Origin of the sequence: Pseudomonas sp. NBRC 111139, from assembly GCF_001753955.1 — a bacterium.
Classification (GTDB): domain Bacteria; phylum Pseudomonadota; class Gammaproteobacteria; order Pseudomonadales; family Pseudomonadaceae; genus Aquipseudomonas; species Aquipseudomonas alloputida.
In genome coordinates this window covers 55,911-112,796 of the sequence record NZ_BCBP01000028.1, presented here as the reverse complement: position 1 = coordinate 112,796, position 56,886 = coordinate 55,911, and the positions used below count along the sequence as shown (strand labels likewise).

Genomic DNA, 56,886 nt, shown 5'->3' with positions numbered 1-56,886 from the left:
GCTGTCCTTGCGCACGGCGAACAGCTGGGCCAATTGGTCGATAGTCGGATTGTTGTTCAAGTTCATCATAAAGCCCCCATTACCCATTCATAGGTGATTTTCACAGTTGGCGCTATCACGGTGTAGCGCACTACCAAGGCTGCTACAGCAGCATCGCAACAGGGGCTTTCTCACGCTGCCTTTTGGACAGTTTCCCTCTCCACGGACGGCCTGCGTTACCGCGCAGGCCGTCTGGAACACCCTTGCCACCGCTCCCGATCGGGGAGACGGCTTCATCATGCCCAAGCGCGATGAACGGCGTCAACCATTTTGTAGTGAATATTTTTGCTCACTACATTCTGTCGTTTTGTCCGACAATCAACGCGAGCGTTATAAGCCGGAAAGGATGTCGAAGGCGGCTTGCACCCGCGCCTGGTTGGGGTAATTCCGATTGGCCAGCAGCACGACTGCCAGCTGTTCTGCCGGCACGAACGCGGCGTACGCGCCGAAGCCGTTGGTGGCGCCGGTCTTGTTGTACCAGGCTGCCGGTAGCGCGGGCAGGGCCGGCTGCAAGCGAGTGGTGGCCTGCGGTTCGCGGATCAGCCGTGGGCTGTTGCCATCGATCAGTGTGCTCAGCGTGACCGGGTAGGGGTAGCGTTCCCAGCCCAGGCCTTGCGTCATGCCGCCAACCTGGAAATAGCCCTGCTGGGTAATGGCGGTGGCTTTCACCAGGGCCGGTGGCAGGCCCTGCGGCTGCATGTGCAACCGCACATAGCGCAGCAGGTCGCTGGCGCTGGTTTTGATGCCGTAGGCCTCATCGGCGTAGGGGCCGGGCCCTACACGCACCGGCTTGTCGTCGGCGTCATACCCTTGGGCATAAAGCCCCTGGGCGCTGGCCGGAACCTGAAGGTAAGTATTTTTCAGGCCCATCTTCGTCAGCAGGCCCTCACTCATCAGCGTGGAAAACGGTTCATGCTGCGCACGGGCAGCCAGGTCACCGAACAACCCCAGGCTGGGGTTGGAGTAGCAGCGCTGGGTGCCGGGTTTGGCGCGAGGTTGCCAGTGGCGGAAGAAATCGACTACCTGCTGCGGTGTTTGCACGGTGTCGGGGAACTGCAGTGGCAGGCAGTCGGCGCTATAAGCGCCCAGTTCCAGCACCGTCGCGTCGCCGATGGGGACGCCGGCCAGTGCCGGGTGATAGCGCTTGGCCGGGGCCTCGAGGTCAAGCTTGCCCTCGGCGCTGGCAAGCGCGGCCAGGGTGGCAGTGTAGGTCTTGCTCAGCGAACCGATTTCGAACAGCGTATCGCGGCTGACCGGTACGTTGTCGGCCTTGCTGGCCACACCGTAACTGAAGTAATGCGCGTGGTCGCGTGCATAGATGGCCACAGCCATGCCGGTGATGCCTTGTTCCTGCATGAGCGGGCGGATGATCTGGTCGACCTTGGCCTGTAACTGGTCGTCGGCCTGGACGCTGGCATGGCCCAAGGCAAGGGTAATGGCGGCTGCAAGTGCAGCCAGACGTGGGCGGAGCATGGTGAGTCCTTTTTGTGGAACGTGTCCGTTGAGCGATACCGCTCGGGGTTCCGGCGTTAGCGACGGAGAGCCAAAGACCTTATCGTCTGCCCAGCCACCATGACAAGATGGATACAGTGATGAAGTATTTGCGCATGTTATTTGACAATTTCACCTTGGCCTTGCTCGGTGTAGTACTCATCGCCACCGTGCTGCCTTGCGCGGGCGATGGCGCGGTGTATTTCGGCTGGCTGACCAACCTGGCCATCGGCCTGTTGTTCTTCCTGCATGGCGCCAAACTGTCCCGTGAAGCCATCATTGCCGGTGCCGGGCACTGGCGCCTGCACCTACTGGTGTTCTCCTGTACTTTCGTATTGTTCCCATTGCTGGGCCTGGCGTTCAAACCCCTGTTCGTACCGCTGGTGGGTAACGAGCTTTACCTGGGCATCCTGTACCTGTGTGCCTTGCCTGCAACCGTGCAGTCGGCCATTGCCTTTACCTCGCTGGCCCGCGGTAACGTGCCGGCCGCCATCTGCAGCGCGGCGGCCTCCAGCCTGCTGGGTATCTTCCTCACCCCGTTGCTGGTGATGTTGCTGCTGGGTGCCAGTGGTGATACAGGTTCCGGCCTGGATGCGGTGTTGAAGATCACGTTGCAGCTGCTGGTGCCGTTCGTTGCCGGGCAGGTCGCGCGACGCTGGATCGGTGCCTGGGTCAAGCACAATGCGCGCTGGCTCAAGGTGGTGGACCAGGGTTCGATCCTGCTGGTGGTGTACACCGCCTTCAGTGAGGCCGTGGTTACCGGGCTGTGGCACACCGTATCGCCGCAGCACCTGGCGGGGTTGTTCGTAGTGTGCGCAATTCTGCTGGCAGTGGTGCTGTTTGGCACCCGCTTGCTTGGCAAGGCGCTGGGCTTCGACCTTGAGGATCGCATCACCATCCTGTTTGCCGGTTCCAAGAAAAGCCTGGCTACGGGTGTGCCCATGGCCCAGGTGTTGTTCGTGGGCAGTGGCATTGGCGCGATGATCTTGCCGCTGATGCTGTTCCACCAGATACAGCTGATGGTGTGTGCTGTGCTGGCGCAGCGTTATGCAAGCCGCGAGCAGGAGGTGGAGGCTTCGGCGGTGTCGTGAGCGCCTTTGCGTTCCGATTAGATACACTGTTGGCGGTCAAGCTTTTCTGCGGTGCTCAGCGCTGAAAAGCTTGGTCGTATTAAATGGTTGATGGCCGCGAAGAGGCCGTGCCTGCTGGCCAATCTCCACTCGTCGTTCACCGTTGCAGCCGCCGCCGTATTCGCGGGTAAACCCGCTCCTACAAAGTCACCACAGTTCTGAAGTGTTGTGGCTTACCTGTGGGGGCGGTGTCATGCCCTCAGTCTTGCAGCCGTTCCGGGCTGTTGAAGTTGCTTAGCCGGCGATCGCTCTCGGCGCACTCCAGCCCTTGCACCGCCTCGCGCAGCAAGGCCTTCTGCAAACTCCGCTCACCCGCTGCCCAGGCCTGCTCCAGCACCGGCAACACCCGCTTGGGCAGCACGCTGAACATCGGCTGCCAAAAACCACCCTGACGCACCATTGCCGCGCTGTTACCGGCCACTGCCAGCCGCAGCAGGTCTTCGATCAAGTCGCGATCAACCAGGGGTGCATCGCAGGCCAGCAACACCACCCACGCATGACGTGCCACCTTGAGCCCGGCAATCACCCCCGCCAGCGGCCCGGGGAAGTCGGCTTCTGCATCGCCCACCCACTGGTCGGCGTATGCTCGGTAAGCCGCCTGGTTGCGATTGCAGGAAATCACCAAGTCGTCGCTCAGTGGCCGCACCGCGCGATGAACATGTGCAATTAACGGCTCGCCTTGCCAGTCCACCAGGCCCTTGTCACGGCCGCCCATGCGCTGGCCGCGGCCACCGGCGAGAACGAGGATTGAGCAGGGGGGGAGTGCATCAGGCATGAAAAAGGGTTCCGGGCAGTCATTGCCGGGAACCCTCCCATTTCACGCGGGGCTTGTCCAGTCAGCTTTCGCGGGCCACGGGTTGCCCGTCGCTGTCATGCGCCTGGCGTCGCTGTGACAGGCGCATCACCACCACGAAGAACACCGGCACGAACACCACCGCCAGCGTGGCGCTGAGCATGCCGCCGATCACCCCGGTGCCAATCGCCTGCTGGCTGGCAGAGCTTGCGCCGCTGGCGATGGCCAGTGGAACCACGCCGAGGATGAACGCCAGCGAAGTCATCACGATCGGCCGCAGGCGCAGGCGGGCCGCTTGCACGGCGGCGTCGACGGCGTCCACGCCCTGGTCTACCAGATGCTTGGCAAACTCGATGATCAGGATGGCGTTCTTCGCTGACAGGCCGATCAGCGTGATCAGGCCAACCTTGAAGAACACGTCGTTGGGCATGCCGCGCAAGGTCACCGCCAGCACCGCACCGAGCACGCCGAGCGGAACGACCAGCAGCACCGCAGTCGGGATAGACCAGCTTTCGTACAGCGCAGCCAGGCACAGGAACACCACCAGCAGCGACAGCGCCATCAGCAGGGGGGCCTGGCTACCGGACAGCCGCTCCTGCAATGACAGGCCGGTCCATTCCAGGCCGGTACCGGCCGGTAGCTGCGCCACCAGCCGCTCGACTTCGGCCATGGCTTCGCCCGAGCTGTAGCCGGCGGCTGGCTCGCCAGAGATCGACACCGCCGGGTAACCGTTGTAGCGGGTCAGTTGCACCGGGCCGCTGACCCACCTGGCCTGAACGAACGCACCCAGTGGCACCATCTTGCCGCTGTCGTTGCGCACGTGAATGTTCAGCAAGTCTTCAACCTGGCTGCGCTGGTCACCTTCGGCCTGCACCACCACCCGCTGCATACGGCCCTGGTTGGGGAAATCGTTGACGTAGCTGGAGCCTACGGCCACGTCCAGCACCGTGCCGATATCGGCAAACGACACGCCCAGTGCATTAGCCTGGCGGCGGTCGATTTCCAGTTGCACCTGCGGGCTTTCCGCCAGCGAGGCTTCGCGCACGTTGGTCAGCACCTTGCTTTTGCTGGCGCTTTCGAGCAACTGGTCACGGGCTGCCATCAGCTCGGCGTGGCCCATGCCGCCACGGTCCTGAAGGCGAAATTCGAAGCCGGTAGACTCACCGAGCCCGTCGATGGGGGGCGGCAGCACCGAATAGGCTATCGCGTCCTTGAGCTGGGTGAAGGCCATGGTCGCGCGGTCGGCGATCGACTGGGCGCTGTCGTCGGCGCTGCGCTCGGACCAGTCCTTGAGGGTGGTGAAAACCAGCGCCGCGTTCTGCCCGCTACCGGAGAAGCTGAAGCCGAGGATCAAGGTGGTGTTGCCCACGCCTGGTTCTTCGGCGTTGTGCGCCTCGATCTGCGCGGCTACCTGTTCGGTGCGCATGCGGCTGGCGCCCGGCGGCAGTTGAATGTCGGTAATGGTGTAGCCCTGGTCTTCGGTGGGCAGGAACGCCGTAGGCAGCTGGCTGAAACCGTAGCCCAGCACCGCCAGCAGCACCGCGTACACCAGCAGGTAGCGGCCGCTGCGCTTGAGCGCCTGCACCACCCAGCGCTGGTAGCCGTTGCTCATGCGTTCGAAGCGGCGATTGAACCAGCCGAAGAAGCCTTTGCGTTCATGGTGCTCGCCCTTGGCCACGGGTTTGAGCAGGGTGGCGCACAATGCCGGGGTCAAGCTGAGGGCGAGGAACGCCGAGAACAGGATCGACACCGCCATCGACAGCGAGAACTGCTGGTAGATCACCCCCACCGAGCCTTGCATGAACGCCATGGGCAGGAATACCGCCACCAGCACCAGCGTGATGCCGACGATTGCACCGCTGATCTGGCCCATGGCCTTGCGTGTGGCGTCCTTGGGCGGCAAGCCTTCTTCGGCCATGATGCGTTCGACGTTCTCCACCACCACAATGGCATCGTCGACCAGAATGCCGATGGCCAGTACCATGCCGAACAGTGTCAGCACATTGACCGAGAAGCCCATGGCCAGCATCACGGCGAAGGTGCCCATCAATGCCACTGGCACGACCAGGGTCGGGATCAGTGTGTAGCGCAGGTTCTGCAGGAACAGGAACATGACTGCGAACACCAGCAGCATGGCTTCGAACAGGGTGTTGATGACCTGCTCGATCGACACCTTGACGAACGGCGAGGTGTCGTAGGGGATGTCGTACTTGACGCCTTCCGGGAAGTAGCGCGCCAGGTCCTGCATCTTCGCCCGTACCAGGGTAGCGGTTTCCATGGCGTTGGCGCCGGGTGACAACTGCACGCTGAAGGCCGTGGCCGGTTTGCCGTTCAGGCGCGTGCCGTACTGGTATTCCTGGGCGCCGATTTCAACCCGGGCGACATCCCCGATGGTGACCGTGGAGCCGTCCGGGTTGGCACGCAGGACAATGGCAGCAAACTCTTCGGGGCTGCTCAACTGGCCTTTGACCACCACGTTGGCGGTGATTTCCTGGGTGCTGCGGCTGGGCAGATCGCCGATGCTGCCAGGGGCGACCTGGGCGTTCTGCGCGGCGATGGCTTCGGCCACATCGTTGGGCGTGAGGTTGAAGCCAATCAGCTTGCGCGGGTCGATCCAGATGCGCATGGCGCGTTCGGAGCCATACAACTGGGCCTTGCCGACGCCCTTGAGGCGGCGGATTTCGTCCATCACGTTACGTGCCAGGATGTCCGACAGCGCGGTTTCATCGAGCTTGCCGTCTTCGGAGGTGAGGGTGGCCAACAGCAGAAAGCCGGTGGACACTTTCTCCACCTGCAGGCCCTGCTGGGTGACCGGGCGTGGCAGGCGCGACTCGACCACCTTCAGGCGGTTCTGCACGTCGACCTGGGCCAGGTCCGGGTGGGTGCCCGGGGCGAAGGTGGCGGTGATGGTGGCGCTGCCCAGGCTGCTCTGCGACTCGAAGTACAGCAGGCTGTCGGCGCCATTGAGCTCTTGCTCGATCAGGCTGACCACGCTTTCGTCCATGGTCGCCGCCGAGGCGCCTGGGTACACGGCGTAGATTTCCACCTGCGGCGGTGCCACGTTGGGGTACTGGGCCACCGGCAGCTGCGGGATGGCCAGCGCGCCGGCCAGCAGGATGAACAGTGCGACCACCCAGGCGAATACCGGGCGATCGATGAAGAATTGCGGCATGAATCAGGCCCTCACTGGCCGGTATGCTGTGCGATGGGCGGGGCAGCGGGTGCGTTGTCGACCTGCACCTGGTCACCGGCCTTGATGTGCTGCAGCCCTTCGACCACCACCCGCTCGCCGGCCGCCAGGCCCTCACTGACGACCCAGCGGTCGCCCTGGGCGCTGCCCAGTACAACCTGGCGGTCGCTGACCCGGGCGTGCTGGTCTACCACCAGCACCTTCGGCACACCGGCGCTGTCACGCAGGATGGCGCGTTGCGGCACGCTCAGGCCCTTGGGTTGCACCGCTTGCTCCAGGCGTACCCGCACGTAGCTGCCAGGCAGCAGGTCGAGGTCCGGGTTGGGGAACTCGCTGCGCAGGGTGATCTGGTTGGTGCTGGGATCGACACTGATGTCGGAGAACAGCAGCTTGCCCGGCAGCGGGTAGGCGCTGCCGTCATCCTGGATCAGTGTGGCGCGTGCCTGGCCGTCGCCCACCTGCTGCAATTCGCCAGCGCGCAGGGCGCGGCGCAGCGCGTTGAGCTCGCGGGTAGACTGGGTAACATCGGCATGGATCGGGTCCAGCTGCTGGATGGTCGCCAGCGGGGTGGTTTCGTTTTGCCCGACCAGCGCGCCTTCGGTGACCTGGGCGCGGCCGATACGGCCGGAGATCGGCGCGGTCACGGTGGCATAGCCGAGGTTCAGCCGGGCGCGCTCCAGCGCCGCCCTGGCTTCGGCCACTTCGGCATCGGCCTGCAGGAAACTGGCCTTGGCGTTGTCGTATTCCTGGCGGCTGACGGCTTTGTCGTCGACCAGCTCGCGGTAGCGCTGCTCTTGCAGGCGCGCCTGATACCGGGTGGCCTCGGCCTTGGCCAGCGTGGCGCGGGCGCTGTCGTGGTCGGCCTTGAACGGTGCCGGGTCGATCAGGAACAGTACATCACCCTGCTTGACGTCGCTGCCCTCGCGGTACACCCGCTTGAGCACCACGCCTGCGACCCGCGCACGCACTTCGGCGGTGCGTGGCGCGAGGATACGGCCGCTGAGTTCGCTGCTGATGGCCAGTGGCTGCAGTTGCAGGGTTTCCACGCGCACTTGCGCAGTGGGTGCCTGTTCGTCTGGCTCGGCGCTGTCGCTGCAACCGGCCAGGGACAGGCTCAGCAATGCCATGAGCGCCAACGGGCGCAGGCACGGGGAGAGGGTAGTAGGCATGCGGATCTTCCGATGATGACCGTGTATATGCTAAGGCAGACGCTGGCTGAGCGGCTGTTAATACCTGTAGGGCGAGTGTGAAAAAGTGTGAAGAATGATCCTGTCGAGTGGTTGGGTTCTATATTCTGCATGGGCCTGTGGCGAGCACTTCGCGGGTAAACCCGCTCCTACGGGGACCTGCAGGAGCGGGTTTACCCGCGAAGTGCTCGCCACAGGCTTACTTCAACCCAGACGCCCAAGCACCTATGCCGAACATTTTCCTGGTCGAGGACGACAGCGCCCTGTCCGAGCTGATCGCCAGCTACCTGCAACGCAACGACTTCCATGTCCAGGTGATCGCCCGGGGCGATCATGTGCTGGACGAGTACCGTCGGCAAAGGCCTGACCTGGTCATCCTTGACCTGATGCTGCCGGGCATCGATGGCCTGCAGCTGTGCCGGCTGCTGCGCCAGGAGTCGCAGACCCTGCCAATCCTCATGCTGACGGCCCGCGACGACAGCCATGACCAGGTGCTTGGCCTGGAAATGGGGGCCGACGACTACGTGACCAAACCCTGTGAGCCACGCGTGCTGCTGGCCCGCGTGCGCACGCTGCTGCGCCGCAGCAGTGTCAACGAACCGCGCCTGGAAAACGACCTGATCCTGATTGGTGGCCTGCGCATCGACCTGGCCGAGCGCACGGTGAGTTGGCGCGGCGAGGAGGTGGAGCTGTCCAGCGGCGAGTACAACCTGCTGGTGGTGTTGGCGCGCAATGCCGGTGAGGTGATGAACCGCGACCGTATCCTGCAACAACTGCGTGGCATTGAGTTCAATGGCACCGATCGCTCCGTTGACGTGGCCATTTCCAAACTGCGGCGCAAGTTCGACGACAACGCCGGCGAAGCGCGCAAGATCAAGACCGTGTGGGGCAAGGGCTACCTGTTCAGCCGTGTCGAGTGGGAGTGCTGATCGGCCATGCTCAAGATCCTGGTGCGGTTGTACCTGGTGATCATCGTCGCCTACGCCGGCGCATTGCTGTTCATCCCTGACACCATTGTCGGCCTGTTCCGCGACCGGTTCATGGCCTACAACCTGGACCAGGCCAAGGGCGTACAGGCGTTGATCGTGCGCCAGTTCCGCCAGGCCCCGCGCGAGCAGTGGCCAGCGGTGGAGCAGGAACTGGCCAGTGATTTCGCGCCGCTGGAGCTGCAGCTGCTGCGCAGGGATCAGGCCGGTTTGAGCGATGAGGAGCAGGCGCGCCTGGCGCAGGGGCTGTACGCAGTGCGCATTGCCGAGTGGGGCTATTACGAGACGGTGCTGGCGCCGCTGGACAAGGAGTGGCTGGTACGCCTGCATTCCCCGCCGGACCCGCTGGACATCAACGTGCTGTCGTGGGGCGTGACCGTATTGATTGGTGCAGCCATGCTGGGCTGCCTGCTGCTGTGGGTATGGCCGCACTGGCGTGATCTGGAGCGCCTCAAGGAGACCGCTCGGCGCCTGGGCCAGGGGCAGATGGCTGAGCGTACGCACATTTCGCCTCACTCCAACATTGGTGAGCTGGCCGGGGTATTCGACACCATGGCCAGTGACCTGGAACGCCATGTCAACCAGCAGCGTGAACTGCTCAATGCGGTATCGCACGAGTTACGCACGCCACTGACCCGGCTGGACTTCGGCCTGGTGCTGCTGTTCGACGAAGTGCCGCCAGCCAGCCGCAAGCGCCTGCTGGAGCTGGTCGGGCATGTGCGCGAGCTGGATGAACTGGTGCTGGAGCTGCTGTCCTACAGCCGGTTGTACAACGCCGATCAGGCGCGGGAGCGGGTGGAGGTATCGCTGCTGGAGCTGGTCGACAGTGTGCTTGGCGGCTTTGCCGAGGAGCTCGATGGCCGGGGTATCCATTGGGAAGTGCGGGCCGAGGGTGAGTTGCCGCGCTTTGTACTGGACCCGCGGCTGACGGCGCGCGCGGTGCAGAACCTGGTGCGCAATGCCATGCGCTATTGCGATGAAAGCCTGTTGCTGCGCTTGCGCCTGGAAGCCGATGGCGCCTGCTTGCTGACGGTGGAGGATGACGGGATTGGCGTCCCTGTGGAGGAGCGCGAGCGGGTGTTCCAGCCGTTCTACCGTCTGGACCGCAGTCGCGATCGCAACACCGGTGGTTTTGGCCTGGGGTTGGCCATCAGCCGTCGGGCAATCGAGGGGCAGGGTGGCACCTTGACCCTGGCGCAGTCGGCGCTGGGTGGGGCGCAGTTCAGGATTCGTTTGCCCGCCGGATGATGTTTCGCCTGTTCTGCCAGCTGGCGTGATCACAACGCAAAGCGGTCTTGGCTTCCTGCAACACCTGGGCAGGGACGGCGCCGCCACGCGCTGCTCGGCCCCAGCGGGTCCAGCCCTTCAACGCCTATCGCGAACGCTTCACCTCACAGCCGGGCAGCCAAGCGCGAAGTTGTCCAGCGTTCGGGCTTTTTCTTGGGGGCTACATCTTGTAGCTTTACAGGTCGTTTATTCAGGGAGCTGAACATGCAAGGCAAGGCCCGCAAGATCGTCCAGGCCATTCTCTATGAGGCCATCGCCGTCGCCTGTGTGGCGCCTGCGCTGGAGCTGGCGTTCGGCGCCGGCATGGCGCAGTCGACCGTGCTCTCGGTGCTGATGTCGGGTATCGCGATGAGCTGGAACATGGGCTACAACTGGGTGTTCGAACGTTGGGAAGCGCGCCAGCACAAGCGTGAGCGCACCTTCTTGCGGCGCCTGCTGCATGCGCTGGGTTTCGAGGGTGGGCTGGTGGTGATTCTGCTGCCGCTGGTGGCGTACTGGCTGGACGTGAGCCTGTGGGCGGCACTGCTGACCAACCTGGCGCTGTTCGTGTTCTTCTTCGTTTACGCCTTTGTCTTCCAGTGGGGCTTCGACAAGGTGTTCGATGTGCCGCTTTCGGCGCAGCAGGCCAAGTGTTGACTTCTGGCTGCGAGGCAGGCTAAGTTCCTACCCATGAACACATTCCCGCACGTGAACGCCATTATTATTACCGCCATTATCAGCTTGGCGGGCTAGCGCGTACGTGCACCGAACCCGCCCTGGAGGCGGGTTTTTTCTCTCTGACTCCTGGGCAACGTAAAAACAGCCAAGGAGTCATCGATGACCAGCTTCAGTGTCCCTCGTACTACCGTCACCCCCCAGCAACTGCTGTCGGAGCAGGTGCGGCGCATTCTTGCCGCGCCGGTGTACGACCTGGCCATCGAAACGCCCCTGCAAGCGGCCCCGGCCTTGTCTGCCGCCCTGGGCAACCAGGTGTTGCTCAAGCGCGAAGACCTGCAGCCTACGTTTTCGTTCAAGATCCGCGGTGCCTACACCCGCCTGTCGCGTCTGACCGATGTGCAGCGTGAGCGCGGGGTGATCACCGCTTCGGCGGGCAACCATGCCCAGGGCGTGGCCTTGGCGGCATCGCATCTGGGTATCAAAGCAACGATCGTCATGCCCACCACCACGCCATCGTTGAAAGTGGAAGGCGTGCGTTCGCGCGGCGGGCATGTGGTGCTGCATGGCGAGAGCTTCCCGCATGCGCTGGCCCATGCACTGAAGCTGGCCGACAGCGAAGGCGCCACCTTCGTGCCACCGTTCGATGACCCGGATGTGATCGCCGGGCAGGGTACCGTGGCCATGGAGATCCTCCGTCAGCGCCCGGGGCCGCTGGACGCGATCTTTGTGCCCGTGGGCGGTGGTGGGTTGATCGCCGGGATCGCCGCCTATGTGAAGTACCTGCGCCCTGACGTGAAGGTGATCGGCGTCGAACCGGTGGATTCCAACTGCCTGCAGGCTGCCATGGCCGTCGGCGAACGCGTGATCCTGCCGCAGGTCGGCACCTTTGCCGACGGCGTGGCGGTGGCGCAGATCGGCGCCCATTGCTTCGAGCTGTGCCGCCACTTCGTCGACGAGGTGGTGACGGTGAGCAGTGACGAGCTGTGCGCGGCGATCAAGGATATCTACGACGACACCCGTTCGATCACCGAGCCGTCCGGGGCCTTGGCCGTTGCCGGGATCAAGAAGTACGTGGCGCGTGAAGGTGTGCAGGGGCAGACCCTGGTGGCCATCGACTCCGGGGCCAACGTCAATTTCGACCGCTTGCGCCACGTGGCCGAGCGGGCCGAGCTGGGTGAGCAGCGCGAGGCGATCATCGCCGTGACAATTCCGGAACAGCCGGGCAGCTTCCGGGCCTTTTGCCAGGCACTGGGCAAGCGGCAGATCACCGAATTCAACTACCGCTTCTACCCTGGCAAGGAGGCGCGCCTGTTCGTGGGCGTGCAGACCCACCCGGTGCACGACCCGCGTGAGCAGTTGCTGGCCAGCTTGCGGGAGCAGGGGTACAGCGTGCTGGACCTGACCGACAACGAGCTGGCAAAGCTGCATGTGCGCCATACCGTGGGCGGGCATGCCGCGTCAGGGGCTGATGAGCGGGTCCTGCGCTTCGAGTTTCCCGAACGGCCAGGGGCGTTGCTGGGGTTTCTGGAGCGGTTGGGCAAACGTTGGAACATCAGCCTGTTCCATTACCGCAACCATGGTGCGGCGGAGGCGCGGGTGTTCGCTGCTTTGGAAGTGCCAGCGGACGAATTGGCGAGCTTGCCGTTGACGCTGGACGAGATGGGGTACCGGTATTGGGACGAGACTGACAACCCGGCGTACAAGCTGTTCCTGGGCTGAGGCACCTGTGTGGCCAATGCAGGCGTGTCTAGCCGCTTGCTTGCCGCCTTTGTTCGCAGCGTGATCGCCCCGTCCAAAGGGCAGGGCGATCTCCTGCAAGAAACTGCGCGAGCCAACGCGTGGGTTTCAACGCTCGCGCATGAAAAAGCCGGCAACGAACTTGCGGAACGTTTCAAGGCTTTTGAAGTCGGCGTAGCGCTTGAAGTTCTCGGTATCCGGCTCGGGGCCGATGGGCTGTTCCAGCAGCGACACTGACAACACCCGGTCCTGGTCCGAGGTCAGCACCAGTTCATCCATCACCTGCCCACCGATCACGGGGCGACGCATCTGCACTTTCACCCCTTTACTGGCCATCCAGTCGATCAGCGACACCAATGCCTTGAGCGGCTCGCGTTCTTCATCGCGGTACACCGGGAACAGGTGCGCGCGCGACAGCACGGGCACACTGGCCACATGGATCAACTCATAGAAATGGCTGCCGGCGCTGGTCGGCGAGTAGATCATCAACGCCAGCAACGGCCCAGTGGTGCGGCTTCCGCCCCAGTACAGGTGATGCCCCTGGAAGTCGAAGCCTTCCTCGCTGCGGTTGTTGAGCAGCTTGCGCCCTTTGATCTGGTCGACGCAGTCCAACAGCAGGCCGTGGCGGCGGTGGTTGCCAAACACAGAGGCCTCGCGCAGACGGGACTTGAGCATCATCATGTGCTTCATGTCCAGGCGGGTTTCCAGGTAGTTGCTGGCGGGCACCCGCTCCAGCAGCGGATAGCGGCTGGCCACGCTGCGCAACTCGGCAAACTGCGTGGTCAGGTCTTTTTTCAGGTGGGTGGCGTAAAGGTTGAGCCCGCTGGTTTCAATCCAGGTCAGCAGCAGTGACAGCAGGCGCTGCTGTTCGCGTCTGTCGTTGCCATCACCGACGGCGCCGGCCGTGCCAGCACGGAAGTCGCTGATCAGGCGCAAGGGGGTGTCGGGTGGCAGCCAGGCGGCGGGTGGTGCGGGGTCGTTTTCGCGTTCGGCGGCTTCCCGCTCGTCCTTGGTGAACGGGCAGCCTGGCGCGTGCTCGGCAGTGCCCGGGTTGTTCTTGAGGAAGAGCGTACCGGTGCTGCCGTTGAGGGTGACGTTGAGCACCGGCAAGGCATCGTTGCGGCAGTCGCAAGCCAGCCACTGGTTGGCGTTGCGCACTTTCATCAGTAGCTGGTTGGCCTGTAGCAGGCGCGGGCCGGTGAGGCTGCCGGTGGCAAAGCCGACCAGCAGTTCCTCTTCAGCGGGGGTCAGGCTGCGCACCTGGGTGGCGGTTTTGTCGATGATTCGCATGAAGCAGCTCCAAGCTACGAGCCTCAAGCTTCAAGCAAAGTCGCGCGGCTTTCAACTCGCCGCTTGGCTGCCGCCGAACATCTTCGCGGCGCGGGCACGAATCTCGTCGGGGGTCAGGTCCTCTTTGTGGGTGGACACGAACCAGATGTTGCCGAACGGATCTTTCAGGGTGCCGCTGCGGTCACCGTAAAACTGGTCGGTCAAGGGATGTAACTGGATGCCCCCGGCGGCCAGGGCCTGGGCGTAGACCTTGTCGCAGTCTTCAACATACAAGTGCAGGCCAACACCCGCACCGCTGAGCTTCTGGCTGGCGGTGAGGCCGCCTTCCATGTCGCAGGGGTCGCCCAGCATCAGCGACGAATCGCCGATTCTCAGTTCGGCATGGCCAACGCGACCGCCCGGGGCATCGAGGCGGAACATTTCCTTCGCGCCAAAGGCTTGCTTGTAGAACTCGATGGCCTTGGCGGCGTCGTTGATGGCCAGGTAGGGCGTGATGCTGTGCTGGCCTTCGGGGATGGGTTTGACTGCCATGTTCGACTCTCCTGTGCAATGGGCGCCGAAAGGCGCCCTGTTGCTTAGAGTCGTTCGCCCAGATGGAAAATCGACAGTGACGCTAGATCGATTGTCTATAAGCGCGGCGGTCAGAAGATGTAGTCGGTGGTCAGGAAGCTTGACTGGCGGTTGCGAATGATCTCGCTGATCAGCGCTTTGTTGGCCTCCTGGAAGCGGGTGGCGACCAGTGTCCGGATGGAGAACACACGCAAAGCGTCATCCACCGAGAGCGTGCCCTCGGCGCTGTTCTTGCGGCCGTTGAACGGGTAGGTGTCCGGCCCGCGTTGGCACTGAGCATTGATGTTGATGCGCCCGACCTGGTTGGCGAAGATGTCGACGAGGCTGCCGATGGTGGCCGGGTCGTTGCCGAACAGGCTCAGTTGCTGGCCGTAGTCGGAGTCCAGCACATAGTCGATCACTGTCTGCAGGTCGCGGTAGGGCACCACCGGTACCAGCGGGCCGAACTGCTCCTCGTGGTACACGCGCATTTCCCGGCTGACCGGGTACAGCAAGGCCGGGTAGAAGAATGAGCCGCGGCTGTGCCCGCCATTTTCGTTGAGCACGCGCGCGCCCTTTTCCGTCGCATCGGCAACCAGGCCATCGAGGTAGTCGACCTTGCCAGGCTCGGGCAATGGTGTCAGCGCCACGCCAGGTTCCCACGGCATGCCGGGCTTGAGCGCCGCCAATTTGCGCTGAAACTTGTCGAGGAAGGCCTCGACCACATCCTCATGCACGAACAGGATCTTCAGTGCCGTGCAGCGCTGGCCGTTGAACGACAACGCCCCGGTGACGGCCTCTTCGACAGCGTTGTCGAGGTCGACCTGGGGCAGCACGATGCCCGGGTTCTTGGCGTCCAGGCCCAGTGCGGCGCGCAGACGATGCGGGCGTGGGTGCAGTTTTTTCAGGTCGCTGGCGGCCTTGTGGGTGCCGATGAAGGCGAATACATCGACCTTGCCGCTGGCCATCAGCGCGCTCACCGTTTCCCGGCCGCGTCCATAGATGACATTGATCACGCCTGCCGGGAAGCTGTCGCGGAACGCTTCGAGCAAGGGGCGGATCAGCAGTACGCCGAACTTGGCCGGCTTGAACACCACCGTGTTGCCCATGATCAGCGCCGGAATGAGCGTGGTGAAGGTCTCGTTCAGCGGGTAGTTGTAAGGCCCCATGCACAGGGCCACGCCCAGTGGGGCGCGACGGATCTGGCCGAGGGTGCCTTGTTCCAGCTCGAAGCGGCTGGAGCGGCGGTCCAGGTCCTTGAGGGCGTTGATGGTGTCGACGATGTAGTCGCAGGTGCGGTCGAATTCCTTTTCTGAATCCTTCAGGTTCTTGCCGATCTCCCACATCAGCAGCTTGACCACGGCCTGGCGCTGTTCACGCATGCGGGCAAGGAAGGATTCCACATGCTGGATACGCTCGGCCACGCGCATGTTCGGCCAGGCGCCACGGCCTTTGTCATAGGCCTGCACGGCAGCATCGAGGGCGGTCAGCGCGGTCTCGGCATCCAGCAGCGGGGCGCTGCCCAATATGACCTGATGCTCTTCGTCGCCTTGCTTGAGCCACACCGGGCTGCGCACCGTGGCCAACGGGCCGTCCCAGCGCCTGAGCTCACCGTTGACCAGGTAGTCGCGTTGTTCCAGTGGGGCTCCCAGACGCCAGGTTTCCGGGATGTTCTCGGCGCTGGGGAAGAGTGAATCGAGCAAACGGTCCATGGGTACTGCACCTCACATCAAAGGGCGGTTTTCAAGTCAGTTGAATCGTTTCAGCTGCGAGCATGCACTGGGTGTCGGAAAAACACCAGTCTGGCTCAACATGGCCACCCATGCCTGCCCGGCAATCCGTCAGCGGCCTGAGAGACGTTGATGCAAGTCGTCAAAGGTTATTCATGGATAGCGAAGTGGCCAGCGGAGCTTGATGGGCACGGTTATAGCAAATGTGTTGTTGAGCGTCGGTTTGATGCGGGGAACTTGACGCCATGAAACTTGATCTAAAGTCAGCCAGAAGCCGCTTGCCAAAGCGTTTGCAGGCATCTTAAATTGTTACTGAATGTGATAAGAAAGTTGCAAGCCATACTATAAAAATCAAAGTGTTAAGTGTTTTTGCTGGATTTTTCTCTTTTTCCGATTGGCCAATAGTGCACTTCAAAAGGACGTCGAAGAAGAAATGAAAAAGACCTTGACGACTGTGGCGCGCAAGCTCCTGTCGCCCTCCATGCGCTACGAAATCAGGCTGCTGGCCAGCAAAATGCGAGAAATGATGGCGCGTGCCTGTCTCTGGCGTTGGGAAGTCGCCAGGTTTCGCCCGCAACAGGAGAGCCCGTACGAAATCCTCTACATCGGCCGCAAGCAGCAACGGGAAATGGCCAAGCTGCTGATTGGGGGCAAGGGCCAGGGCAGCGCCTCGATCGTGGACGGTGCAAGTGCCACGGCGGCTGCCAGCCACGTCGTGGTCATCAGCGAAATGCCCACGTCGGGGTCGCTGTCAGTGCCGCACTACCTGAGCGCCGTGGTGCCGCTGGGGCGCCCTCTGGAAGACATCACGGCCCGCTACGACAGCGAACTGCGGCGCAGCATTCGCAAGAACCGGCCGCTGTATCACATGCGCCAAGCCCTTTCGGACGAAGAAATCGCCATGGCCGACCGGGATCTGCTGCGCCCTTATGCTTCGGCCCGGCAGGGCATTCATGCCGCGCAGTTTCCTACCGAAGAGGTGTTCCGTATTGCCAAGAGTGTCGGCCGGCTTGACTTGATCATGTTGGGCGATGAAGTGATCGGCTGTCACCTGGGGTGTGAAGTGGTTCGCGGCGGCAAGCGTTACTGGAGCACGTTGCGCTTTGGCTATTGCGAGGCGGTGTTTTCCGATGCGAAGAAACTGCGCGAGGTGAATTCGATCACCACCTTCATGGCGCTTGAATGGGCACTGGAGCAGGGCTTCGATTATTACGACATCGGCCTGTGTCTGGCGCGCCCGGACGACGGCCTGCTGAAGTGGAAGCGCCGCCGCGGTGGTGATATCGATTCGCTGGGTAACCATGCGTACCTGTTTGTCCGCCTGCCCAAGACCGGTACGGCAAAGTTCTTGTGGGATACGCCGATGTTCGCGGTCGAAGGCGACAAGCTGACGTTGCATCTGGGGCTCCCGGATGGCCCAAGCGATGAGGAAGTTGCCAGTCGCTATCACGAAATGGTGTTTGGTGGCCTGCACAAGATTTATCTCTATGGCGGCAGCGGGGCAGGCGAACCGTTTGTGCAAACGTTGCGCAGCCGTTACGCCAGCTTGCAATCACCGCCCACCATGGAAAGAGTCACGAGCAATTGAGTAACTGCCAGGGATGCTTTGATCTGGCGCCTAGGCGCTGTAAGAAAAGCCTTGATACTTGTTCATGCTGCGTTGAAAACCGCCTCGGAATGCTCATGTACTCCAGTACAGTCGGGCGCGACCCCGGCCGTTCCTCGGCTGTTTTCGCCTTGCCTGACCTGCGTCTCAAGACTTTTCGTACAGCGCCTAGCGCCGGGCTCCACACTTCGCCATCAAGGGAGGACGCTTCATGGGAAGCGACATCTCGCAGTTCAGTGCATCGCCCGCAGCCAGGCAACACAGCTGGACCTTGGCCGCCTACCGCCACATGGCGCGCAAACGGCTGGGTGGAAAAGCGGCGACCGATCTCAAGAGCGTCGCCACCAAGTGCTGGGACATCGCCCCGGGCGAAGCCACGGTTTCACCGCCAGCCATTTTCCTGCCTGGCCAGCTGGAGCGGGTAACGGGCTGGGAAGGCAAGCGGTTTTACCCCTACGTGCACCCGGCGCAGACCATGGAGGGGGGCGTCAACACATTGCAAGGGCCAACCCGTGGCTACTTGATCAAGGATGTATGGCTGGTCGAGGGGGCGTTGTACAAGGGCAAAGCCAGCCATTGGCTGTCACAGAAGCCGAGTACCTTCCCGACCATCCTCATCGACCATGAAATCGACCGCGCTGCAATCTACTGCACGCAAAACGGTAACGCCTGGTTCGGCACCTGGTTGATGGAAGACTGTCCGACCTACGCGCTGGCCTGCAACGAGGGCATCCCGGTGACCACCGCCCCGTCTGCCAGGTATCCGCTGTTTACCCAGGCACCGGCCTATGAAGACTGGCTGGACATGAAGCCTTTGCGCCTGCGCAGTGCGTTCTTCCGTGAGCTGGTGCTGTTCGATGACCAGAGCAACAACCGCAGCCGGCATGCTCGCTACCGAGCCATGGGTGACAAGCTGCTCTCGCATGTGTCGTACACGCAGCACCCGGGGGTTTTCCTGTTGCGGGGCGGTGATGGTGACCTGCGCCTGTTGCGCAACGAGCTGGAGCTTGCCGAACACTTGCGTACTACCCGCGGTTTTCGCATCGTCAACCCGCTGAAGTCCGATGTGCCGAGCATTATCGCGGCCTGCGCCGGGGCTAAAGTGGTCATCGGGGTGGAGGGTAGCCAGTTGGTGCATGGCGTGAATGTGCTGCAGGCTGGAGGCTGCCTGCTGACTTTGCAGCCGCCGAACCGTTTCGTCAGTTACTACAAATACCTGACGGATCGTGACCAGCAGCATTTTGGCTTTGTGGTGGGCCTGCCGGAAGGCGATGGTTTCAGGATCGATATTGACGAAGTGGAGCGCACGTTGGATCTGTTCCCACGATAAGTGTGTAGTATCGGTGCATGGATCCGCGGCGGGCAGGGCAGTAGAGGATGATCGAGGTATCACGGTTTTGGCGCGACCCTGCCTTGCCGTTCGTCGAAGCCCGACGGGTAGGGGACGGGCGCAAGGTGTGCTACGCCGCGCACTCTCACGAGAGCTTCTCCATCGGGGTGATCACGGGGGGACGTAGCACTTACATCAACAGTGACCAGTGCGTTGAGGTGGGGGCGGGTACCACCGTGTTGATGAACCCGGGCGTGGTGCATACCTGCAACCCTGTTGCCGGGGAACCCTGGTCTTACCTGATGCTGTTCGTCGATCAGCCTTGGTTGCAGGCAGTGGGTTTTACCCTGCCAACGCAGACCTGGAGCCGCTCACCTGTGTTGTACGGGCGGCTGTTGCAGGCCTTTGCCGACCTGTTCGACGCCAGGCTGCCTGATCGGGAAACCCGCCTGGCGGCCCTGTTCAGCGAGCTGCCGGGCATGCTTGCCCGTAATGCCAGCGAGATTGACCAGGGCAATCCACGGCTGGATGCAGCGGCTGCTTTCATACGCGCCCACCGCAGTGACCCGCTCAGCCTCGAAGACATCTGCGGGGCTTGCGGCCTGTCCCGTTCCTACCTGATTCGTGCCTTTCGCCAACGCTTCGGCCTGACGCCGCATGGTTACCTGCTAGACCAGCGTGTACAACTGGCCCGGGCGCAGTTGCGCCAGGGCCGTTCAATTGCTGAAGTTGCACAGGAGGCCGGGTTCGCTGATCAGGCACACCTGCAGCGGGCATTCAAACAGCACCTGGCGGCGACACCGGGGCATTACAGAAATGCTGTCGCTAGCCTCGGTGCTCCTGCAGGAGCCGTGCATGCCTTAAAGGATCAGGTAAACCGCACTGGCAACCAGTAACACGGCCAGGCTCCGATTGAGCATGCGCAGGTGACGTGGGTTGTCCAGGTACCGGCGAATCACGCTGCCGGCCCAGGCCCAGCAGGCCACTGAGATGAAACAGATCGGCCCGTAGATCCAGGTAAACAGCCACAGCAAGTGCTGTTCACCACCGGTGTAGGCACCCACCCCGGCAACGGCTGCCAACCAGGCTTTGGGGTTCAGCCACTGCATTGCTGCGCCGTGCCAGGCTGATGGGGCTTGGGTAGGCTGTGCGTTGTTCAGGTTACCGTCGTCACTGGCCAGCTTCCACGCCATGTACAGCAGAAACGCCACCCCGCCCCAGTGCAACATCAGGCCCAGCAAAGGCCAGCGAAGCAGCAGTTGATGCAGGCCCAGCCCGACCAGCACCAGCAACAGGCAGAACCCCAGCGTGGCGCCGGCGACATGTGCAACGCTGGCGCGCAGGCCATGGCGGGCACCGCTACCAAGGGCGACGATGTTGACCGGGCCGGGGGAGATCGAGGCCGCAAGGGCGAAAGCGGCCATGGACAGGTACAGGCTCATGAGGAAGATCCACGTGGTTGGAGAGGCGTCATCCTCGCGTCGCCGACGGTCTGATGTATTGAACAAAAGTACCCGCGCACGACGCGCTCCCGCGGGGCGATAGGGCGTTGCAGGGTCGTTACAGGTTTTGTAATAGTTTTGCGCTACAACAGAAACCTGCTGTGCTTGTAGCATCGTTCTCCCAATTTGTTATCAAGGTCTATATGAGCACCTTCGCGGAGCCCCCCAGTCTTCGGCCTTTCTGGCCATCCTTCTCCCGTCCTTGTGACGTGTCCCACGTGAGTACCCGCTAATGGAATGGCTAGCCGACCCCACGGCCTGGCTAGGCCTGTTGACGCTTATTGTCCTCGAGCTGGTGCTGGGTATCGACAACCTGGTGTTCATCGCCATCCTTGCCGACAAGTTGCCGCCCCATCAGCGCGACCGCGCGCGGGTCATTGGCCTGAGCCTGGCGCTCATCATGCGCCTGGGCCTGTTGGCCAGCATTTCGTGGATGGTCACCCTTACCGCGCCGCTGTTCGAAGTGTTCGGCAAGAGCTTCTCTGGCCGTGACCTGATCATGCTGTTCGGTGGTGTGTTCCTGCTGTTCAAGGCCACCATGGAGCTGCACGAACGCCTGGAAGGTCACGTGAGCCAGGCCAGTGGCACGCTGCGCCATGCCGCGTTCTGGCCGATCGTTGCCCAGATCGTGGTACTGGACGCGGTATTCTCGCTGGATGCCGTGATCACGGCGGTGGGCATGGTCGATGAGCTGTCCGTGATGATGATCGCGGTGATCTTCTCGATCGGTATCATGATCGTTGCCAGCAAGCCGCTGACCCGCTTCGTCAACGCCCACCCCACGGTGATCATGCTGTGTCTGGGCTTCCTGATGATGATCGGTTTCAGCCTCACCGCCGAAGGCCTGGGCTTCCATATCCCGAAAGGCTACCTGTACGCGGCCATCGGCTTCTCGATCCTGATCGAGCTGTTCAACCAGCTGGCGCGCGCCCGTCGCAAGCGCAGCCTGCAACAGCACAAGCCGTTGCGTGAACGCACTGCCCATGCCGTGCTGCGCCTGCTGGGCGGCCGCCGGGTCGAGGCTGACGAGGTCGGCGAGGAGATTGCCGATCTGGTCGAAGGTGGCGGCGAGCAGGTGCTGTTCGACCGCCGTGAGCGGGTCATGATCAGCGGCGTGCTGAACCTGGCCGAGCGGCCGATTCGTACGGTGATGACTGCCCGTGCCGAGGTTGATGTGATCGACCTGGCGCAACCGGCCGACGCCATTGCCCAGGCCCTGGCCAATTCGCCGTACTCGCGCCTGCCGCTGATTCGCGATGGTCGCGTGGACGAGCCCCTGGGCTTTGTGCACAAGAAGGAACTGCTGAAGGAACTGCTCTCGGGCAGCCAGCCCGACCTGGAAAGCATGGCCCGGGCGCCGTTGAACCTGCTGGAGAGCTTCAGCATCCTCAATGCCCTGGAGCAAATGCGTGGCCAGTCGACCCATATTGCCTTCGTGGTCAACGAGTTCGGTGACTTCACCGGGCTGTTGACCATGACCGACATCCTTGAGTCGATTGCCGGTGAGCTGCCGGATGCCAGTGAAATTGAAGGCCCGGGCATCGTCCAGGAAGGGGAAGGCTTTGTGGTCAGCGGCGCGCTGAACCTCAGCCAGGTGCAGGCGCGTACTGGCTTCAGTGCCCGTGCTACCGAGGATTACCAGACCCTTGCGGGCCTGGTGATGAGCTTGCTCGACCGCCTGCCGATGGTCGGTGACCGGCTAGCCTGGAATGGCTGGATGCTGACCGTGGAGGCGGTTGAAGAGCGACGGGTACGTCAGGTTCGGCTTACACCGAACGGCGACGCTGACGTAGCAGGTGCTTGAAGCCCTCAAGCACCAGCACCAGTACTGCGGCCCAGATTGGCAGGTAGGTCAGCCACTGATCCGGGCCGATGGTTTCGCCCAGCAGCAACGCCACGCCCACCAGCAGCACGGGTTCGACGTAGCTGAGCAGGCCGAACAGGCTGAATGGCAGCATGCGGCTGGCCAGCACGTAGGCGATAAGCGCCGACGCGCTGATCGCGCCAAGGATCGGCACCAACACATACAGCCCGGGGTGTGCTTGCAGGTCAGCGCTGGAAAGTGGGCTCTGGATCACGAAGTACAGCGCCCACGGCAGCAGCAGGCACATGTCGCACCACAGGCCGCCCAGGTGGTCGGTGCGGCAGCGTCGGCGCAGCACGAAGTAGACCGGGTAGCCGATCGTTACCAGCAGGGTTTCCCAGGCAAAACTGCCATTTTGGTACAGCTCGTGGCCCACGCCCAGTGCGGCGCAGGCCACGGCTACCGTCTGCAGGCGTGACAGGCGCTCGCCATAGACCAGCCGCCCGGTCAGGACCATGGCCAGTGGCAGCAGGAAGTAACCCATCGACACTTCCAGGCTGCGCCCATGCAGGGGCGCCCAGAGAAACAGCCACAGTTGCACCCCCATCAGCCAGGACGTGCCGACCATGCCGAGCAACAGCACCGGCGTGCGTTTTACCCGGCCCATCAGTTCGCCCACCCGCTTCCAGTCTTTCGAGACAAGCATGAACAAGGTGAGGCAGGGCAGTGTCAGCAGGGTGCGCCAGCCAAAGATTTCTTCGCCATCGAGTGGCTTGAGCAGGGAGGTATAGAAGTACATCACAGCGAACAGGCAGGACGCCATGACCGATGAAACAATGCCTTTTGACACGAATGCCTCGAATACGGGAATTGAGCGGGTTGATCAGCCGCGCATGATCTCAGGGGGCGCATCTTGCGGCAACTGCGTTGCGCCCGGGCGGGTGGCCAAGGCTGCGAGGAACTGGGCGGCTGGCATGGGCCTGGCGAACAGGTAACCCTGCTGGAAGTCCACCCCATGCTTGGCCAGGTAGTCGCGCTGCATGTCGGTTTCAACACCCTCGGCGACGATGCCCAGGTCCAGCTTTCCTGACAGTTCAATGATGCTCTCGAGTATGTGCACTGACAGCGCATCGGCGCCGATCATGGCAACGAAGCTCTGGTCGATCTTCAGGTAGTCGACCTTGAATTGCCGCAGGTAGTTGAGGCTCGACTGGCCGGTGCCGAAGTCGTCGAGGGCGATCATCACGCCCATGGCATGCAGCTTTTCGAACAACTCAAGGGTGACCGGGGTGGGCTCGATCAGCTTGCGCTCTGTCAGTTCCAGGGTCAGCACCACCCGGCCGGGCGGAAAGTGCTGCAGGAACGTGCGACAGTCATCCAGCAGGCTGAGGTCGCGGCAGTGGTCAGCGGTGATGTTGACACCAATATGGAAGCCGTCTTCCAACAACCCGGCATAAGGCGCCAGGCTTTGCGCGGTATGTGTCAACAGCGCGCGGGTCATGGCGACAATCTGCCCGCTGTGTTCGGCATAGGGGATGAACAGGTCGGGGCGAACCAGGCCTTCTCGTGGGTGGTGCCAGCGCATCAGCACTTCCGCACCGGCCCAGCGGTAATCGCCCTTGCGCACCACCGGCTGAAAATACGGCAGGAATTCATCGGCCTGCAGGGCACGGTCCAGTTCGGCACGCGGTGAGGTGGCGCGGCGAATCTGCCAGCGGCACGCCAGCGCTGCCAGGGCACCCAGTACCAGCAACAGACTGAGCAGGCCAGGGTAGTGGCTGCGCAACAGTTGGCCTTGCTTGTCGGCACTGTAGCCGCCCTGCACGCTGAAAGGGTAACGCGTTGAGCCTATCAGCACGTTGGCACTGGGGGCGGCAGGGGAGACACCTTTGTGGACCACGCCGTCCTTGCCCATCCAGGCGTCGCCCACGCGGATTTGCAGTTCTTCATCGGGGCCGATCAGGCGCAGTGCTGTTAGCAGGTGGTCGCCGTCCACCGTGGTGATTGCGCCGTGGTCGCCGTCGCTGGCACGGTAGACCAGCAGCGGGTGGCCCGGCGTAACCGAGTTGCCGTCCATCAGCCATAACTTGCCGTCGACGTAATCGCCAGGATTGACCGGTTCGTCGAACTCGCCGAACAGCGAGGTGCAATACAGGTTGTTGTGCCTGAACAGGTTGGTCGAGCGCACGAAGGCATTGCGGGTAACCTGGGCCCGTAGCATGAGCTTGACCTGCTCGCATGGGCTGTCAGTCAGTGGAAGTAGCGAATTGGCGGCACGGGACAGGTTGTCGAGGATGTGTTCGACGTGCTCCAACGCCTGGCGGGTGGTGGCGTGGCTGCTGGCCTGCATTTCACGCTCGACCTGCCAGTTCATCACGGCCAGGCCGCACATAACCGGCAGCACGCCGACGACCCAAGGCAAGAGCGTGCGCCAGCTGAGTGCGGCGCGGCGTTTGGCGGTAAGGGGCATGCTGACCTGACTATCATGGCGTAAAACGAGAGGATAGCCGTTTGTCGCCGCGTACGAGCAACTAAAACGCGACAAACCATTTTACGCAATGTAGAATCGATTTACGAATACAACAATAAGGTCCTTCACCTCCGAAGGATCAAGCCCGCCGAGAATGGGTCCATATGACATACCATGGGTTCAAGCTGATCATAGGTGACTTCCTCGCCCGCAGCGTGCGCGGTATCCCGTGCTCACCGCCGTTTCTGTTCCACATCCTACGCAATCTATAATTTTCGCAGCAGATGAGGACACGAACATGGCTGATATCTTCGACAATCCAATGGGCCTGATGGGCTTCGAGTTCATCGAACTGGCTTCGCCGACCCCTGGCGTACTTGAGCCTGTATTCCAGATACTGGGTTTCACCAAAGTGGCCACCCACCGCTCCAAGGATGTGCACCTGTATCGCCAGGGTGGCATCAACCTGATCCTGAACAATGAACCCAAAAGTATCGCTTCGTACTTCGCCGCTGAACACGGCCCGTCGGTATGTGGCATGGCTTTTCGCGTGCGCAATGCCCATGAGGCTTATGCCCGCGCCCTGGAACTGGGCGCCCAGCCGGTAGAAATCGAAACCGGCCCGATGGAATTGCGCCTGCCTGCGATCAAGGGTATCGGGGGGGCACCGCTCTACCTGATCGACCGCTTCGAGGAAGGCAGTTCGATCTACGACATCGATTTCAACTTCATCGAAGGCGTGGATCGCAACCCGGTGGGTGCTGGCCTGAAAATCATCGACCACCTCACCCATAACGTCTACCGCGGGCGCATGGCCTACTGGGCCGGGTTCTACGAGAAGCTGTTCAACTTCCGTGAAATCCGCTACTTCGACATCAAGGGCGAATACACCGGCCTCACCTCCAAGGCCATGACTGCGCCTGATGGCATGATCCGCATCCCGCTCAACGAAGAGTCGTCCAAGGGCGCAGGGCAGATCGAAGAGTTCCTGATGCAGTTCAACGGTGAAGGTATCCAGCACGTGGCCTTCCTGACTGATGATCTGCTCAAGACCTGGGATGCCCTGAAGGGGCTGGGCATGCGCTTCATGACCGCGCCACCGCAAACCTACTACGAAATGCTGGAAGAGCGCCTGCCTGGCCATGGTGAGCCGGTCGACCAACTGCAAGCGCGTGGCATCCTGCTCGATGGCGCCTCGCAGCCCGAAGACAAGCGCTTGCTGCTGCAGATTTTCTCGGAAACCCTGCTTGGCCCGGTCTTCTTCGAGTTCATCCAGCGCAAAGGTGACGATGGCTTCGGTGAGGGCAACTTCAAGGCGCTGTTCGAATCCATCGAACGTGACCAGGTACGCCGTGGCGTGCTGAGCACAGACTGATCGCCCCTGGAGTACCGTCGTCGTCATGTTCGTTCGGCGGCTGTACCCCGTCTGTTGGCACGTGCCCTGAACAGGGCCAGGTAGACGATCGAGCCGGTCACGATCCCCACCAGCATCAGCGAGGGGACGATCTGCAGCACCGACTGGCGGATTTCCTGAGCGGTGAAACCCTCTGGGTAGCCACCTTTGACCGTGTATCCATACTTGGCCGACATTGCGCTTGTAAAGAACTCGGACTGTGAAGGGCGCTCAAGGTCACGGCTGTCACCGTTGCTCCATATGTAGCGGTCGCCAAATTCGACCAGCAGTGTCAGCCCATCCAGAAAGCCATCCAGCTCGTTGCGAATCTGCATGGCATAGGCGGTGACGATTACGCTATTGCTTTTGCCCTTCTGGTGAAAGTCGACCAGCAGCTTCTGACGCGTATCAGGAGGGCCGTAGGACAGTGCGACTCGCTGGCCGGACGACGCGAAGGATGAATAATGCTCCAGCGAACCTGAAGCCGTGCTGCAGTAGGGTTGATTGTCTTTGAGCAAGGTCAGCGACCTGACCATTGAGCGAATGGCAACCTGGTCCTGCAAGGCACTTTTGACGTTATCGCAAGATTCCCCTGCAAATGGCAGGGTGCGCAGGGCCGTCTCGTGCATTCTGTCCAGTGCATTGTCGACGCTGAAAACCGCCTCCTGAACGGAAATGCTGGCGTTTTCCGCAAGTTTCGCTTCCAGCTGGAAAGCCATCACCAGCAAACCGGAAACCACAGGCACCAGCGCCACTGCAATGAGCAGCAGCAGCTCCACCATGCTGCGCCCCGCGTGCATGATTTTCGACATAGGCTAATAGTTCTCCGCTCTGAAACTGTCCGTGGTGAACAGCTGAGCCCTGAGCCTATGTATTTGCTGACCGGGCTGCTGTAGTCCGGCTGCAGTTGAAGCGGTAGGAAATCGAGCGCCTTGATGTAGCTAACTGCCCTTGAGTTTTTTCAGCACTGCCTCGGCCAGCATGGCGGTAGAAGCGGGGTTCTGCCCGGTGATCAGCCTATCATCGTCGACCACGTACGGCTTCCACGGCTCATCATGTTTGCTGTAATTACCGCCGCGACCTACAAGCTCGATCTCCGTCAAGAAAGGCACTACGTCGTTCAATTCGACCAGTTTTTCCTCTATGTTGGAAAAGCCGGTCACCTTGCGGTCTTTGAGGAGCAGGCAGTTGTTACTCAGCTTGATGTTCAGCAGGCCGACAACGCCGTGACAGACTGCTGCGACAATGCCACCTTTTTCGTAGATTTTGCGTGCCAGTTCTTGCAGAGCCTGGTTTTCCGCGAAGTCATACATCACCCCATGGCCACCGGTGTAATAGATGACGCTGTATTCATCGGCTTTCACCTGCCCTGGGGCCAAGGTACTGCCCAGGCGCGTCATGAAGCGCTTGTCGTCGTACCACTGCCAGTCCAGGTCAGGGGCCATATGCAGGCTTTTCGGGTCGACGGGAACGTAACCGCCCTGTGGGCTGACATAGTCGACGGTGTAGCCGGCCTTTTCGACTTTCTCGACAAAGTGAACGGCTTCACCCAGCCACAACCCGGTCGCCCGTTTGAGGGTTGGATACTTCGCTGTATTGGTCAACACCACCAAAATTTTCTTGCTCATGACCCTGCTCCCATCGGCAACCTGAATGGGCCGGTGCTCCCTGGCCCGAGGGAAAACCTAAATAGCATAGCTGCCACCTGCAAGTACGCCATGGTGTGCGGGACGTGCTGTGCTAACTTGAACCCATCCACGGGCGAGCGTGCCAGGCTTGGCGGCGCTGTGGTCAACCCTGAGCATTGCTGGAGTCACGATATTGGTCGCTAACGGTAAGCCACGCGAGCCCGCGCCGCAGGTCATCCTGCAGTCGCCTGTTTTGCCATCGATCGAGCCGATGGGGGAGCGGATAGCCCAGTTCGACTGGTGGCGTACCTCGCTTGGGCCATTGTCGCGCTGGCCTGCTTCGTTGCGCATAGCCGTGGACATGATGCATTTGTCACCTTTCCCATGTGCGGTGGTCTGGGGGGCGGACCTGTGTGTGGTGCATAACGATGGCTACCGGGCGTTGCGGGCATTACCGGATGCGCTGGGCATGGCGTTCGATACCCTGTGGAGTGATATCTGGCCTGCAGTGGGCCCCTGGGTGTTCAAGGCACTGGAAGGCCACTCGAATTTTGTCGAGGACCCACCCCTGCGTATCGTCCGCAGTGAAGGCGCCGAACCACTATGGTGCGCATTCGGTTATGCCCCCCTGCACGATGAACTCGGTAACGTGGCGGGGTTTCTGCATACGGTGATCGAGACCACGGCCAGCGTCGAGGCCCACCGCCATTGGCGTGAGCAGGTGCAGAGCTTTGAACGCCAGGTTGAGCAGCATGTGGCCGAGCGAGAGCAGTTCTGGTTGCTGTCGCGCGAAGCGATGATGATGCTCACCCCTGAATTGAAATTGCATGCTGCCAACCCTGCCTGGTACCGCATTCTGGGCTGGACACAAGAGCAGGTGCAGGCGATGTCGGTGATGGAGCTGGTGCACCCGACAGAGCGTACCGAAGTACGATTGGCAGTGTCCGGGCTGTTCCAATGCAGCCACGCGGAGCAGCTGGAGATCCGCCTGCGACACCGCGATGGTCACTACCACTGGTTTCGCTGGAGTGCACGGTTTGACGGCAACCTGCTGACGGCGGTTGGCCGGGACATCACCGCAGACCGTGAAGAGGCTGCGCGTCAGGCAGAGGCGCTGATGCACAACAGTGAGCGTATGGAGGTGGTTGGCCAGTTGGCGGGCGGCATGGGCCATGAAATGAACAACTTGCTGTCCGGTATCGGTGGCAGCCTCGAACTGCTGCAGCGGCGCCTGCAGGAGGGGCGGCTGGAGCGTGTGGAAGCCTACGTGGACGTTGCGCGCGACGCGGTGCAGCGTGCCATGGACCTTACCCATCGGTTGATCGCATTTTCCCGCCATCAGCCATTGGCCCCGCGGCCACTGGACTTCAGTCGGCAGTTACGCCTGAGCGAACCCCTGTTGCTGCGGGCGCTGGGGGCAGAGATGCGTTTGCACTGGCAACTGGACGTTGCACCTTGGGCAGTGAGCCTGGACGTACCCCAGCTAGAGAATGCCTTGATCCACTTGTGTGCCAATGCGCGTGAAGCATGCCTGGAACAGGGCAATGTCACCCTCAGCAGCGTCAACGAACGGCTGACCGCCTTTTTCCCGGATGAAGGGGGCTTGCCGCCAGGCGACTATGTGGCCTTGCATGTCGAGGACGATGGCCATGGCATGGCAGCGGCGGATATCGCCAGGGCTTTCGAACCGTTTTACACAACCAAACCTCTCGGGCGTGGTGCCGGGCTTGGCCTGTCGATGGTGTATGGCTTCGTCCGTCAGTCGGGCGGGTATGCCTGGATCGAGTCGGCGCCGGAGCAGGGCACCAGGGTTTCCATGCTTTTCCCCAGGTGCCATGAGCCGGTTCCGGATGAGCCCGCGCCGGTACTGCTGTCGCAGCGCATGGCCCGGGGCGAGCGCCTGCTGCTGGTGGATGACGAGCTTGATCTGCGCGCGGTCATGCGTGAATACCTGACTGAGCGTGGTTTTGACGTCACGGATGTGGGCGATGCCAATAGCGCACTGGAGCGCTTTCGCCATAGCGGCCCTTTCGATCTGGTCATCACCGATATCGGCTTGCCGGGTGGGTTCAGTGGCCGGCAAGTGGCCAAGGCCATGCGCATGCAGCTTGCACAGCAGAAAATTCTGTTTATTACCGGATATGCGGATCAGTCCATTGAACCGCAATTGCTCGATCAGCCGGGCACGGCATTGTTGAACAAGCCGTTTTCGCTGGCGCTGCTTGCCGATGAGGCGCTACGCATGCTTGACGTGTAAAGCGCTTCAAGGCTTGCCTAGAATCTGTGCCACTCGCGTCTGTAACTGCTGCAACTCGAACGGCTTGCAGATCAGCTGCATGCCTGCGCCCAGGAAGCCTTCGCGGGCCATGGCCGTTTCCGCGTAGCCAGTGATGAACAGCACCGGTAATTGTGGCCGCAGGCTGCGGGCAATTTCTGCCAGTTGCCGGCCGTTCATGCCGGGCAAGCCCACATCGGTGATGAGCAAATCCACCGGTTGTGCCGAGCGCAGCACCTTCAGTCCCTCGTTGGCGTCGGCTGCGCTTTGGCAGGGGAAGCCGTTTTCGCCCAGTGCCTGGCAAAGCAGTTGGCGCACATGGGGATCGTCCTCGACAATCAGCACGTGTCGGCTGCAGCCGTCTTGCCTGGCCGGCACAGGCTTGCTGGATGGCAGGGCCTGGTCAACATGGCGTGGCAAATACAGCTCCACCTGGGTTCCCTGGCCAATCTCGCTGCTGAGGGTGATATGTCCATGGGACTGCTTGCTGAAGCCGTACACCATCGACAACCCCAGGCCAATGCCCTGGCCGGTCGCCTTGGTGCTGAAGAAGGGTTCGAAGGCGTGCTCCAGCGTGCTTTGCGCCATGCCTTGGCCGCTGTCGGTGATTCGCAGGCGCACATAGTCGCCAGTGCGCAAAGCGCCGTCCGCAGCTTGCTCGGTGGCGATGTGATGATTGTTCGCCTCGATGCGTAGCAGGCCACCGTTGGGCATGGCCTCGCTGGCATTGAGCAGCAGGTTGTCGAGGGCCTCTTGCAACTGCTGGTCATCCGCCTCCACGGGCCACAGGTCTTTGGCCGCGTGCACTTGCAGGGTTATTGACGGGCTCAGGCAAGCTTCCAGGCGTTCTGTCTTGAGCAAGGTAGGCAGGTCTATACGTTGGCTGTGCAGCGATTGGCGGGAAGAGAAGGCCAGCAGGCGGTGGGTCAGGCGGGCGGCGCGTGAAACGGCCTCGCGGCCCATGCACAGAACGCCATCCAGTCCCTCGCCGCGGCCTTGGCGCAGCCGCCGCTGGATGAGTTCGAAGCTGCCGCTGATGCTGGTGAGCAGGTTGTTGAAGTCATGAGCGACGCCGCCGGCCAGTTGGCCGATGGCCTCCATCTTGCGTGTCTGGCAGCGGGCGAATTCACCGCGGTCCTGCTCTTCTTCCGGCGTTGAAGGCCGGCTGTCCAGGCGCTGCTGCATGCCATGGAGCTGGTCACGTGTCACGTACTGTCGCCGCCGATTGCGCAGCGCGGACTGGGTCATGTGCAGCAACTGGGCATTTTCGTAGGGCGTGACCAGCCAGAGAAGATTGCCCACTGGATGATGATTCACCCCAGCGGCCGACCAGGCGCCCTGGGTCAGCAGCACAATGGGCAAATCCGACCAGCTCGGTTGCTGGTCGATGAATGCCTGCAGCAAGGCGCTTGGGCCTTGGCTGAACACTTGCTCGGCAATAATCGCCAAGCCTGCGCCTTCGGCCAGACGCGCCTGCAGGTTGGCCAGGTCGACCGCGCAGAGGCTGTTGATGCCGGCGGAAGTCAACAGACGTGAGGTATCCGCCGCCAGTTGTGGCGGTGCGAGGATCAAGGCACGTTCATCCAGCGCCAACGAACTGGCCAAAACGACTCTCCTTTAGGGTGGCCTGATACCCACTGGACCCTGGCGCAGGCTCAGGGTTCAACTGAATCCAGGCACTGCCTACAGGCCCTGTTGCAGTGCAGGGTCGTCCGGGTTCTGGCGCTCCAGCTCGGCTAACGAAACTTGCACGTTCTGCAGTTGGCCGGACTCTTTCCAGTACTGGATCAGCAGCACCCGTACCCGGCGATTGGCTGGCTGGCGATTGAGCACGGTTTCCAGTTGCTTCTGGGCGGCGTCGGGCTGGTCCAGCTCATGCAGAGTGACCGCCAGGGTATAGCGGTAATCGGCGTTGTCCGGGTCCAGTTCCACGGCGCGGGACAGGGCCAGCAAGGCATATTCGTGCTGTTCGTGGCGCTTCAGCCAAAGCCCTAGCTCATACTGCAGAAAGGCCGAGTCGGGGCTCAGCGCCAGGGCTTTGCCCAGCACCTGGCGGGAGGCGTCGTGGTGGCCCTGGCGCTCGAGCAGGCGTACCTGAGTTGCCAGGGCATCGAGGTTGCCGGGGGCAACCGCGAGCGCACGTTGCAAGGCCGCAGCGGCCTGCGTGTAGTCGTTTTCGTGCAGGTACAGGCGCGCCAGGTGCACTTGGGCGTCGGCATCTTCAGGCTGTTGCTCCAGGGCTTGCTGGTATTGCTCCAGGGCTGACTGCAGGGGGCCGAAATAGAGGCCGATGGCGTCGGGATCGAGGCCCAGCAGGGCATCCACGGCGGCAAAACGCACGCTTTGCTCACTGTCGTCCAGCAGCGGGCCGAGTACCAGGCTGCGCTGCGCTGGCGGTAGCAGGCGGCGGATACTGGCAATGGCCGCTCGACGCACCAGCGGCTCGGCATTTTCCAGGTCCTGGCGGGCCAGTTTCAATGCCTGCGGCGAGGGGTAGTTGGGCAACTCATCGTAGAGCGCCGCACGGCGGATCGCAGGCAGGTCGTTACGTTGCAATTGCTGGTACAGCACCCGTGCGGCACCGGGCTGGCCATCGTGGGCCTGGCGCAGCGCCTTGGCGTAGCTGTGTGCTGGCAAGGTCGGCGGGGTTGGCGGGGCGTCGCGCCACAGGTAGCCGAACAGGGCCGATACCAGAATCGACAACAGCAGGGCGATCAGGTAGCGGTTGCGTCTGGGCATCGGACGATCCGTGGCGGCGGGAAGGGCAGAGCTTGGGCCAGCCGGGGGGTAAATGCAACCGAACCGGGCACGCCGCTCGCCAGGCCTGAGGTGGCATTCCATGCACTGCGTATTGGGGTGAATACGATGGCAAACATAAAAAAGCCCCGCGGGCCAAGGCCTGCGGGGCAAACGGTTGGGGGAGGAGCCAACCAAAGGAGTCGTTGAGCAGTGGAATCAGTGTGCGCTGGCCACTGTCTCCGGTTGCCAGCCGCCACCCAGGGCCTTGTAGATCGAGACGATGCCGCGATAAAGGTCGACTTCACCCTGAGCTTGTGCATCTTCAGCACTTAGCCGCTCACGTTCGGCATCGAGCAGTACCAGGTAGTCCACGGTACCCTCGCGATAGCGAATCGAGGCCAGTTCTGCAGCCTTGCGGCTGGCGTCGCTCTGGCGCATCAGCGACAGCAGACGCTGCTGGGTCTTGTCGTAATCGCTGAAGGCGTTGGCCGACTCTTCCAGTGCCAGCAGCACCTGCTGTTCGTAGTTGGCCAGAGCCCCTTCGGCATCGGCCTTGGCGCCGCGCAGGCGGGCCCGCACGCTGCCCAGGTCGAAGGCCGCCCAGGTAATGCTCGGGCCCAGTGCCCAGGCGTTGGCCGCCGAAGAGCCGATCTGCGAGCCGCGGGCGGCGGTAAAGCCGAGGAAGCCACTAAGGCTGACGCGCGGGAACAGGTCGGCGGTGGCCACGCCAACGTTGGCGGTGGCGGCCGCCAGTTGGCGCTCGGCGCTGCGGATGTCCGGGCGGCGGCGCAACAGCTCACCCGGGTCACCGACCGGCAGCGCCTTGGCGATGGCCGGCAGGGCCTTGGGCGACAGGTCTACGCTGAGCGCGTCAGGGCGCTGGCCGAGCAGGGTGGCGATGCGATGCCGCGCCCGTGCCTGTTCGGCTTGCAGTTGCGGCACGGTGGCTTCGACCCCGGCCAGGCGGGCATCGGCACGCACCACGTCGAGGTCGTTGCCCACGCCGGCATCGCGCAGGGTTTCGGTGATGGTGCGCGATTCCTGCTGGGTCTTGAGGTTGGCCAGGGCAATTTTCTCGCGCAATTGCGCGCCACGCAGCTGCCCATAAGCATCCACCAGCTCGGCGATCAGGCTGACCTGCAGCTGTTGCAGGTCGGCGGCGGCTACCGCTTCCTGGGCTTCGCTGGCTTCGATCTGGCGCTGGATGCGCCCGAACAGGTCAAGCTCCCAGGCCATGTCCAGGCCCAGGTCGTAGCGCTCGCTGTTCACCCGCTCGGTGGTCTGGCCGGGGATCTGGCCTTTGCCGAGATCGCTGCTGGCACGGCTGGTGACCACCGGGAACGGGTCGTTTTCGGCGTCTTCGCGGATCGAGCGAGCCGACTTCAGGCGGGCGAAAGCCACGCGCAAGTCACGGTTGCCGTCCAGCGAAGCCTGCACCAGCTGGTTCAGCACCGGGTCGTCGAACTGCTTCCACCACAGGCTCTCGAAGCGGCTACGGTCGTAGGCCTTGGCCTGCACATCGCTGCCCAGTTGTGCAGGTTCGGTGGCGGGCGCCTGATAGTCCGGGCCTACCGCACAGGCCGCCAGGGCCAGTGCCAGCAAGCTTGGGGTCAAGGGTTTGAGCAGGTTCATGCATGGTTCTCCAGCACTTGAGCGTGTTCAGCCTTGCGGGCCTGGCGACGCTCGACGAAACGGCGGATCAGGAAGAAGAACACCGGGGTCAGGAACAGGCCGAATACGGTCACGCCGATCATCCCCGAGAACACCGCCACCCCCATGGCATGGCGCATTTCCGAACCTGCTCCGGAGCTGAACACCAGGGGCACCACACCCATGATGAAGGCGATCGAGGTCATCAGGATCGGCCGCAGACGCAGGCGGCAGGCTTCCAGCACCGCAGCCAGCGGGTCGAGGCCCTTGGCCTGTTCGTCCTTGGCGAACTCAACGATCAGGATCGCGTTCTTGCACGCCAGGCCCACCAGTACGATCAGGCCGATCTGGGTGAAGATGTTGTTGTCGCCACCCGAGACGATCACACCGGTGATGGCCGACAGCAGGGTCATCGGCACGATCAGGATTACCGCCAGCGGCAGGCTCCAGCTTTCGTACTGGGCGGCCAGCACCAGGAACGCCAGCAGTACGCACAGCGGGAACACCAGCAATGCGGTATTGCCCGAGAGGATCTGCTGGTAGGTCAGGTCGGTCCACTCGAAGGTCATGCCGTTGGGCAGTTCCTCTTTCAGCAGCTTCTCGATCGCAGCTTCCGCCTGACCAGAGCTGTAGCCCGGGGCGGCAGCGCCGTTGATCTCGGCAGTGATGAAGCCGTTGTAGTGCATGACCCGGTCCGGCCCGGAGGTGTCGCTGACCTTGAGGAAGGTCGCCAGCGGGATCATCTCACCAAGGTTGTTGCGCACTTTCAGTTGGCCGATCTGCTCGGCATCAAGGCGGAACTGCTGCTCGGCCTGGACGTTGACCTGGTAAGTGCGGCCAAAGCGGTTGAAGTCGTTGGTGTACAGCGAGCCCAGGTAAACCTGCAGGGTGTCGAAGATGTCGGTAATCGCCACACCGTGGGTCTTGGCCTTTTCCCGGTCGATGGCGGCATCGACTTGTGGCACGTTGACCTGGTAGCTGGTGAACAGGCCTGCCAGCTCTGGGACGTTGTGGCTTTTGGCGATGATGTTCTGGGTTTCCTTGTACAGCGCTTCGTAACCCAGGTTGCCACGGTCTTCGATTTGCAGACGGAAGCCGCCAATCGTGCCCAGGCCCTGTACCGGCGGCGGTGGGAAGATGGCGATGTAAGCGTCCTGGATGTCGGCGAACTGGGCATTCAGCGCGGCTGCGATGGCTGCCGCCGACTGGCTCGGGTCCTTGCGCTCATCGAATGGCTTGAGCGGGGTGAACACGATGCCGCTGTTAGGGCTGTTGGTGAAACCGTTGATCGACAGGCCCGGGAAGGCTACCGAGTCGGCCACGCCAGGCTGCTTGAGGGCGATTTCGCTCATGCGCTTGATCACCGCTTCGGTACGGTCGAGGCTGGCCGCGTCCGGCAGTTGGGCGAAGGCCACCAGGTACTGCTTGTCCTGGGCCGGCACGAAACCGGTCGGCGTGGACGAGAAGCCGAGGTAGGTCAGGCCCATCAGGCCGGCATACACGAACAGGGCGATGCCGCTGGAGCGGATGACCCGGCGCACGCCACCGACGTAGCTGTGGCTGGCCCGGTCGAAGAACCGGTTGAAAGGGGAGAACAGCCAGCTGCCCAGCAGCTTGTCGAGGAACCGCGAGAAACGGTCCTTGGGTGCGTGATGGTCCTTGAGCAGCACCGCGGCCAAGGCTGGCGACAGGGTCAGCGAGTTGAACGCCGAAATGACGGTCGAGATGGCGATGGTCAAGGCGAACTGCTTGTAGAACTGCCCGGTCAGGCCGGAAATGAACGCTGCAGGTACGAACACCGCGCACAGCACCAGGGCGGTGGCGATGATCGGCCCGGTCACTTCGCTCATGGCTTTTTGCGTGGCTTCCAGCGGCTTCAGGCCCAGCCCGATGTTACGTTCGACGTTCTCCACCACGACGATGGCATCGTCCACCACGATACCGATGGCGAGCACCAGCCCGAATAACGACAGCGCGTTGAGTGAAAAACCGAACAGGTGCATGACCGCGAAGGTACCGATCAGCGAGACCGGCACCGCCAGCAGCGGGATGATCGAGGCGCGCCAGGTCTGCAGGAACAGGATCACCACCAGCACCACCAGCACCAGGGCTTCGAACAGGGTGTGCACCACTGCTTCGATGGAGCCGCGCACGAAGATGGTCGGGTCATAGACGATGCTGTAGTCCATCCCCTCCGGGAAGTCCTTTTTCAGCTCGGCCATTTTCGCCCGCACTTCGTCGGAGATCTCGATGGCGTTGGAGCCTGGGCGCTGGAAAATCGGGATGGCCACCGCCGGCTGGTTGTTCAGCAGCGAGCGCAGGGCGTACTGGCTGGAGCCGAGTTCAACCCGGGCGATGTCTTTCAGGCGGGTGATCTCGCCATCGGCACCGGCGCGGATGATGATGTTCTCGAATTCTTCCTCGTTGACCAGACGGCCTTGGGTATTGATCGACAGTTGGAAGCTGGTCGAGCCTGGGGCAGGCGGCGCGCCCAGCTGGCCGGCGGCCACCTGGCGGTTCTGCTCGCGGATTGCCGCGACCACATCACTGGCCGTCAGGTTGCGCGAAGCGGTCTTGTTCGGGTCCAGCCAGACGCGCAGCGAGTAGTCGCCCATGCCAAACAGCTGCACATCGCCTACGCCGCCCAGACGCGCCAGCTCGTCCTTGATGTTGAGGATGGCGTAGTTGGACAGATAGAGCATGTCGTAGCGGTTGTCCGGCGAGGTCAGGTGCACGACCATGGTCAGGTCAGGCGAGGCCTTGTCGACGGTGATACCGATACGGGTCACTTCCTCGGGCAGCTTGGGCTGGGTGCGGGTGACGCGGTTCTGCACCTGCACCTGGGCGTTGTCCAGGTCGGTACCCAGGGCGAAGGTGATGGTCAGCGTCAGCTTGCCGTCCGCAGTGGACTGGGAGGACATGTACAGCATGTTCTCCACACCGGTAATGGCCTGCTCCAGCGGCGCGGCAACGGTTTCGCCGATGACCTTGGGGTTGGCGCCGGGGAAGTTGGCGCGCACCACCACGGTGGGCGGCACCACTTCGGGGTATTCGCTGATCGGCAGCTGGAACAGCGAGATAGAACCCGCGATCAGCAGCACCAGCGACAGCACCGCGGCGAAGATCGGCCGGGTAATGAAGAATTTCGAGAAGTTCATCGGTAGGGTCCCTTAACCGCGTGGCGCCTGGGCGCTGGCGACTTTCACGTTGTTGCCCGCCACCTTCGGCGCCGGGTTGCTGGCCTCCAGGGCCTGGCGCTGCTGGGCGAGGGCGGCGAGGGTTTGCTCGCTCGCCATCTGTGTTTCTTCCGGGGTTACCGGCGAACCAGGGCGCACGCGCTGCAGGCCCTTGACCACGATGCGGTCGTCCTTGCCCAGGCCGCTGCGCACGATGCGCAAGCCTTCCAGTTTTGGCCCCAGTTCCACGGCGCGGTAGGTGGCTTTGTTGTCCTTGTCCATGACCAGCACAAACTTCTTGCCAAGGTCGGTGCCCACGGCTTCGTCGTTGATCAGCATGGCGTCGTACTGGGCGCTGCCGACCAGCTTCAGGCGCGCATACAGGCCCGGGGTGAACTGGCCGTTGCTGTTGTCGAATACCGCGCGGCCGCGGATGGTGCCGGTGCGCGGGTTGACCTGGTTGTCGACGAAGTTCATCTGGCCCAGGTGCGGGTTGCCGCTTTCGTTGGTCAGGCCCAGGTATACCGGGGTGCTCTGGCTACGCTGGCCTTCACGGGCCAGCTGGGTGTACTTGAGGTACACGCGCTCGTCGGCGTCGAAGTAGGCGTAGACCTTGTCGGTGGACACCACACTGGTCAGCGGGGTGACATCGGCGGTGACGATGTTGCCGGCGGTGAACTCGGCGCGGCTGACACGGCCACTGATGGGCGCGGTGACGCGGGTGAAGCTGAGGTTCAGGCGTGCCAGGTCGAGCTGGGCCTGGATCGCATCGACGCCGGCACGGGCTTCGGCGGCGGCACTGCTGCGCGATTCGGCCAGTTCGGCGGAGATGGCGTTGCTGTCACGCAGGCGCTCGCCACGGCGGGCTTCGTTGGCGCTGCGGATGGCGGTGGCCTTGGCCTGTTGCAGCTGGGCTTCAAGGCGGCGGACTTCAGCCTGGAACGGGCGCGGGTCGATCTGGAACAGCAGGTCGCCTTTCTTGACCTGGGCGCCTTCGGTGAAGGCGACCTGGTCGATCTGGCCGGAGACCCGCGGGCGCACTTCGACGGTTTCCGGGGCTTCGAGGCGGCCGGTGAACTCGTCCCATTCGGTGATCGGTTGTTCGATCACCTTGGCCACACTTACCTTCGGCGCGGCGGGAGCCTGCACGGCGTCGGGGGTTCGACCGCAAGCGCTGATCACCACCACTGCCAGGGCAGCGAGGGGGAAGCGCAAGGGTTTGAGTGATTGTTCCATGGAGAACTCCGCCAATGTATTAGTAGTGGGCGGAGTGTGAGTGTGTTGCGCGCGAGGCACGAATCGAACGGGACGAAGGTTAATATCACGCTGAATGATAAGTGGGGATCAACTATCGATGGCTGCCAGGGTTGGGCGCAGGGCACCGCCTGTGCGGGCACCACGTTACGTGAGAGCCTGGGCCTGGCCATTCAGTGAATACTTGAGGCCAGCTCGAAGATTGGCATGTACATGAGGATCACGATCAGGCCGATCAGCAGGCCGATGAAGGTCATCAACAGCGGCTCGAACAGTTTGACGAACCATTCCACCCAGCGGCCGATTTCCTGATCATGGAAGTCGGCGCAGCGCTCCAGCATCTCGCCCAGGTTGCCAGACTGCTCGCCAGCGCGCAGCAGGCGCAGTGACACCGGTGTCACCAGGTGCCCGGCCGCGAGTGCATCGGAGAGGGGCAGCCCTTCGCCCACCCGCTGGCTGGCCTGCTCCAGGCCCTGCGCTGCTGCGTTGCCGAGCAGGCCGCGGGCCATGCCCATGGCGGTGAGGATGGGGATGCCGCCTTGCAGCAGGATGCCCAGCGAGCGATAGAAACGCGCCAGCTCGTACATCATCAGGCGCTGGTGCAGCGCGGGCAGGCGCCGCAGTTGGCAGGAGGCCCAGTACCGTACACGCGGGTGCCGGCGCAGCAGCCAAAGCGCCGCGACCCCACCGACGGTGCCCAGCGCCAGTGGCGCTTGCTGGGCATGCAGAAACAGGCCGACCTGCATCAGCACCCGTGACAGCCAGGGGAGCTCGGTGCCCATGCCCTCGAACACCTGGCTGAACCGCGGCACCACATAGCCGAGCAGGAACAGCACCACACCGCCTCCCACCAGCAACAGCAGTAATGGGTAGACCGAGGCACCCACCAGCTTCTGCCGGACCAGGTCCAGGCGCTGGCGATAGCTGATGTAGCGGGTGAGGGCGTCGCCCAGAGCACCGGTGCGTTCGCTGGACTGCACCAGCGCCACATACAGCGGCGGGAATACCCGCGGTTGCTGGCCCAGCGCCTGGGACAGCGAGCGGCCCTCGTACAGCTGGCGCACCAGCTCGGCGAGCACCTTGCGCGCTGTCGCTGCGGGGCTCTTCTCCGCCAGGCTTTCCAGTGCGTCAATCAGCGGCAGGCCGGCATTGAGCAAGGTTGACAGTTCCTGGCTGAACAGCACCAGGTCGAACGCCGCTTCACGGCGCCAGGCCATGCCGCGCAGGGTGCCGCCGCTGCTGCGCAGGCTGAGCACACGCAGGCCTTGGTCTTCGGCCTGGCGGCGGGCCTGGTCGGCGTCCTCGGCGTCGATCTGCAACTGCACCACACCCTGCCTACCCAGGGCCTTGAGGCTGTAGCGCATGGCCGCTCTCCTTACTGCCAACTGGTGATTTCGGCGTTTTCCCCATCACCACCCGGCTGGCCGTCCTTGCCCATCGACAGCAGGTCGTATTCACCGCCGTTCTCGCCAGGTTGCCGGTAGATGTAAGCGCGGCCCCACGGGTCTTGCGGCACGGCCTTCTGCAGGTACGGGCCGGTCCAGCGAGCCTCGCCACTGGGCGCGACCACCAGCGCCTGCAAACCTTGTTCGCTGTTGGGGTAGTGGCCGACCTCCAGACGGTACAAGTCCAGGGCCTTGCTCAGCCCCTCGATCTGCGCCCGCGCTACCTTGGCCTCGGAGCGGCCTAGCTGACTGAAGTATTTGGGGGCGACGATGCCGGCCAGCAGGCCGAGTACTACCAGTACCACCAGGAGTTCAAGCAGAGTGAAGCCACGTTGCGGGTTGGTTCTGCGCTGCATGGTGAAACCCTCCACTGCATGGGGACAAGCGTTGACATGCACCATGCAACAGCCGTGCACGTCTGCCTTGGGGCCTTGCGCCATGCGGCACAGGAAGCGGCACAGTGCTTGCGTCGTGGTGAATGTCCTCGGGTTTTCCGGGGCATTTCCCCCACATCGGGGGCCACGACGAAGAGGCGACCGGCATGCGTGGACTCATCCTCGGTTTGATCTGGCTGGCGGCAGGTGCTGCCCAGGCCGATGTGTACATCTCAATCGATGCCAAGGGTGGCTACGTACTGACCAATGTCCATCGACCAGGGCGACACTATGAGAAGGTGATCAGCGAGCCGCTGGCCCAGGGCGGGCCGGTCAAAGCGCAGATGATCACCGGCCGCCCTTACGCCGAGGTAGTCGCCACGGCTGCGCGCCTCCACAACCTGCCGCCGGCGCTGCTGCACGCGGTGATCAAGGCCGAGTCCGGCTACAACCCCAAAGCCCGTTCGCGGGCGGGTGCAGTGGGGTTGATGCAACTGATGCCGGACACCGCCCGCGAGATGGGGGTGCAAGACCGCCTGGACCCGGAGGACAATGTGCAGGGCGGGGCACGCTACCTCAAGCAGATGCTCACCCTGTTCGACAACGACATCACCTTGGCCGTGGCGGCCTACAACGCTGGCCCGGATGCTGTACTGCGGCGCGGTGCCGTGCCGCCGTTTGCCGAGACCCGGCGCTATGTGCCCACGGTGCTGCGCGAGTATCGAAAGTTGCAAGGGTTGACGGATGATTCGTCTTTGTAACAGCGGGCGTGCAGCTCAAGCATTCCCGCAGGGGCGGCGCCACCCTCAAGCTGTTTTGGGTAGGTGAAGTCAGGGCGAATAAATACCCTTCGGCGGATGCCATCAATTTAATACTATAGTTTCCCCAAGTCTGGGCTATAACCTTCTGAAGGTGCCCAGCTGAGGAGTCCGTTATGGACGCCGCCCCTCGTTCCGTCACTCTTGACGTGCCAGCCGGTAGCGAGTTGGCCGCCCCGCGCAAGCCATTCAACCTGCTGCGCTGGTATGCCTGGGTCAGTCTGGCCATCATTCTCTCGGTGGCGGCCGGGCTGGGGCTGATTTCCAGCCGCTTCATCATCGACGAGAGCGTCGAGCGTGATGCGTTACTCACCGCACAGTTCATCACCTCCATTGCTGATGCCGAAGTGCGCCATGTGTCGATCCCCAATGTGCGGACCATGGGCGAACTGCTCGATCCGCGCACCGACCGCAATAACTTGCCCGACGTCGACCCGCAAGCCCGACGCAAGGCCCGCGGCGAGTTCCTCGACCATATCGCTCACCTGCCCGATATGCTGCTGGCCAATATTTATGCTTTGGACCATACAGTGATCTGGTCCACCAACCCGGCACTGATCGGCAAGCTGATCGAAGGCGACGAAGACCTGAGTCGGGCTTTCGAGTACAAGATGCGGGTCTCGGCCAGCTACCACAATTTCGAACAGGCCCGCGCCGAGCAGAAGTTCATCACCCCGCCCAAGCAGTTGTTCATCGAGAACTACATTCCGCTGTTCGATGCCGATGGCGATCGGGTCACCGCGATGGTCGAGATTTACAAGGAGCCCCACGACCTGATCGCACGCATCGAGCGTGGCCTGATCCTGATCTGGTTGGCCATCACGGTCGGCGCTGCACTGGTCTATGTCGGCCTTTACGGCATCATGCACCGCGCCGCACGGCTGCTGGCGGTACAGCAGAAACGCCTGATCAGCAGCGAAACCTACGTGGCACTGGGTGAGGTGTCTTCGGCGGTGGCCCATAGCTTGCGCAACCCGCTGGCCAGTATCCGCTCAAGTGCGGAACTGGCCCTGGCGTTCGACGAAGGCCCGGCGCAACGCCAGGTCAACGATATCATCAGCCAGGTCGATCGCATGTCGCAGTGGATCCGCCAGATGCTGCAGTCACTGCGCCCGCTGAACGACGAGGTATTGGCGGTGGACTTGCCGCAGGCGTTGCAGGAAAGCCTGCAGACCTACGCTGTGCCGCTGGCGCGCAGCGGGGTAAGCCTGGACCTGCAACCGTTACCGGCCGTGCAGGTGTTGGGGCACCCGGTATTGCTGCGCCAGGTATTCAGTAGCCTGATTGCCAATGCCTTGGAGTCGATGGAGCAGGGCGGGCGGTTGCGTATCGAGGTGGTACGTCACAACCGGCGCAGCCTGACTTTGCGCCTGTCCGACAATGGCAAGGGCATGAACGAAGAGCAGCAGCGTATGGCTTTTCGACCGTTCTTTACCACCAAACAGGGTGGGCTGGGGGTGGGGCTGGTGCTGGTGAAACGCATCATGGAACGTTTCGGTGGTACGGTCCGGCTCAGCAGCAGCGAAGGCCATGGCACGAGGGTTTCGTTAAGCTTTCGACTGGCCTGAATATGTCAAATTACCTCAATATAATTTAGTAAGGTATTGATATAAAAGGATTTTTATTTTTGGGTGATAATCACCCAGATGTGGGGAATCATCCTCTAATCATTCTTAATAAGTTCTTGCAAGCTACTGAAAAATAACGTTTTTAATTTGGCATGGTCCTGCTGGCCGAGTTTTTGCAGCGAAGTTTGTGAAGCGCGACACGCGACAAATGGCAGCTGCGACTGCCCAGGTGGATTGCTACCCAGTGGCTGCTGCCATTGGCCTTGATGCAGTTCTGAACGTACGCCCTGCGCGGGAACCACGCGATGCAGATGCTGGAAAACGAAGCGCCCGACAAGGCCAATGCGACCGCCAGCGGACGGGCCGTACCCTTGCGTGAATTCAACCTGCTGCGCTGGTTTTCGGTGATCAGCCTGTTGATCATTACCGCGGTGGCAGGTGGGCTGGGTTACGTTTCGACGCGCTTCGTGGTGCGCGACAGCGTGCAGCGCGATGCCATGCTCACCGCGCAGTTCATTCAGGCAATGGCCCAGGCTGAAGTGCGTCATTCGCAATTGCCGCCTGGCACCACCATGGGCGAATTGCTGGACCCGCGGCTGGACCTGCAGCACTTGCAGTTCACCCCGGCCTTGGCCGAATCGACCCGCGTCGAGTTCCTCGATCATGTCGAGCACCTGCCGGACACCTTGCTGGCCAACGTCTATGCCCGCGACCGCACTATTGTCTGGTCCACCAACGTAGAGCTGATTGGCAAGCAGATAGAAGTTGATGGCGATCTTGAGCGCGCCTTCCGCTCGCGCAAGGCGGTGTCGGCCAGTTATCACAAGGCCGCCGAGGATCGCGAAGAGCAGAAGTTCCAGCGCGCACCGCGTTACCTGTTCATCGAGAACTACATCCCGCTGTTCGACAGCCAGGGTGAGCAGGTACTGGCCATGGTGGAAATCTACAAGGAGCCGCAGGACCTCATTCGGCGCATCCAGCGCGGCTATGTGCTGATCTGGGCCTCGACACTGGTGGGTGGGGCGTTGATCTACTTCGGCCTGTTCTGGATCGTGCGCCGTGCGGCGCACATGCTGCACCTGCAGCAGGAGCGGCTGGTGGCAAGCGAAACCTACGTGGCGCTGGGAGAAATGTCGTCGGCCGTGGCTCACAGCATGCGTAACCCGCTGGCCAACATACGCTCCAGCGCCGAACTTGCCCAGGAAACCGCCAACCCTGCTGCGCAGAAGAACATCACTGACATCATCAGCCAGGTCGACCGCATGTCGCGCTGGGTGCGCGACCTGCTGGTGTCGCTACGCCCGGCCAGTGACGACCCCGAGGCCGTGGACCTGGTGGCGGCCATCGAGGACACCCACCTGGCCTTCGCCCAGCAGATCGAACGCAACGGCGTGCGCTTCCATTTCGAAGGGCCTGACGTGCAGTGGGTGGTCAGCCAGCCGCTGCAGCTCACGCAGATTCTCAACAGCCTGTTTTCCAACGCCCTGGAGGCCATGCCCGCTGGCGGGATGCTCAATGCCCAGGTCAATGTGCAAGAAGGCCTGCGTGCCGAGTTCGTGCTGACCGACACCGGCAAAGGCATGAGCCAACAGCAGGAACGGATGGTGTTCAAACCGTTCTTCACGACCAAGCAGGGAGGCCTCGGTGTAGGCCTGGCCCTGGTCAAACGCATCATGGAACGTTTTGGCGGCTCGGTCAGCCTGAGCAGCCGCGAAGAGGAAGGAACCCGCGTCAGCCTTACATTCAATATTGCAGCGGGAGGGGAACATGGAGCACAGCATCCTGGTCGTCGAGGATGATGAAATCCTTGCCGACAACATTCGCACCTACCTCAGCCTCAAGGGCTACGAAGTCATCGTGTGCCACAGCGCGGAGCTGGCGCTGGAGCAGATCAAGCGGGCGCAACCTGACGCGGTGCTGACCGACAACTCGTTGCCAGGCATGAGCGGGCACGACCTGCTACGTACCCTGGTGGCCCAGGCGCCAGACCTTAAAGTGATCATGATGACCGGCTACGGCAATGTCGAAGATGCCGTGCAGGCGATGAAGGAGGGCGCCTTTCATTACCTGACCAAGCCGGTGGTACTGGCCGAGCTCAAACTGACCTTGGACAAGGCCCTGGCTACCGAGCGCATGGAGCGCACGCTGTCGTTCTACCAGGAGCGTGAGGCGCAGAAGTCCGGGTTGCAGGCATTGATCGGCGAGTCGCCGGTGATGCTTACCCTCAAGCACACCCTGCGCCAGGTGCTCGATGCCGAGCGGCGCATGGCCAGTGACGACCTGCCACCGGTGCTGATCGAAGGCGAGACCGGTACGGGCAAGGAACTGGTGGCCCGTGCCCTGCATTTTGATGGTTCGCGCAGTAAAGGGCCGTTCATCGAGTTCAATTGCGCTTCGATCCCTGCCAACCTGCTTGAGGCTGAACTGTTTGGCCACGAGAAGGGCGCGTTCACCGATGCCAAGGAGCGCCGGGTGGGGCTGGTGGAGGCTGCCGATGGCGGCACCCTGTTCCTTGACGAGATCGGCGAAATGGACCTGGTGCTGCAGGCCAAGCTGCTCAAGTTGCTGGAGGACCGCAGCATCCGCCGGATTGGTGCGGTGAAGGAACGCAAGGTGGATCTGCGGGTGATCAGCGCCACCAACTGTAACCTGGAGCAAATGGTGCAGCAGGGCAAATTCAGGCGTGACCTGTTCTTCCGGCTTCGCATTATCGCCCTGAAGGTGCCGCGCCTATATTCGCGTGGGCAGGACATTCTGCTACTGGCGCGGCATTTCCTTGCCCACCATAGCCGGCGTTATGGCAAGCCGAACCTGCGCTTTTCTGCCGAGGCCGAAAGCCTGATGCTCGGTTATAGCTGGCCTGGCAATGTGCGTGAATTGCGCAACATGCTGGAGCAGACCGTGTTGCTGGCGCCGAACGAGGTGGTGCAGGCGCATCAGTTGAACCTGTGTATGACCTTGGTTGACGAGCCGTTGACGCAACAGCCGATGGCGGCCATGTTCGAAATGCCGCGGCACGAGCCAGAGCCGGGTACAAGCCTGCCTGACATGGAGCGTGACCTTGTCTGCAAGACCCTGGACCGCACCGACTGGAACGTGACCAAGTCGGCGCGGATGCTTGGGTTGTCGCGGGATATGCTGCGTTACCGGATCGAGAAGTTGGGGCTGACCCGGCCTGACAAGCGTCAGTGGTAGTACAGACCGTGTCGTCAGGGGTTACCTGTGCCCGAGCTGCCTTCTCCTTGCCGGCCGGTACCTTCCGACCCACTGCCATCCATTCCCGGCAGATCGCGGTTGTCATTCTGCTTGGCCGGCGGGCTTTGCGGTTCGTTGCCCTGTACGCGCGGATCGGTGTCCCGCGGCAAAGGCTTCTCGATCGGGTTGAGGGTACTGTCCACGCCTGGCTGTGGCGCCGTATTGTGCGGGTCGTCGGGGTAGGTCGGACCGGTGCCGACAGCAAACGCCAGCTGCGAGGCGAGCAGGGCAATCGACAGGATGATTGAGCGGGGCATGGCAGGCTCCTTTGCTGTACGGGTAAGGCTCATACTTCTCTTTGGCCTTACCCGAAACGTCAAGGTGCCATTACCCCGATCAACGGTCACACCACCAGCGACAGCAACATGATGAAAATGATGCCGACGATGGACAGGATCGTCTCCATCATGCTCCAAGTCTTGAAGGTTTCTGCCACGGTCATGTTGAAGTACTGCTTCACCAGCCAGAAGCCGGCGTCGTTCACATGCGACAGGATCAGCGAGCCGGCACCGGTGGCCAGTACCAACAGCTCACGGTTCACCCCCGGCACCAGGTCGATCACCGGCGCCACGATACCCGCGCCGGTGATGGTGGCGACCGTGGCGGAGCCGGTCGCGATGCGGATCACCGCCGCCACCAGCCATGCCAGCATGATCGGCGAAATTTCTGCCTGCACAGCCATCTGCCCGATCACGTTGCCTACGCCGGTGTCCACCAGCATTTGCTTGAAGCCACCGCCAGCGCCGACGATCAGCACGATGGCGGCAGTCGGTGCCAGGCTCTGGTCGAGCATCTTCATGATCTGCTGGCGGTTGAAGCCGCGGGCCGAACCGAAGGTGTAGAAGGCCAGTAGCAGGGCGGCGAGCAGGGCGGTGATCGGGTGGCCGATCAGGTCCATCCACTGGCGCACGATGTGCTCGGCAGGCAGCACCACGTCGGCGAACGTTTTCAGCAGCATCAACGCGACCGGCAGCAGTACGGTGATCAGGGTGATGCTGAAACTTGGCAGGTTGCCCTGATCGGACTCCTTGGCGATCTGGTCCATCAGTTCCTGGGACGGGTTGCCCGGGATGTAGCGGGAAATGAAGTTACCGAACAGAGGGCCGGCGATGATCGCGGTGGGCAGTGCGACGATCAGGCCGTAGAAGATGGTCTTGCCAATGTCAGCATGGAAAATGCCGATCGCCAGCAAGGGGCCCGGGTGTGGTGGCACCAGACCGTGCACCACCGACAGGCCGGCCAGCAGCGGAATGCCGATTTTCACCAACGAGACGCCCGAGCGCCGGGCGACGATGAACACCAGGGGAATCAGCAGCACAAAGCCGATTTCGAAGAACAGCGGGATGCCCACCAGGAAGGCGGCGAACATCATCGCCCAATGCACGTTCTTCTTGCCGAAGGCGCGGATGAGGGTTTGCGCGATCTGGTCGGCACCACCGGAGTCGGCCATCAGCTTGCCGAGCATGGTGCCCAGGGCGAGCACGATACCGACGAAGCCGAGTACGCCGCCAAAACCGTCCTGGAACGATTTCATGACCTTGGCCACCGGCATGCCGGAAGTCAGGCCCAGGAAGCCGGCCGCGAGGGTGAGGGCGACGAAGGGGTGAACCTTGAAGTGGGTGATCAGCAGGATCAGCCCGACGATGGTAACCAGCGCGTCGAGCAGCAGGAAGGTATCAGTAGCCAGTCCGAACATGGTTTGAAGGCCTCGGTCTTATCGTTGTTTTGGGCGTAGCTTTTTGGAGTCTTTGCCGCGTTTACGGGTTGGGGTAGCGCTGTCTTTGGTGAGACGGAAAAGCCGCCGAGGTCAGGCGGTTTGCGCCAGGCCCGGCTCACCGCAGCGCTTTAGCCAGTGGTCCACCGCTTCGGCCAGTGCTTCGATCGGTTGGGTGGCGTCCAGTGCCAGCGTCAGTGGCTCGCCGCGTGGCGATTCCAGGGCCGCGAACTGGCTGTCGATGAGGCTGGCCGGCATGAAGTGCCCTGGGCGAGCCAGCACGCGTTTTTCGGCCTCGGCAGGCGACAGTTCGAGGAACACGAACACCAGCCCGGGCATGGCATCGCGCAGGGTGTCGCGGTAGCGGCGCTTGAGTGCCGAGCAGGTCAGGATCGGGCGTTCACCGGCCTGGGTGGTGGCTTGCAACTCTTCACCAAGGCGGACCAGCCAGCCGGCACGGTCGCTGTCGTCCAGCGGGATGCCAGCGCTCATCTTGCGGATGTTTTCGGCAGGGTGGAAAGCGTCGCCTTCGATCAGGCGGCCGCCGCTTCTGGCAGCGATGGCAGCGCCGATGCAGCTTTTGCCGCAACCGGCCACGCCCATCACCACAATAGCGGACAGGGGAGAATTCATCAGTACCTCCTGCGGGTGAGATAGCGCTGTCTCGCCGTTGACGAACAGCCACCTCCCCGGTGTTATTGGTCTTGTCCTTACGCAGTATGGACGCCTGGTGGCGAGCGCGTGGTGGCTGCTACCAAAGATTACATTGCCTGCATCCTGAGACAGCGCTACCTTAGTGGCCGTTCCCTCTCCTTGCAAGTAGTAAAATTACAACATTCATGTCCCGCACCGGCTCCCGAACTACAGGTCGTCCCACCCTGGCTGAAGTTGCCAGGCTTTCCGGGGTTTCCCCGATTACCGCTTCGCGCGCCTTGCGTGGGGTCAGCACCGTTGCGCCTGACCTGGTGGAAAAGGTCATCGCCGCAGCGGCGAACCTTGGCTATGTGGCCAACCCGGCCGCCCGGGCGCTGGCCTCGGCACGCAGTCAGTCGGTGGTGGTGTTGATCCCGTCGTTGTCCAACCAACTGTTCATCGACACCCTGGAGGCCATTCACGAGGTCATGCGCCCTCGTGGGCTAGAGGTGCTGATCGGCAACTATCACTACGACCTTGCCGAAGAAGAGAACCTGATCCGCAATTACCTGGCCTATCAGCCCTGCGGCATTTTGCTGACCGGCTTCGAGCGTAGCGATGCTGCGCGGCAGATGCTGGCTGCCAGCGGCGTGCCGTGTGTGCACATGATGGAACTCAATGGTGAGCCAGGGGCTTTGTCAGTCGGCTTCTCGCAGCATCAGGCCGGGCGTGCTGCTGCACGGCACCTGATCGAGCGCGGGCGCAAGCGCCTTGCATTCATTGCCGCGCAGCTGGACCCGAGGGTGATGCAGCGTGCCGAGGGTTTCCGTCAGGCTTTGGCAGAGGCTGGTTTGCAGGCTGCCGAGCTGGAGGTGTTGGCCCCGGAGCCATCGTCGATTGCCCTGGGCAGTGTGCTGTTCAGCCAGCTGATGCAGCAGGCGCCGGATGTCGACGGTATCTTCTTCTGTAACGACGACCTGGCTCAGGGCGCGGTGCTGCAGGCCTTGCGTCAAGGGGTGGAGGTGCCACGCCAGGTGGCGATGGTCGGTTTCAACGATCTACCGGCCTCGGCGCATATGGTGCCACGGCTGACCTCGATTCGCACACCACGGGCTGCGGTGGGGCGGGGCGCAGCGCAGGCGTTGCTGGCGTTGCTGGATGGCAAGCGGGTGACGAATGCGCAGCAGGATCTGGGCTTTGAGCTGATGGTGCGCGAGAGCACCTGAGAGTGCCCGCCAAGGCCTTCTCGCGCGAATGCCACAGGAATGATTGGCCCGAAACGAATGTGCAGCGGGTTTACCTGCGAAGCGGGCGACGGGGGCATGGCACCGGCTGCGCCGGTGTTCGCGGGTGAACACGCTCCTACAGGCGCTGTCGATGCCACGACTTGCCAACGGCGATCTATGCTCAGAAAACCGCGCATAGGGAGCCCCGCGTCATGTTCGATTTCCACCGCAAGTCTGATTTGGCAGAAATCCAGCGCAACCGCCAGGCGTTGGCCAATGCGCAAGCCAAACTGGCCGCTATCGGCCGTTCCATGGCAATGATCGAGTTCGCCCCTGACGGCACTATCCTCGACGCCAACGAGCGCTTCTGCCAGGCCATGGGCTACAGCGCTGACGAGCTGCGAGGCAAGCATCACCGGCTGTTCTGTGAGCCGGACTATGCAAAAAGCGCCGAATACCAGCAACTGTGGCGCGAGTTGGGGCAGGGCAAGGCAATCAGCGGTACGTTCGAGCGCATCGACAAGGCGGGTCGCGAGGTCTGGCTGGAAGCCAGTTACATGCCCGTGCTGGACGAGCACCGGCAAGTCACCAGCGTAATCAAGGTGGCATCGGACATCACCCAGCGGGTGGTGCTGGAGCACGAGAGCGAAAGCCTGCTCAAGGCCATCAGCCGCTCCATGGCGGTGATCGAGTTCACCCCGCAAGGCCGGGTGATCAAGGCCAACCAGAACTTTCTCGACACCATGGGTTACCGCCTTGATGAAGTGGTTGGCCGCCATCACGGGCTGTTCTGCCTGGCGCATGAACGCGAATCGGCCCAGTACCGGGAGTTCTGGGCTTCGCTGAACCGTGGCGAATACCACTCGCACCGCTTCGAACGCGTCAACAAGCAAGGCCAGACTGTTTTCCTGGAGGCCTCCTACAACCCGATTTTCGACAGCAAGGGCCGCCTGTGCAAAGTGGTCAAGTTTGCCAGCGACATCACCCATCAAGTCTGCACCCAGCAAAGCGCCGCCCATGCCGCCCATGCCAGTTCGGTGCAGACCGATGCCTGCGCGCGCAAGGGTACCGAAGTGGTGCAGCAGACCGTGCAGGTAATCGAGCAGATTTCCCAGGAGCTTAACGACGCAGCGCGCAGCATCGATGCGGTAAACAAGCAGTCGGATGTGATCGGGCAGATTGTGCTGACCATTCGTGGCATCGCCGACCAGACCAACCTGTTGGCCCTTAATGCAGCCATCGAGGCCGCGCGTGCCGGCGAGCACGGGCGAGGCTTTGCCGTGGTGGCCGATGAGGTGCGCAACCTGGCTGCGCGAACCAGCAAGGCCACCCTGGAAATCGTCGATGTGGTGCGGCAGAACCACGACCTGTCGCTATTGGCGGTGGCCAGCATGCAATCGAGCCTCAACCGTACCGGTCACGGCGTGGCATTGGCCAATGAGGCGGGGACAGTGATCATGGAAATTCAGCAAGGTTCACGGCACGTCGTGGACGCCATCAGCCAGATCAGCTCGACGCTGCAATTGCATTGAGCGCCTCGCGCATCTCGTCAAGCAGTGCCTGCAGGCTGACTTGCAGTTGCCCGCGTTGCTCAATGGTTGGTAGCCCTCGTGCGTGGGCGTGTTCGATGGCTTCACAGTCTTTGACCACGGTGCGCACCCTGATCATTTTGGCGCCACCCTTGATGCGGTGGGCCAAGGCGCGTACGGCTTCATCAGGGGCGTCTGTGGCCAAGGCACGCAGGGCGGCCAAGTCTTCACCGACGCTTATCGACAATTGCTCCAGCAAATGCCGCGTCAACTGTTCGTCGTCCTGGGTCAGGTGGCGCAATTCGGCCAGGTCGAACCCACCATGGGAAGGCTCCGGCGACGGCTGCTGAGGGCGCACCTGGGGCAGATGGGTCTTGAGCGTGCGCAGACCAATCGGCTTGAACAGGCATTCGTCCATGCCGCTGGCCAGGCAGCGAGTACGCTCCTCGGCCTGGGCGTTGGCGGTCACGCCAAGAATACGGCCTGCTGGCAGGCCGTGTTCGCCCTCCAGGCTACGAATGCGCCGGGTGAGTTCATGCCCGTCCATGACCGGCATGCTGCAATCGGTGATCACCAGGTCGAAGCGCGCTTCCTGCCAGCGTGCAAGGGCGATCTCGCCATTCTCCGCCAGTGTCACGTGGTGCCCCAGGGTTTGCAGTTGCCGTTCCAGCAATAGCAGGTTGGCTGGGTAGTCGTCGACCACCAGAATATTGAGCGGGCCGCTGTTGCTTTCATGTGTCGTGAGTTGAGGGTCCGCTTGTGCCGGTGCTTCGCAGACGGGTAACCGCAGGCTGACTTGTACCCGGGTACCAACGCCCTCGACGCTCTGAAGGCTCAGGGCGCCGCCCATCAGTTCGGCCAGGGTACGGCTGATGACCAACCCCAGGCCTGCCCCTTGACGTGCCCTTGGGCCATCGACCTGAACGAAGGCACTGAACAGCCTGGCCTGGTCGGCGGGGCTGATGCCGATGCCGGTGTCACGCACATTCAGCTCGATAGCCAGAGCGCCGTGGCCGGCAACTTTGGGCAGCAGCAGGCATGCCTGCACTTCACCACGGTCGGTGAACTTGATGGCGTTGCTGATCAGGTTGGACAGAATTTGCTTGAGCCGCAGTGGGTCAGCCAGCACCCATACCGGCTCTGCAGGCAGCTCGCCCTGCAGTTGCAACCCTTTGGCCCGGGCATTGCCTTCGAACACCCGAAGCGTGGCGCGCACCAGTTCGACCAGATTGGTAGGCACCGGTTGCAGGCTGATATGGCCGGATTCGATGCGGGAATTTTCCTACTTACGACAATCGATCGTCAAAAAGAAGAGGTTCCTCTCTGTCCTTATAATATAAAAAAATATCCAAAGAAGCACCTACAAAAATCCAGAAGATTGCCATCAGCTTCTCATGATGCCAAAACAAGCTGTGACAATTGAATTGACGGCTGGGAGTGGTAATTCGAACTGGGTGGGGTGCAAAGGGGAGTGGTGAACACAATGGTTCAAGTAGTGTTGTGCCGATGGCGTATAGCCTGTCATGAGTGTTTCTTTTTTTGATATAGAATGCTGTAGTATTGAGGTTAAACAAATACTAACTGAGGGTGAGTGTCATGGCTGTTTTTTTATTTCGAGCTTAGTGTATTGTTGATCTTTGTGGTTTCCTGAAGTTGGTGGATAATAACCATAGGATTGAGCGCTGTGAAATGGTGCAGGATCCTGTGTTTCCTGACGTGGATGTGATGATTGTGCTGGATTCGTCCGTCCAAGAGTTGCGGGGTTTAGCAGATACACTTGAGGATTGTCACATCATTTCTGAGTCGATAGAGGAAGTTGTTAAGGCATCGAAGATTCGTGGCGAACGTATAATTTAGGGCGCGATAACCTTGGTCGGAACCATTTAAGTGAGGATGAGAGTTCGCTCAAAAATGCCAGCAGACTTTTCAAACTGCTAGCATTCTTCCGGTTGTTAGATCCCGTTCAGGCAGCGAGGTGGTGTCGTATGTTTCCCACATGCCGGCGACTAAGTAATCGAATGATTTACCTGATGGCTCGGGGCTTACCTGGAAACCTTCAACCTATCTCCGATTCCGCATCAGGCCAGATCATAAATTTCGTCAAATCCATCCGCATTCTGACCATGAGCTGTTCGGGATCTGCGCCATCCTTGATCAGATAGGCCAGCATCAGCAGTGTCAGAGGATGGATCTCAAGGTGGTGAGCAATCTCAGCAAGCTTGCCGATGGTGGGCTGCTTGTCGCCTCGCTCCAGTGCAACGAGGTACGTCGCCCCGCTCACCAGCTCGCTCAACTGGCGGCGTGACAGGCTCCGCCGCAGTCGGATTGTCTTAAGCGCTGAGCCAAACGCCTTGGCTAGCTGCTCTTCGTCAGGGGTCATGCTGCTTTTGATCCGCAAAACCGAGTATATAGCCAGATTGCTAAAATCTTTGGGAGTACCCTATAGGGTCAAATTTTTGCTTGCATTCCCAACTTCTTCTGGTAGCCTGAAATGAATCGTATATGTTTTGTGCCTGTTGTGGGGCTTTGTCGCGCCCGTCGTTCGCCTGCTCGGCATATATAATTAAGCTTTCGTAAAAAGTGTCAATGCTATTTACCCTGCGCGGGGTGAGCGGTGGAGGTGTGCATGGATTTCGATGTTGAGCATGAAATATTATCGCGGTACGCACCGTTGTTCGGGCTGGATGGCGGTATTGGTCAAAAGCAGTCGTGGGGCATAGAGTGTGGTAACGGCTGGAGCACTCTGCTAGTCGCGATGTGCAGTGCATTGGAAATGCAGTCCAGGCGTACGCGTCGGCCTATCTTTTTTCAATACATAAAGCAAAAGTATGGAATTTTGCACTGCACGTTAGTGGAACCAGATGATTACTGTCGAGGTGCATTGGACGCCATCATGTGGATGTCATATGTCACCTGTGAGAATTGTGGGAATAGGGGAACCCTCGCGCGAGGTAACCAAGGTTGGATCAGGGTGCTCTGTCCGCCTTGTAGACAAGCCGATCCTGCGTAACGCTAGATTCAGATTCGTCAGCAGAGAGGGCTCATATGTTCTTTACTCATCCTGAGCTAGAGCGCAAAAGCATTCTGGCAGCAGTTCAAAGAGGTCATCGTTCTTGGAGGATGGTCATGCAGTCTGCACCTAAGCCATGGTTTTATATTTCACAGCATTCGGTGTCCGATGAAGTTGATGATATCGACACTCAAATGATCTTGATCGATGATATTTACGAGTTCCAGCGTTTCGTCTCAGCTGAATGGGGAAGAGTCAAGCTGGGTGACATCTATTTCATGTGCCCAGTGTGGAATGATGTTAGAAATCCGCTGCCAACTTGGGAGTTGAGTCTGCTTCTAGAGGTACGTAGTCACGACCCTGGTGATGGGGATCCCTCACGCATCGTTTTTTTCACCGACTCCACGACCTATTTTTCTGACGAGCCCGATGGCGTGTGGGAAAGCTCAGAGATGACAACCCTTTACCGCTGCGCAGATTTTGAAGCTCAATTGGAGCGAATGGATAAACGCGATGACAAGGTAGCGGTAGCTAACGCGGCGCGGACAATACAGCTCGCTTGCGAGCTTTTTCGTGGGGACATTCGAGCTGCTGCCGAGTGGCTTCATACTCCACTCCCTGAGCTTGGAAATCGGGCCCCTTGCGAGATGGTCAGCGAGGAGGATCAAGATCTACTCGCCGAGGTAGTGACCACCCTTGAGCGCCAAAAAGACGATTGAGGTACCGCATGTTCGAATGTCCCAACCTTCTCATGGCCAACAATCAGGAGCTTGTGAAGAAGGTCAAGGAGTTCCTTGATCAACACAATCCTCCGCACCCAATCCGGTACCTGAGAGCCCTAGTATCCAGTCCGAGATTGTCGGACCACTTTGTGCGGGGCCTAGACCCGAGCGGACTCGTATTGGTCGCAGATAGCTTCCTCTCCGAACACACGATGATCGGTGACCATGCGCAGAAAACGTACGGCGTGTCTCTGGAGACGTGGACTCGAATGAAGGACGAACTTGATCTAGTTGAAAATTTTCACTTCCGAGACCAAACCGTAAGCAGAATTCAGGTATGGCCATTTAATCCTGCGTTGCTAGAGCTGGAGGCGATGAAAATCGCAGTGGCTCTCAGTTTCACTGATTTGGAAATGATCTACGAATCGAGGGTATACGGAGCAGTGGATGACTTGCTTTCGGAGTACAAGATCGACGCATTCCCCGGCATGTGAGGGGGAGCAAGATTTCTGGTACCTCTGAGCGCATTCCCGGATTGAGCCATGAGGTGACTGTGGCTTGATCAGTGGAGGGTGCCAGAAACTGAGCCCATCGCACGCTGGTAGTAATCAGAAATTGCTCGAAAAAGATCTTCAGCCCTCAGTTTGTGCTGCTCAATGATTTCCGCAGGTTCGCCTGCGGTCATGGAGTCGTGATAGGCCTTCAGGGCATCCAGAGCTTGCTTCATCAGCGGATCATCTGGCGGCAGCGGACCAACGAACGTCTTCATCAAGCGTACCTCGGTTGCTGAGTCGAAGCGAAATGCTAGCCCCCGGGAAGACTAGCAGTGCGCTGGATCCGTTAATTGTATACGAAATTGACGTTGAAGCCCGATCTCGAAAAGGGCAGGCTGTGCCGTAGGGGATGGACATTTATCCCTGGATTTAAGGATGACGCATTCGTTGGGCGGCGCAACTGACAGCACGTTACGTGTATGCTCGGTCGCCGCAGGACAGAGATTAATGGATTATCATGACCTTAACACTGCAAGACATCATTGCCCGTGATCGTGGCAATGACGCGTATTTGGAGTTCGCAACCAATAAGATTGCAGATGCTTCGCTCATCACCCAAGCCGCAAAGCAGACTTTGGAGGCAATTCCGCCTGCATTCGGTTCGTGCGTGATGGTAAGCGCCGGTTTTGTCGCCATCCTTAAGTCAGTTGGCATCGAGGCTGTAGTGATCCTCGGTGATCTGAAAATCGACGGACACTTTATCTTCGAATGCCGAGGGAATATCCCAGGGGCTACCTACGAGGGTGAGGTCGTCAATGTCACATGGGATGGTCATGCATGGGTAATGCTAGGCGACCTGGTTTGCGACCTTTCTATTTTCAGGACAGCTTACGCGTTGCCTGATTTCAGCCTGCTCAAAAACTTCATACGTCATCATTTTGGAGAAGGGAAAGGGGCATTGCTGTGCCCTCCTGGAACGATCCCGCTAGGGATGGAGTTCGTTCCAAAGCACGCGCTGAATGACGATCAGATTCACGGCATTCTTGAGGGGCTATCCCAGTAGTCAAAGGAACGAGGGCGCGATCTTGATACTCATGCGCACTGATTGAGTTGGGGCTAGGTAGAGTCAATAGTGATGCGCAATTGTTTAATGGTTATATTGATATGATAGATGATTTTAGAAGCGAAATGTTTAATTTCATCTA

The 56,886-nt window shown here is 61.5% G+C and carries 46 protein-coding genes and 2 pseudogenes (2 of these 48 running past the window's edge); 22 read left to right on the top strand and 26 right to left on the bottom strand.

Annotation, left to right across the window (positions count from 1 at the left end; genetic code table 11):
* Nucleotides 1-69, bottom strand: partial view of a hypothetical protein gene (locus BJQ17_RS10890; protein WP_003253895.1) — the 5' end (the start) only. Its footprint begins 264 nt before the window's first position; the window shows 69 of its 333 coding nt (coding positions 1-69); its start codon is at nt 67-69; its stop codon lies off the left edge, out of view.
* A gap of 300 nt (nt 70-369) precedes the next feature.
* Nucleotides 370-1,512 (bottom strand): class C beta-lactamase, encoded by a 1,143-nt coding sequence (gene ampC / locus BJQ17_RS10885; RefSeq protein WP_004577472.1) that lies wholly within the window; start codon nt 1,510-1,512, stop codon nt 370-372.
* A gap of 119 nt (nt 1,513-1,631) precedes the next feature.
* On the opposite strand from ampC, the gene BJQ17_RS10880 reads away from it, so the two are divergent.
* Complete coding sequence (locus BJQ17_RS10880) at nt 1,632-2,621, top strand: bile acid:sodium symporter family protein (RefSeq protein WP_003253893.1); 990 nt, start codon at nt 1,632-1,634, stop codon at nt 2,619-2,621.
* A 238-nt stretch (nt 2,622-2,859) separates the two neighbouring features.
* On the opposite strand, the gene mobA is transcribed toward BJQ17_RS10880, so the two are convergent.
* The 3 genes from mobA to BJQ17_RS10865 form a co-directional block, all read right to left on the bottom strand.
* Nucleotides 2,860-3,435, bottom strand: a complete 576-nt coding sequence (gene mobA, locus BJQ17_RS10875) for a molybdenum cofactor guanylyltransferase MobA (protein WP_004577474.1) — start codon at nt 3,433-3,435, stop codon at nt 2,860-2,862.
* A gap of 61 nt (nt 3,436-3,496) precedes the next feature.
* Nucleotides 3,497-6,625: an efflux RND transporter permease subunit gene (locus BJQ17_RS10870; RefSeq protein ID WP_070096026.1), complete on the bottom strand. Its 3,129-nt coding sequence runs from the start codon at nt 6,623-6,625 to the stop codon at nt 3,497-3,499.
* 11 nt (nt 6,626-6,636) lie between these two features.
* Entirely contained in the window at nt 6,637-7,812 is a 1,176-nt protein-coding gene (locus BJQ17_RS10865; RefSeq protein WP_003253890.1) for an efflux RND transporter periplasmic adaptor subunit, read from the bottom strand.
* A gap of 245 nt (nt 7,813-8,057) precedes the next feature.
* Between BJQ17_RS10865 and BJQ17_RS10860 the strand changes: the two genes are divergently transcribed.
* From BJQ17_RS10860 to ilvA, 4 genes are all read left to right on the top strand, one after another.
* Nucleotides 8,058-8,759 carry a response regulator transcription factor gene (locus tag BJQ17_RS10860; RefSeq protein WP_003253889.1) on the top strand — a complete coding sequence of 234 codons (702 nt, stop codon included), beginning with the start codon at nt 8,058-8,060 and terminating at the stop codon, nt 8,757-8,759.
* A gap of 6 nt (nt 8,760-8,765) precedes the next feature.
* A complete protein-coding gene (locus tag BJQ17_RS10855; protein ID WP_004577476.1) occupies nt 8,766-10,064 on the top strand; it encodes an ATP-binding protein in 1,299 nt (432 codons plus the stop codon).
* Nucleotides 10,065-10,307: 243 nt separating this feature from the next.
* Entirely contained in the window at nt 10,308-10,739 is a 432-nt protein-coding gene (locus BJQ17_RS10850; RefSeq protein ID WP_003253887.1) for a PACE efflux transporter, read from the top strand.
* A 180-nt stretch (nt 10,740-10,919) separates the two neighbouring features.
* Complete coding sequence (gene ilvA / locus BJQ17_RS10845; protein ID WP_083285042.1) at nt 10,920-12,479, top strand: threonine ammonia-lyase, biosynthetic; 1,560 nt, start codon at nt 10,920-10,922, stop codon at nt 12,477-12,479.
* Between the two features lie 126 nt (nt 12,480-12,605).
* Here the strand turns inward: ilvA and BJQ17_RS10840 are convergent, their stop codons facing one another.
* The 3 genes from BJQ17_RS10840 to BJQ17_RS10830 form a co-directional block, all read right to left on the bottom strand.
* Nucleotides 12,606-13,787 carry a hypothetical protein gene (locus BJQ17_RS10840; protein WP_019751408.1) on the bottom strand — a complete coding sequence of 394 codons (1,182 nt, stop codon included), beginning with the start codon at nt 13,785-13,787 and terminating at the stop codon, nt 12,606-12,608.
* Between the two features lie 51 nt (nt 13,788-13,838).
* Entirely contained in the window at nt 13,839-14,318 is a 480-nt protein-coding gene (locus tag BJQ17_RS10835) for a VOC family protein (protein WP_004577478.1), read from the bottom strand.
* A 110-nt stretch (nt 14,319-14,428) separates the two neighbouring features.
* A complete protein-coding gene (locus BJQ17_RS10830; protein ID WP_003253882.1) occupies nt 14,429-16,048 on the bottom strand; it encodes an NADP-dependent glyceraldehyde-3-phosphate dehydrogenase in 1,620 nt (539 codons plus the stop codon).
* Nucleotides 16,049-16,499: 451 nt separating this feature from the next.
* Between BJQ17_RS10830 and BJQ17_RS10825 the strand changes: the two genes are divergently transcribed.
* The 3 genes from BJQ17_RS10825 to BJQ17_RS10815 all read left to right on the top strand — a co-directional run bounded on the left by BJQ17_RS10825 (nt 16,500) and on the right by BJQ17_RS10815 (nt 19,898).
* On the top strand, nt 16,500-17,654 hold the full coding sequence (locus BJQ17_RS10825; protein ID WP_070096025.1) for a hypothetical protein: 1,155 nt from the start codon (nt 16,500-16,502) through the stop codon (nt 17,652-17,654).
* A 229-nt stretch (nt 17,655-17,883) separates the two neighbouring features.
* Nucleotides 17,884-19,002, top strand: coding sequence for a glycosyltransferase 61 family protein (locus BJQ17_RS10820; protein ID WP_070096024.1), 1,119 nt, complete (start codon nt 17,884-17,886; stop codon nt 19,000-19,002).
* A gap of 47 nt (nt 19,003-19,049) precedes the next feature.
* A complete protein-coding gene (locus BJQ17_RS10815; protein ID WP_003253877.1) occupies nt 19,050-19,898 on the top strand; it encodes an AraC family transcriptional regulator in 849 nt (282 codons plus the stop codon).
* Here BJQ17_RS10815 and BJQ17_RS10810 read toward each other — a convergent pair.
* Complete coding sequence (locus BJQ17_RS10810) at nt 19,863-20,444, bottom strand: LysE family translocator (RefSeq protein ID WP_003253874.1); 582 nt, start codon at nt 20,442-20,444, stop codon at nt 19,863-19,865. The genes BJQ17_RS10815 and BJQ17_RS10810 overlap by 36 nt on opposite strands.
* Before the next feature lie 292 nt (nt 20,445-20,736).
* On the opposite strand from BJQ17_RS10810, the gene BJQ17_RS10805 reads away from it, so the two are divergent.
* On the top strand, nt 20,737-22,308 hold the full coding sequence (locus BJQ17_RS10805) for a TerC family protein (protein ID WP_003253871.1): 1,572 nt from the start codon (nt 20,737-20,739) through the stop codon (nt 22,306-22,308).
* On the opposite strand, the gene rarD is transcribed toward BJQ17_RS10805, so the two are convergent.
* Entirely contained in the window at nt 22,271-23,158 is an 888-nt protein-coding gene (gene rarD, locus BJQ17_RS10800; RefSeq protein ID WP_003253870.1) for an EamA family transporter RarD, read from the bottom strand. The two genes, BJQ17_RS10805 and rarD, sit on opposite strands and share 38 nt — an antisense overlap.
* Nucleotides 23,159-23,191: 33 nt before the next feature.
* Nucleotides 23,192-24,778, bottom strand: a complete 1,587-nt coding sequence (locus BJQ17_RS10795; RefSeq protein ID WP_003253867.1) for a cyclic diguanylate phosphodiesterase — start codon at nt 24,776-24,778, stop codon at nt 23,192-23,194.
* A gap of 298 nt (nt 24,779-25,076) precedes the next feature.
* Here BJQ17_RS10795 and hppD point away from each other — a divergent pair, with 298 nt between their 5' ends.
* Nucleotides 25,077-26,153, top strand: a complete 1,077-nt coding sequence (gene hppD / locus BJQ17_RS10790) for a 4-hydroxyphenylpyruvate dioxygenase (protein ID WP_003253865.1) — start codon at nt 25,077-25,079, stop codon at nt 26,151-26,153.
* Nucleotides 26,154-26,176: 23 nt separating this feature from the next.
* On the opposite strand, the gene BJQ17_RS10785 is transcribed toward hppD, so the two are convergent.
* Nucleotides 26,177-26,983 carry a CSS-motif domain-containing protein gene (locus BJQ17_RS10785; RefSeq protein WP_003253863.1) on the bottom strand — a complete coding sequence of 269 codons (807 nt, stop codon included), beginning with the start codon at nt 26,981-26,983 and terminating at the stop codon, nt 26,177-26,179.
* Nucleotides 26,984-27,112: 129 nt separating this feature from the next.
* On the bottom strand, nt 27,113-27,799 hold the full coding sequence (locus tag BJQ17_RS10780; protein ID WP_003253860.1) for a type 1 glutamine amidotransferase domain-containing protein: 687 nt from the start codon (nt 27,797-27,799) through the stop codon (nt 27,113-27,115).
* Between the two features lie 193 nt (nt 27,800-27,992).
* Between BJQ17_RS10780 and BJQ17_RS10775 the strand changes: the two genes are divergently transcribed.
* Entirely contained in the window at nt 27,993-30,056 is a 2,064-nt protein-coding gene (locus tag BJQ17_RS10775) for a PAS domain-containing sensor histidine kinase (protein WP_083285041.1), read from the top strand.
* 6 nt (nt 30,057-30,062) lie between these two features.
* On the opposite strand, the gene BJQ17_RS10770 is transcribed toward BJQ17_RS10775, so the two are convergent.
* From BJQ17_RS10770 to gspG, 7 genes are all read right to left on the bottom strand, one after another.
* Nucleotides 30,063-31,679, bottom strand: coding sequence for a response regulator (locus tag BJQ17_RS10770; protein ID WP_070096023.1), 1,617 nt, complete (start codon nt 31,677-31,679; stop codon nt 30,063-30,065).
* 78 nt (nt 31,680-31,757) lie between these two features.
* Nucleotides 31,758-32,813 (bottom strand): HEAT repeat domain-containing protein, encoded by a 1,056-nt coding sequence (locus BJQ17_RS10765; RefSeq protein WP_004576565.1) that lies wholly within the window; start codon nt 32,811-32,813, stop codon nt 31,758-31,760.
* 216 nt (nt 32,814-33,029) lie between these two features.
* The gene (locus tag BJQ17_RS10760; protein WP_003253851.1) at nt 33,030-34,445 is read right to left on the bottom strand and encodes an efflux transporter outer membrane subunit; all 1,416 of its coding nucleotides are present in this window, start codon (nt 34,443-34,445) and stop codon (nt 33,030-33,032) included.
* Nucleotides 34,442-37,621 (bottom strand): efflux RND transporter permease subunit, encoded by a 3,180-nt coding sequence (locus tag BJQ17_RS10755; protein WP_003253849.1) that lies wholly within the window; start codon nt 37,619-37,621, stop codon nt 34,442-34,444. The genes BJQ17_RS10760 and BJQ17_RS10755 overlap by 4 nt, the downstream gene beginning before the upstream one ends.
* A 12-nt stretch (nt 37,622-37,633) precedes the next feature.
* Nucleotides 37,634-38,875: a multidrug efflux RND transporter periplasmic adaptor subunit MexE gene (mexE, locus tag BJQ17_RS10750; protein WP_003253847.1), complete on the bottom strand. Its 1,242-nt coding sequence runs from the start codon at nt 38,873-38,875 to the stop codon at nt 37,634-37,636.
* 191 nt (nt 38,876-39,066) lie between these two features.
* A complete protein-coding gene (locus tag BJQ17_RS10745) occupies nt 39,067-40,257 on the bottom strand; it encodes a type II secretion system F family protein (RefSeq protein ID WP_003253845.1) in 1,191 nt (396 codons plus the stop codon).
* Between the two features lie 11 nt (nt 40,258-40,268).
* Nucleotides 40,269-40,694, bottom strand: coding sequence for a type II secretion system major pseudopilin GspG (gspG, locus tag BJQ17_RS10740; protein WP_014861762.1), 426 nt, complete (start codon nt 40,692-40,694; stop codon nt 40,269-40,271).
* A 185-nt stretch (nt 40,695-40,879) separates the two neighbouring features.
* Here gspG and BJQ17_RS10735 point away from each other — a divergent pair, with 185 nt between their 5' ends.
* The 4 genes from BJQ17_RS10735 (at nt 40,880) to BJQ17_RS10720 (ending at nt 46,293) form a co-directional block, all read left to right on the top strand.
* Nucleotides 40,880-41,473, top strand: a complete 594-nt coding sequence (locus tag BJQ17_RS10735; protein ID WP_004576566.1) for a lytic transglycosylase domain-containing protein — start codon at nt 40,880-40,882, stop codon at nt 41,471-41,473.
* Nucleotides 41,474-41,646: 173 nt separating this feature from the next.
* Complete coding sequence (locus BJQ17_RS10730) at nt 41,647-43,098, top strand: HAMP domain-containing sensor histidine kinase (protein WP_064614678.1); 1,452 nt, start codon at nt 41,647-41,649, stop codon at nt 43,096-43,098.
* A 305-nt stretch (nt 43,099-43,403) separates the two neighbouring features.
* Nucleotides 43,404-44,897, top strand: a complete 1,494-nt coding sequence (locus BJQ17_RS10725) for a HAMP domain-containing sensor histidine kinase (RefSeq protein ID WP_004576568.1) — start codon at nt 43,404-43,406, stop codon at nt 44,895-44,897.
* The gene (locus BJQ17_RS10720; protein ID WP_003253836.1) at nt 44,866-46,293 is read left to right on the top strand and encodes a sigma-54 dependent transcriptional regulator; all 1,428 of its coding nucleotides are present in this window, start codon (nt 44,866-44,868) and stop codon (nt 46,291-46,293) included. The genes BJQ17_RS10725 and BJQ17_RS10720 overlap by 32 nt, the downstream gene beginning before the upstream one ends.
* Before the next feature lie 14 nt (nt 46,294-46,307).
* Here BJQ17_RS10720 and BJQ17_RS10715 read toward each other — a convergent pair whose 3' ends face one another.
* From BJQ17_RS10715 to BJQ17_RS10705, 3 genes are all read right to left on the bottom strand, one after another.
* Nucleotides 46,308-46,610: a hypothetical protein gene (locus BJQ17_RS10715; RefSeq protein WP_060546692.1), complete on the bottom strand. Its 303-nt coding sequence runs from the start codon at nt 46,608-46,610 to the stop codon at nt 46,308-46,310.
* 86 nt (nt 46,611-46,696) lie between these two features.
* Entirely contained in the window at nt 46,697-48,049 is a 1,353-nt protein-coding gene (locus tag BJQ17_RS10710) for a GntP family permease (RefSeq protein WP_003253832.1), read from the bottom strand.
* Nucleotides 48,050-48,160: 111 nt separating this feature from the next.
* Complete coding sequence (locus tag BJQ17_RS10705) at nt 48,161-48,700, bottom strand: gluconokinase (RefSeq protein ID WP_003253831.1); 540 nt, start codon at nt 48,698-48,700, stop codon at nt 48,161-48,163.
* Between the two features lie 206 nt (nt 48,701-48,906).
* Between BJQ17_RS10705 and BJQ17_RS10700 the strand changes: the two genes are divergently transcribed.
* From BJQ17_RS10700 to BJQ17_RS32510, 3 genes and pseudogenes are all read left to right on the top strand, one after another.
* Nucleotides 48,907-49,926, top strand: a complete 1,020-nt coding sequence (locus BJQ17_RS10700) for a LacI family DNA-binding transcriptional regulator (protein WP_003253830.1) — start codon at nt 48,907-48,909, stop codon at nt 49,924-49,926.
* Between the two features lie 212 nt (nt 49,927-50,138).
* Nucleotides 50,139-50,921 (top strand): annotated as a pseudogene (locus BJQ17_RS32515) (PAS domain-containing protein); the annotation flags it as partial.
* Nucleotides 50,922-50,963: 42 nt separating this feature from the next.
* Nucleotides 50,964-51,458 (top strand): methyl-accepting chemotaxis protein, encoded by a 495-nt coding sequence (locus tag BJQ17_RS32510; RefSeq protein ID WP_371044604.1) that lies wholly within the window; start codon nt 50,964-50,966, stop codon nt 51,456-51,458.
* Here BJQ17_RS32510 and BJQ17_RS10690 read toward each other — a convergent pair.
* Nucleotides 51,433-52,731: pseudogene (locus BJQ17_RS10690) on the bottom strand (response regulator); the annotation flags it as partial. The gene BJQ17_RS32510 and the pseudogene BJQ17_RS10690 sit on opposite strands and share 26 nt — an antisense overlap.
* A gap of 780 nt (nt 52,732-53,511) precedes the next feature.
* Entirely contained in the window at nt 53,512-53,835 is a 324-nt protein-coding gene (locus BJQ17_RS10685) for a helix-turn-helix domain-containing protein (RefSeq protein WP_070096022.1), read from the bottom strand.
* A 746-nt stretch (nt 53,836-54,581) separates the two neighbouring features.
* Between BJQ17_RS10685 and BJQ17_RS10680 the strand changes: the two genes are divergently transcribed.
* Nucleotides 54,582-55,184: an MbcA/ParS/Xre antitoxin family protein gene (locus BJQ17_RS10680; RefSeq protein WP_175442724.1), complete on the top strand. Its 603-nt coding sequence runs from the start codon at nt 54,582-54,584 to the stop codon at nt 55,182-55,184.
* 8 nt (nt 55,185-55,192) lie between these two features.
* Complete coding sequence (locus BJQ17_RS10675; protein WP_070096020.1) at nt 55,193-55,681, top strand: hypothetical protein; 489 nt, start codon at nt 55,193-55,195, stop codon at nt 55,679-55,681.
* Between the two features lie 68 nt (nt 55,682-55,749).
* On the opposite strand, the gene BJQ17_RS10670 is transcribed toward BJQ17_RS10675, so the two are convergent.
* On the bottom strand, nt 55,750-55,956 hold the full coding sequence (locus tag BJQ17_RS10670; RefSeq protein ID WP_070096019.1) for a hypothetical protein: 207 nt from the start codon (nt 55,954-55,956) through the stop codon (nt 55,750-55,752).
* Nucleotides 55,957-56,198: 242 nt separating this feature from the next.
* Here BJQ17_RS10670 and BJQ17_RS10665 point away from each other — a divergent pair, with 242 nt between their 5' ends.
* Nucleotides 56,199-56,744, top strand: coding sequence for a hypothetical protein (locus BJQ17_RS10665; protein WP_070096018.1), 546 nt, complete (start codon nt 56,199-56,201; stop codon nt 56,742-56,744).
* Between the two features lie 80 nt (nt 56,745-56,824).
* Nucleotides 56,825-56,886, top strand: the start of a protein-coding gene (locus BJQ17_RS10660; protein WP_139139769.1) for a hypothetical protein. Its footprint extends 820 nt past the window's final position; only the first 62 of its 882 coding nucleotides appear in the window; the start codon lies at nt 56,825-56,827; its stop codon lies beyond the right edge, outside the window.

What these genes read in the sequence shown, in the direction of transcription:
- ampC (WP_004577472.1), bottom strand. Translation starts at nt 1,512, where the DNA reads ATGCTCCGCCCACGTCTGGCTGCACTTGCAGCCGCCATTACCCTTGCC.
- BJQ17_RS10880 (WP_003253893.1), top strand. Translation starts at nt 1,632, where the DNA reads ATGAAGTATTTGCGCATGTTATTTGACAATTTCACCTTGGCCTTGCTC.
- mobA (WP_004577474.1), bottom strand. Translation starts at nt 3,435, where the DNA reads ATGCCTGATGCACTCCCCCCCTGCTCAATCCTCGTTCTCGCCGGTGGC.
- BJQ17_RS10870 (WP_070096026.1), bottom strand. Translation starts at nt 6,625, where the DNA reads ATGCCGCAATTCTTCATCGATCGCCCGGTATTCGCCTGGGTGGTCGCA.
- BJQ17_RS10865 (WP_003253890.1), bottom strand. Translation starts at nt 7,812, where the DNA reads ATGCCTACTACCCTCTCCCCGTGCCTGCGCCCGTTGGCGCTCATGGCA.
- BJQ17_RS10860 (WP_003253889.1), top strand. Translation starts at nt 8,058, where the DNA reads ATGCCGAACATTTTCCTGGTCGAGGACGACAGCGCCCTGTCCGAGCTG.
- BJQ17_RS10855 (WP_004577476.1), top strand. Translation starts at nt 8,766, where the DNA reads ATGCTCAAGATCCTGGTGCGGTTGTACCTGGTGATCATCGTCGCCTAC.
- BJQ17_RS10850 (WP_003253887.1), top strand. Translation starts at nt 10,308, where the DNA reads ATGCAAGGCAAGGCCCGCAAGATCGTCCAGGCCATTCTCTATGAGGCC.
- ilvA (WP_083285042.1), top strand. Translation starts at nt 10,920, where the DNA reads ATGACCAGCTTCAGTGTCCCTCGTACTACCGTCACCCCCCAGCAACTG.
- BJQ17_RS10840 (WP_019751408.1), bottom strand. Translation starts at nt 13,787, where the DNA reads ATGCGAATCATCGACAAAACCGCCACCCAGGTGCGCAGCCTGACCCCC.
- BJQ17_RS10835 (WP_004577478.1), bottom strand. Translation starts at nt 14,318, where the DNA reads ATGGCAGTCAAACCCATCCCCGAAGGCCAGCACAGCATCACGCCCTAC.
- BJQ17_RS10830 (WP_003253882.1), bottom strand. Translation starts at nt 16,048, where the DNA reads ATGGACCGTTTGCTCGATTCACTCTTCCCCAGCGCCGAGAACATCCCG.
- BJQ17_RS10825 (WP_070096025.1), top strand. Translation starts at nt 16,500, where the DNA reads ATGAAAAAGACCTTGACGACTGTGGCGCGCAAGCTCCTGTCGCCCTCC.
- BJQ17_RS10820 (WP_070096024.1), top strand. Translation starts at nt 17,884, where the DNA reads ATGGGAAGCGACATCTCGCAGTTCAGTGCATCGCCCGCAGCCAGGCAA.
- BJQ17_RS10815 (WP_003253877.1), top strand. Translation starts at nt 19,050, where the DNA reads ATGATCGAGGTATCACGGTTTTGGCGCGACCCTGCCTTGCCGTTCGTC.
- BJQ17_RS10810 (WP_003253874.1), bottom strand. Translation starts at nt 20,444, where the DNA reads ATGAGCCTGTACCTGTCCATGGCCGCTTTCGCCCTTGCGGCCTCGATC.
- BJQ17_RS10805 (WP_003253871.1), top strand. Translation starts at nt 20,737, where the DNA reads ATGGAATGGCTAGCCGACCCCACGGCCTGGCTAGGCCTGTTGACGCTT.
- BJQ17_RS10795 (WP_003253867.1), bottom strand. Translation starts at nt 24,778, where the DNA reads ATGCCCCTTACCGCCAAACGCCGCGCCGCACTCAGCTGGCGCACGCTC.
- hppD (WP_003253865.1), top strand. Translation starts at nt 25,077, where the DNA reads ATGGCTGATATCTTCGACAATCCAATGGGCCTGATGGGCTTCGAGTTC.
- BJQ17_RS10785 (WP_003253863.1), bottom strand. Translation starts at nt 26,983, where the DNA reads ATGTCGAAAATCATGCACGCGGGGCGCAGCATGGTGGAGCTGCTGCTG.
- BJQ17_RS10780 (WP_003253860.1), bottom strand. Translation starts at nt 27,799, where the DNA reads ATGAGCAAGAAAATTTTGGTGGTGTTGACCAATACAGCGAAGTATCCA.
- BJQ17_RS10765 (WP_004576565.1), bottom strand. Translation starts at nt 32,813, where the DNA reads ATGCCCAGACGCAACCGCTACCTGATCGCCCTGCTGTTGTCGATTCTG.
- BJQ17_RS10760 (WP_003253851.1), bottom strand. Translation starts at nt 34,445, where the DNA reads ATGAACCTGCTCAAACCCTTGACCCCAAGCTTGCTGGCACTGGCCCTG.
- BJQ17_RS10755 (WP_003253849.1), bottom strand. Translation starts at nt 37,621, where the DNA reads ATGAACTTCTCGAAATTCTTCATTACCCGGCCGATCTTCGCCGCGGTG.
- mexE (WP_003253847.1), bottom strand. Translation starts at nt 38,875, where the DNA reads ATGGAACAATCACTCAAACCCTTGCGCTTCCCCCTCGCTGCCCTGGCA.
- BJQ17_RS10745 (WP_003253845.1), bottom strand. Translation starts at nt 40,257, where the DNA reads ATGCGCTACAGCCTCAAGGCCCTGGGTAGGCAGGGTGTGGTGCAGTTG.
- gspG (WP_014861762.1), bottom strand. Translation starts at nt 40,694, where the DNA reads ATGCAGCGCAGAACCAACCCGCAACGTGGCTTCACTCTGCTTGAACTC.
- BJQ17_RS10735 (WP_004576566.1), top strand. Translation starts at nt 40,880, where the DNA reads ATGCGTGGACTCATCCTCGGTTTGATCTGGCTGGCGGCAGGTGCTGCC.
- BJQ17_RS10730 (WP_064614678.1), top strand. Translation starts at nt 41,647, where the DNA reads ATGGACGCCGCCCCTCGTTCCGTCACTCTTGACGTGCCAGCCGGTAGC.
- BJQ17_RS10725 (WP_004576568.1), top strand. Translation starts at nt 43,404, where the DNA reads ATGCAGATGCTGGAAAACGAAGCGCCCGACAAGGCCAATGCGACCGCC.
- BJQ17_RS10720 (WP_003253836.1), top strand. Translation starts at nt 44,866, where the DNA reads ATGGAGCACAGCATCCTGGTCGTCGAGGATGATGAAATCCTTGCCGAC.
- BJQ17_RS10715 (WP_060546692.1), bottom strand. Translation starts at nt 46,610, where the DNA reads ATGCCCCGCTCAATCATCCTGTCGATTGCCCTGCTCGCCTCGCAGCTG.
- BJQ17_RS10710 (WP_003253832.1), bottom strand. Translation starts at nt 48,049, where the DNA reads ATGTTCGGACTGGCTACTGATACCTTCCTGCTGCTCGACGCGCTGGTT.
- BJQ17_RS10705 (WP_003253831.1), bottom strand. Translation starts at nt 48,700, where the DNA reads ATGAATTCTCCCCTGTCCGCTATTGTGGTGATGGGCGTGGCCGGTTGC.
- BJQ17_RS10700 (WP_003253830.1), top strand. Translation starts at nt 48,907, where the DNA reads ATGTCCCGCACCGGCTCCCGAACTACAGGTCGTCCCACCCTGGCTGAA.
- BJQ17_RS10685 (WP_070096022.1), bottom strand. Translation starts at nt 53,835, where the DNA reads ATGACCCCTGACGAAGAGCAGCTAGCCAAGGCGTTTGGCTCAGCGCTT.
- BJQ17_RS10680 (WP_175442724.1), top strand. Translation starts at nt 54,582, where the DNA reads ATGCAGTCTGCACCTAAGCCATGGTTTTATATTTCACAGCATTCGGTG.
- BJQ17_RS10675 (WP_070096020.1), top strand. Translation starts at nt 55,193, where the DNA reads ATGTTCGAATGTCCCAACCTTCTCATGGCCAACAATCAGGAGCTTGTG.
- BJQ17_RS10670 (WP_070096019.1), bottom strand. Translation starts at nt 55,956, where the DNA reads ATGAAGACGTTCGTTGGTCCGCTGCCGCCAGATGATCCGCTGATGAAG.
- BJQ17_RS10665 (WP_070096018.1), top strand. Translation starts at nt 56,199, where the DNA reads ATGACCTTAACACTGCAAGACATCATTGCCCGTGATCGTGGCAATGAC.